The 57,671-nt window shown below is 45.5% G+C and carries 56 protein-coding genes (1 of these 56 running past the window's edge); 18 read left to right on the top strand and 38 right to left on the bottom strand.

Translation table 11 applies throughout. From position 1 onward, the window contains the following. Positions 1-417: 417 nt before the first annotated feature. Positions 418-963 carry a gamma carbonic anhydrase family protein gene (locus FKN93_RS09735; RefSeq protein ID WP_170905006.1) on the top strand — a complete coding sequence of 182 codons (546 nt, stop codon included), beginning with the start codon at positions 418-420 and terminating at the stop codon, positions 961-963. 51 nt (positions 964-1,014) lie between these two features. On the opposite strand, the gene FKN93_RS09740 is transcribed toward FKN93_RS09735, so the two are convergent. The 4 genes from FKN93_RS09740 to FKN93_RS09755 are packed head-to-tail and all read right to left on the bottom strand — an operon-like array spanning position 1,015 to position 3,665. Next, positions 1,015-1,284, bottom strand: coding sequence for a DUF1488 domain-containing protein (locus FKN93_RS09740; RefSeq protein ID WP_170905007.1), 270 nt, complete (start codon positions 1,282-1,284; stop codon positions 1,015-1,017). After that, positions 1,281-2,117, bottom strand: a complete 837-nt coding sequence (gene aroE, locus FKN93_RS09745) for a shikimate dehydrogenase (protein WP_170905008.1) — start codon at positions 2,115-2,117, stop codon at positions 1,281-1,283. The genes FKN93_RS09740 and aroE overlap by 4 nt, the downstream gene beginning before the upstream one ends. Before the next feature lie 60 nt (positions 2,118-2,177). Beyond that, positions 2,178-3,092, bottom strand: coding sequence for an oxygen-dependent coproporphyrinogen oxidase (gene hemF, locus FKN93_RS09750; protein WP_170905009.1), 915 nt, complete (start codon positions 3,090-3,092; stop codon positions 2,178-2,180). Between the two features lie 15 nt (positions 3,093-3,107). Next, positions 3,108-3,665 carry an L-threonylcarbamoyladenylate synthase gene (locus FKN93_RS09755; RefSeq protein ID WP_154170719.1) on the bottom strand — a complete coding sequence of 186 codons (558 nt, stop codon included), beginning with the start codon at positions 3,663-3,665 and terminating at the stop codon, positions 3,108-3,110. Positions 3,666-3,863: 198 nt separating this feature from the next. Between FKN93_RS09755 and purE the strand changes: the two genes are divergently transcribed. Then, entirely contained in the window at positions 3,864-4,349 is a 486-nt protein-coding gene (gene purE, locus FKN93_RS09760) for a 5-(carboxyamino)imidazole ribonucleotide mutase (protein WP_004397609.1), read from the top strand. A gap of 4 nt (positions 4,350-4,353) precedes the next feature. Continuing rightward, positions 4,354-5,472 carry a 5-(carboxyamino)imidazole ribonucleotide synthase gene (locus FKN93_RS09765; protein ID WP_170905010.1) on the top strand — a complete coding sequence of 373 codons (1,119 nt, stop codon included), beginning with the start codon at positions 4,354-4,356 and terminating at the stop codon, positions 5,470-5,472. 73 nt (positions 5,473-5,545) lie between these two features. Here FKN93_RS09765 and FKN93_RS09770 read toward each other — a convergent pair whose 3' ends face one another. The 3 genes from FKN93_RS09770 to glyQ all read right to left on the bottom strand — a co-directional run bounded on the left by FKN93_RS09770 (position 5,546) and on the right by glyQ (position 10,003). Further along, entirely contained in the window at positions 5,546-6,814 is a 1,269-nt protein-coding gene (locus FKN93_RS09770) for a valine--pyruvate transaminase (protein ID WP_170905011.1), read from the bottom strand. Between the two features lie 203 nt (positions 6,815-7,017). Next, positions 7,018-9,084 carry a glycine--tRNA ligase subunit beta gene (gene glyS / locus FKN93_RS09775; RefSeq protein WP_170905012.1) on the bottom strand — a complete coding sequence of 689 codons (2,067 nt, stop codon included), beginning with the start codon at positions 9,082-9,084 and terminating at the stop codon, positions 7,018-7,020. A 1-nt stretch (position 9,085) separates the two neighbouring features. Next, on the bottom strand, positions 9,086-10,003 hold the full coding sequence (gene glyQ, locus FKN93_RS09780) for a glycine--tRNA ligase subunit alpha (protein ID WP_004397605.1): 918 nt from the start codon (positions 10,001-10,003) through the stop codon (positions 9,086-9,088). A 416-nt stretch (positions 10,004-10,419) separates the two neighbouring features. Between glyQ and FKN93_RS09785 the strand changes: the two genes are divergently transcribed. Continuing rightward, positions 10,420-10,986: a TMEM165/GDT1 family protein gene (locus FKN93_RS09785; RefSeq protein ID WP_170905013.1), complete on the top strand. Its 567-nt coding sequence runs from the start codon at positions 10,420-10,422 to the stop codon at positions 10,984-10,986. Positions 10,987-11,157: 171 nt separating this feature from the next. Beyond that, positions 11,158-11,418 carry a hypothetical protein gene (locus tag FKN93_RS09790; RefSeq protein WP_040905811.1) on the top strand — a complete coding sequence of 87 codons (261 nt, stop codon included), beginning with the start codon at positions 11,158-11,160 and terminating at the stop codon, positions 11,416-11,418. Between the two features lie 136 nt (positions 11,419-11,554). Here the strand turns inward: FKN93_RS09790 and tusA are convergent, their stop codons facing one another. From tusA to ilvG, 7 genes are all read right to left on the bottom strand, one after another. Further along, on the bottom strand, positions 11,555-11,803 hold the full coding sequence (gene tusA, locus FKN93_RS09795; RefSeq protein ID WP_040905808.1) for a sulfurtransferase TusA: 249 nt from the start codon (positions 11,801-11,803) through the stop codon (positions 11,555-11,557). Between the two features lie 539 nt (positions 11,804-12,342). Then, positions 12,343-13,323: an MDR family oxidoreductase gene (locus FKN93_RS09800; protein ID WP_170905014.1), complete on the bottom strand. Its 981-nt coding sequence runs from the start codon at positions 13,321-13,323 to the stop codon at positions 12,343-12,345. 336 nt (positions 13,324-13,659) lie between these two features. Continuing rightward, complete coding sequence (ilvA, locus tag FKN93_RS09805) at positions 13,660-15,189, bottom strand: threonine ammonia-lyase, biosynthetic (RefSeq protein WP_158144527.1); 1,530 nt, start codon at positions 15,187-15,189, stop codon at positions 13,660-13,662. A gap of 3 nt (positions 15,190-15,192) precedes the next feature. Then, entirely contained in the window at positions 15,193-17,034 is a 1,842-nt protein-coding gene (ilvD, locus tag FKN93_RS09810) for a dihydroxy-acid dehydratase (RefSeq protein ID WP_158144526.1), read from the bottom strand. Positions 17,035-17,047: 13 nt separating this feature from the next. Continuing rightward, positions 17,048-17,989, bottom strand: a complete 942-nt coding sequence (gene ilvE / locus FKN93_RS09815; protein ID WP_004397593.1) for a branched-chain-amino-acid transaminase — start codon at positions 17,987-17,989, stop codon at positions 17,048-17,050. 12 nt (positions 17,990-18,001) lie between these two features. Further along, positions 18,002-18,286 (bottom strand): acetolactate synthase 2 small subunit, encoded by a 285-nt coding sequence (gene ilvM / locus FKN93_RS09820; RefSeq protein ID WP_004397591.1) that lies wholly within the window; start codon positions 18,284-18,286, stop codon positions 18,002-18,004. Then, positions 18,286-19,932, bottom strand: a complete 1,647-nt coding sequence (gene ilvG / locus FKN93_RS09825) for an acetolactate synthase 2 catalytic subunit (RefSeq protein ID WP_170905015.1) — start codon at positions 19,930-19,932, stop codon at positions 18,286-18,288. The genes ilvM and ilvG overlap by 1 nt, the downstream gene beginning before the upstream one ends. 503 nt (positions 19,933-20,435) lie before the next feature. Between ilvG and FKN93_RS09830 the strand changes: the two genes are divergently transcribed. After that, positions 20,436-21,959, top strand: a complete 1,524-nt coding sequence (locus FKN93_RS09830) for a YifB family Mg chelatase-like AAA ATPase (RefSeq protein WP_154169663.1) — start codon at positions 20,436-20,438, stop codon at positions 21,957-21,959. Positions 21,960-22,084: 125 nt separating this feature from the next. On the opposite strand, the gene FKN93_RS09835 is transcribed toward FKN93_RS09830, so the two are convergent. The 4 genes from FKN93_RS09835 to FKN93_RS09850 form a co-directional block, all read right to left on the bottom strand. Continuing rightward, positions 22,085-22,684: a thiol:disulfide interchange protein DsbA/DsbL gene (locus tag FKN93_RS09835; protein ID WP_154169665.1), complete on the bottom strand. Its 600-nt coding sequence runs from the start codon at positions 22,682-22,684 to the stop codon at positions 22,085-22,087. Between the two features lie 33 nt (positions 22,685-22,717). Then, positions 22,718-23,704, bottom strand: a complete 987-nt coding sequence (locus tag FKN93_RS09840) for a serine/threonine protein kinase (protein WP_004397583.1) — start codon at positions 23,702-23,704, stop codon at positions 22,718-22,720. Positions 23,705-23,803: 99 nt separating this feature from the next. Further along, positions 23,804-24,073, bottom strand: a complete 270-nt coding sequence (locus tag FKN93_RS09845) for a YihD family protein (RefSeq protein WP_004397581.1) — start codon at positions 24,071-24,073, stop codon at positions 23,804-23,806. Positions 24,074-24,294: 221 nt separating this feature from the next. Beyond that, positions 24,295-24,462 (bottom strand): hypothetical protein, encoded by a 168-nt coding sequence (locus FKN93_RS09850; protein ID WP_110168332.1) that lies wholly within the window; start codon positions 24,460-24,462, stop codon positions 24,295-24,297. Positions 24,463-24,744: 282 nt separating this feature from the next. On the opposite strand from FKN93_RS09850, the gene FKN93_RS09855 reads away from it, so the two are divergent. Beyond that, the gene (locus FKN93_RS09855) at positions 24,745-25,389 is read left to right on the top strand and encodes a hemolysin III family protein (protein WP_040905819.1); all 645 of its coding nucleotides are present in this window, start codon (positions 24,745-24,747) and stop codon (positions 25,387-25,389) included. Positions 25,390-25,417: 28 nt separating this feature from the next. Here the strand turns inward: FKN93_RS09855 and FKN93_RS09860 are convergent, their stop codons facing one another. From FKN93_RS09860 to def, 5 genes are all read right to left on the bottom strand, one after another. Continuing rightward, complete coding sequence (locus tag FKN93_RS09860) at positions 25,418-26,863, bottom strand: TrkH family potassium uptake protein (RefSeq protein ID WP_158137563.1); 1,446 nt, start codon at positions 26,861-26,863, stop codon at positions 25,418-25,420. 33 nt (positions 26,864-26,896) lie between these two features. Further along, positions 26,897-28,273 carry a Trk system potassium transporter TrkA gene (trkA, locus tag FKN93_RS09865; protein WP_004397573.1) on the bottom strand — a complete coding sequence of 459 codons (1,377 nt, stop codon included), beginning with the start codon at positions 28,271-28,273 and terminating at the stop codon, positions 26,897-26,899. A gap of 95 nt (positions 28,274-28,368) precedes the next feature. Further along, on the bottom strand, positions 28,369-29,649 hold the full coding sequence (gene rsmB, locus FKN93_RS09870; protein ID WP_170905016.1) for a 16S rRNA (cytosine(967)-C(5))-methyltransferase RsmB: 1,281 nt from the start codon (positions 29,647-29,649) through the stop codon (positions 28,369-28,371). 56 nt (positions 29,650-29,705) lie between these two features. After that, on the bottom strand, positions 29,706-30,653 hold the full coding sequence (gene fmt / locus FKN93_RS09875; RefSeq protein WP_170905017.1) for a methionyl-tRNA formyltransferase: 948 nt from the start codon (positions 30,651-30,653) through the stop codon (positions 29,706-29,708). 18 nt (positions 30,654-30,671) lie between these two features. Then, complete coding sequence (gene def / locus FKN93_RS09880; protein ID WP_004397567.1) at positions 30,672-31,184, bottom strand: peptide deformylase; 513 nt, start codon at positions 31,182-31,184, stop codon at positions 30,672-30,674. 139 nt (positions 31,185-31,323) lie between these two features. Here def and FKN93_RS09885 point away from each other — a divergent pair, with 139 nt between their 5' ends. The 4 genes from FKN93_RS09885 to FKN93_RS09900 are packed head-to-tail and all read left to right on the top strand — an operon-like array spanning position 31,324 to position 34,629. Further along, positions 31,324-32,439 (top strand): LysM peptidoglycan-binding domain-containing protein, encoded by a 1,116-nt coding sequence (locus FKN93_RS09885; protein ID WP_170905039.1) that lies wholly within the window; start codon positions 31,324-31,326, stop codon positions 32,437-32,439. Positions 32,440-32,446: 7 nt separating this feature from the next. Continuing rightward, positions 32,447-33,577 carry a DNA-processing protein DprA gene (gene dprA, locus FKN93_RS09890; protein ID WP_170905018.1) on the top strand — a complete coding sequence of 377 codons (1,131 nt, stop codon included), beginning with the start codon at positions 32,447-32,449 and terminating at the stop codon, positions 33,575-33,577. Continuing rightward, positions 33,574-34,050, top strand: coding sequence for a DUF494 family protein (locus tag FKN93_RS09895; RefSeq protein WP_154169673.1), 477 nt, complete (start codon positions 33,574-33,576; stop codon positions 34,048-34,050). The genes dprA and FKN93_RS09895 overlap by 4 nt, the downstream gene beginning before the upstream one ends. 6 nt (positions 34,051-34,056) lie before the next feature. Continuing rightward, positions 34,057-34,629, top strand: a complete 573-nt coding sequence (locus FKN93_RS09900; RefSeq protein ID WP_170905019.1) for a type I DNA topoisomerase — start codon at positions 34,057-34,059, stop codon at positions 34,627-34,629. A gap of 19 nt (positions 34,630-34,648) precedes the next feature. Here FKN93_RS09900 and mioC read toward each other — a convergent pair whose 3' ends face one another. Together mioC and FKN93_RS09910 are read right to left on the bottom strand one after the other, a co-directional pair. Then, positions 34,649-35,089: an FMN-binding protein MioC gene (mioC, locus tag FKN93_RS09905; RefSeq protein WP_170905020.1), complete on the bottom strand. Its 441-nt coding sequence runs from the start codon at positions 35,087-35,089 to the stop codon at positions 34,649-34,651. Between the two features lie 463 nt (positions 35,090-35,552). Further along, positions 35,553-35,933 (bottom strand): hypothetical protein, encoded by a 381-nt coding sequence (locus FKN93_RS09910; protein WP_170905021.1) that lies wholly within the window; start codon positions 35,931-35,933, stop codon positions 35,553-35,555. Positions 35,934-36,036: 103 nt separating this feature from the next. On the opposite strand from FKN93_RS09910, the gene FKN93_RS09915 reads away from it, so the two are divergent. Then, a complete protein-coding gene (locus FKN93_RS09915) occupies positions 36,037-36,360 on the top strand; it encodes a helix-turn-helix transcriptional regulator (RefSeq protein WP_170905022.1) in 324 nt (107 codons plus the stop codon). 138 nt (positions 36,361-36,498) lie between these two features. Here FKN93_RS09915 and FKN93_RS09920 read toward each other — a convergent pair whose 3' ends face one another. The 7 genes from FKN93_RS09920 to FKN93_RS09950 all read right to left on the bottom strand — a co-directional run bounded on the left by FKN93_RS09920 (position 36,499) and on the right by FKN93_RS09950 (position 45,562). Then, positions 36,499-37,197: a hypothetical protein gene (locus tag FKN93_RS09920; RefSeq protein ID WP_170905023.1), complete on the bottom strand. Its 699-nt coding sequence runs from the start codon at positions 37,195-37,197 to the stop codon at positions 36,499-36,501. Positions 37,198-37,304: 107 nt separating this feature from the next. Continuing rightward, entirely contained in the window at positions 37,305-37,814 is a 510-nt protein-coding gene (locus tag FKN93_RS09925) for a hypothetical protein (protein ID WP_170905024.1), read from the bottom strand. Beyond that, a complete protein-coding gene (gene mobI, locus FKN93_RS09930) occupies positions 37,811-38,392 on the bottom strand; it encodes a conjugative transfer protein MobI(A/C) (protein WP_170905025.1) in 582 nt (193 codons plus the stop codon). Before mobI ends, FKN93_RS09925 begins: the two co-directional genes overlap by 4 nt. A gap of 546 nt (positions 38,393-38,938) precedes the next feature. Beyond that, the gene (locus FKN93_RS09935; RefSeq protein WP_170905026.1) at positions 38,939-39,730 is read right to left on the bottom strand and encodes a retron system putative HNH endonuclease; all 792 of its coding nucleotides are present in this window, start codon (positions 39,728-39,730) and stop codon (positions 38,939-38,941) included. Beyond that, positions 39,714-42,254, bottom strand: a complete 2,541-nt coding sequence (locus FKN93_RS09940; RefSeq protein WP_170905027.1) for an N-6 DNA methylase — start codon at positions 42,252-42,254, stop codon at positions 39,714-39,716. The genes FKN93_RS09935 and FKN93_RS09940 overlap by 17 nt, the downstream gene beginning before the upstream one ends. A 308-nt stretch (positions 42,255-42,562) precedes the next feature. Then, positions 42,563-44,980, bottom strand: a complete 2,418-nt coding sequence (locus FKN93_RS09945) for an AAA family ATPase (RefSeq protein ID WP_170905028.1) — start codon at positions 44,978-44,980, stop codon at positions 42,563-42,565. A 69-nt stretch (positions 44,981-45,049) separates the two neighbouring features. After that, positions 45,050-45,562: a type II toxin-antitoxin system RelB/DinJ family antitoxin gene (locus FKN93_RS09950; RefSeq protein ID WP_170905029.1), complete on the bottom strand. Its 513-nt coding sequence runs from the start codon at positions 45,560-45,562 to the stop codon at positions 45,050-45,052. Between the two features lie 577 nt (positions 45,563-46,139). On the opposite strand from FKN93_RS09950, the gene FKN93_RS09955 reads away from it, so the two are divergent. The 3 genes from FKN93_RS09955 to FKN93_RS09965 are packed head-to-tail and all read left to right on the top strand — an operon-like array spanning position 46,140 to position 48,393. Then, positions 46,140-46,331: an AlpA family phage regulatory protein gene (locus tag FKN93_RS09955; protein ID WP_170905030.1), complete on the top strand. Its 192-nt coding sequence runs from the start codon at positions 46,140-46,142 to the stop codon at positions 46,329-46,331. Positions 46,332-46,344: 13 nt separating this feature from the next. Continuing rightward, a complete protein-coding gene (locus tag FKN93_RS09960; RefSeq protein ID WP_170905031.1) occupies positions 46,345-48,003 on the top strand; it encodes a DUF927 domain-containing protein in 1,659 nt (552 codons plus the stop codon). 54 nt (positions 48,004-48,057) lie between these two features. Continuing rightward, a complete protein-coding gene (locus FKN93_RS09965) occupies positions 48,058-48,393 on the top strand; it encodes a helix-turn-helix domain-containing protein (RefSeq protein ID WP_102586191.1) in 336 nt (111 codons plus the stop codon). 19 nt (positions 48,394-48,412) lie between these two features. On the opposite strand, the gene FKN93_RS09970 is transcribed toward FKN93_RS09965, so the two are convergent. The 6 genes from FKN93_RS09970 to rpmH form a co-directional block, all read right to left on the bottom strand. Then, positions 48,413-49,588 carry a site-specific integrase gene (locus FKN93_RS09970; protein WP_113610673.1) on the bottom strand — a complete coding sequence of 392 codons (1,176 nt, stop codon included), beginning with the start codon at positions 49,586-49,588 and terminating at the stop codon, positions 48,413-48,415. A 171-nt stretch (positions 49,589-49,759) separates the two neighbouring features. Next, positions 49,760-51,121, bottom strand: coding sequence for a tRNA uridine-5-carboxymethylaminomethyl(34) synthesis GTPase MnmE (mnmE, locus tag FKN93_RS09975; protein WP_170905032.1), 1,362 nt, complete (start codon positions 51,119-51,121; stop codon positions 49,760-49,762). 94 nt (positions 51,122-51,215) lie between these two features. Beyond that, on the bottom strand, positions 51,216-52,838 hold the full coding sequence (gene yidC, locus FKN93_RS09980) for a membrane protein insertase YidC (RefSeq protein ID WP_004397551.1): 1,623 nt from the start codon (positions 52,836-52,838) through the stop codon (positions 51,216-51,218). 2 nt (positions 52,839-52,840) lie between these two features. Continuing rightward, the gene (gene yidD / locus FKN93_RS09985; protein ID WP_072670255.1) at positions 52,841-53,098 is read right to left on the bottom strand and encodes a membrane protein insertion efficiency factor YidD; all 258 of its coding nucleotides are present in this window, start codon (positions 53,096-53,098) and stop codon (positions 52,841-52,843) included. Further along, on the bottom strand, positions 53,065-53,388 hold the full coding sequence (gene rnpA, locus FKN93_RS09990; protein ID WP_233268204.1) for a ribonuclease P protein component: 324 nt from the start codon (positions 53,386-53,388) through the stop codon (positions 53,065-53,067). The genes yidD and rnpA overlap by 34 nt, the downstream gene beginning before the upstream one ends. A gap of 46 nt (positions 53,389-53,434) precedes the next feature. Next, positions 53,435-53,572: a 50S ribosomal protein L34 gene (rpmH, locus tag FKN93_RS09995; RefSeq protein WP_004397549.1), complete on the bottom strand. Its 138-nt coding sequence runs from the start codon at positions 53,570-53,572 to the stop codon at positions 53,435-53,437. A 590-nt stretch (positions 53,573-54,162) separates the two neighbouring features. Between rpmH and dnaA the strand changes: the two genes are divergently transcribed. The 3 genes from dnaA to recF form a co-directional block, all read left to right on the top strand. Beyond that, positions 54,163-55,569 (top strand): chromosomal replication initiator protein DnaA, encoded by a 1,407-nt coding sequence (gene dnaA, locus FKN93_RS10000; protein ID WP_170905033.1) that lies wholly within the window; start codon positions 54,163-54,165, stop codon positions 55,567-55,569. A gap of 68 nt (positions 55,570-55,637) precedes the next feature. Continuing rightward, on the top strand, positions 55,638-56,738 hold the full coding sequence (dnaN, locus tag FKN93_RS10005) for a DNA polymerase III subunit beta (protein WP_161425217.1): 1,101 nt from the start codon (positions 55,638-55,640) through the stop codon (positions 56,736-56,738). 21 nt (positions 56,739-56,759) lie between these two features. After that, a protein-coding gene (recF, locus tag FKN93_RS10010; protein WP_004397546.1) for a DNA replication/repair protein RecF crosses the window boundary here: on the top strand, positions 56,760-57,671 show its 5' portion. Its footprint extends 168 nt past the window's final position; 912 of the gene's 1,080 nt are visible here — the first part of the coding sequence; its start codon is at positions 56,760-56,762; the stop codon falls past the right edge of the window.

Below are 57,671 nucleotides of genomic sequence, written 5' to 3' on the forward strand. Positions count from 1 at the left end.
AAGCCCTATCAATTTGGTCACTCAGTTCATTGAAACCGAAGTGCTTATTGCTAAGCATTTTGATTATCATCAACGAGTGCCCACACAGATTGATTGGTTTAAATTGTTAAAGAGCTGGCTTGCGAATTTCTCGTTGAGCTTCGAAGCGGAGGTGAATTCTAGCGAATTAATTTGAAGAGTCAAACACTTTTTCAAATTTTCTTTTTAGAAGCTTTCCCTCAACTAACACTGCTTGAAGCCTTGCGGCGTCTGCCGTGTCAGTGAGGTCGCATTATAGGGAGCCTGATGAACTTGGCAAGTGCTTTTTTACTTTTTTTGTTATTTTTAGCTTAAAAGGCTAATTATTGCTCAGAAAAGCCATTTCTAGTACTATTCTTAGCTTGTTTACTGCAATTTAAGCCTGTTAAGGATGGTTTGATGAGTTCTATCCGAAGTTATAAAGGGGTATTACCGACGCTAAATGAACGTGTCTATATAGATAACAGTTCGGTTTTAGTCGGCGATATCACTATCGAGAGTGATTCCAGCATTTGGCCTTTAGTCGCGGCACGTGGTGACGTCAACCATATCCGTATTGGTGCACGCACCAATATACAAGATGGTAGCGTTTTACACGTCACCCATAAAAATAGCCACAATCCTAATGGTTATCCGTTGCTGATCGGTAATGATGTCACTATTGGCCATAAAGTCATGCTGCATGGCTGCACCATTCATGATCGAGTTCTGGTGGGGATGGGATCGATTATTCTTGATGGTGCCATCATTGAAAGTGAGGTAATGATAGGTGCGGGTAGCTTAGTGCCGCCCGGAAAAACCTTGGTCAGCAGCTATTTGTACGTCGGAAGTCCGGTGAAACAAGCCCGTAAGCTAACTGAAGCAGAGCGACAATTTTTACTGCAATCAGCGAGTAACTATGTACAAACTAAAAATGAGTACTTAGCTGAACCATCGCAACTCTAGCTACATCATTGTTCTAGGTCTATTGACCTTTCGAGCCCGCCCATGAGGTGTTTACGGTTTTAGCACCTCAATCATACCGGCTGAAGTGAAGCACTCTTCTTCAATTAGCTGCTCCGCTTGTTCTTCAATATCAAAGCGCCACTCACTAAACACCGTCAGTGCCTGCTGTGGGCTGGTAATCGTCACCCCAGACCAAGATTGCAGCTCAGATAGAGAAATAAAACAACGGATAAGCGCACCACTCTGCTGCGCGGAAAACTCAACCGCTTGCTGCTGCTCATTCCACTGTTGATCATCGGTAAATAAAATCGCTTGGTTCATACACCACCAGATAAGTTTTTTCTTAATTCACGTAGCACCTGCTTAGTCCCTGGGCGTAACCCTCGCCATAACATAAAGCTTTCTGCTGCTTGTGCGACTAACATGCCTAGCCCGTCATAAACTGAATGACATCCTTGTTCCTTAGCCCACTGATTAAACGCCGTTGGTTGCTTACTGTACATCATGTCGTAAGCAATGCTACGCGGGCTAAAAATGGTCTCAGATACCTGCGGTCGCTCTCCGTCCAAGCTGGCTGAGGTCGAGTTAATGACAAGATCAAACGGCGTATACCGTTGACTCATTGGTTGGGCGATCACGGCGCCATGAACAGAAAACTGCTGTGCAAGACCTTCCGCTTTGGATAATGTCCGGTTAGTAATCACAATAAGCTCCGGCTGTTGATCCAATAGCGGCTTGATAACGCCTCGAGCAGCCCCACCCGCACCAATTAATAAAATCTTCGCCCCAGCCAACGGGACTTGATGCTGCAGCAAGTCTTGAACCAAACCTTCTCCATCGGTATTATCACCGAGCACTTCTCCATCATCCAGTTTTTTCAGAGTGTTGACGGCACCAGCTAATTGCGCTCGCTCTGTTAAACGATCCGCCAGCTGAAAGGCCTGCTCTTTAAACGGTACGGTCACATTGCAACCTTTACCACCGTGGGCAAAAAATTCGTTGATCGCCTGCTCAAAACCATCAATCGCTGCCATCTGTGCCGTGTAGTTCATGCTTTGATTGGTTTGACGTGCAAACAAGCCATGAATAAAGGGCGATTTACTGTGCCCAATCGGATTGCCAAAGACGGCATAACGATCGTGTTGATATTCCATGTCATTAACCTAAATTAACCAAAGTATCTTTTCAGACCCTATCACTGCGTTGATTTTCTGTCACCAATCGCGTGGTACTAAAAATTCCGCCAATTTAGCCTCTGGGCTATTCGGCTCTGGCTGGTAATTGTATTCCCAGCGCACTAACGGTGGCATCGACATCAGTATTGACTCGGTACGCCCTCCAGTTTGTAGCCCAAATAGCGTCCCTCGGTCATAAACTAAGTTAAATTCCACGTATCGACCACGGCGATATAACTGAAATTGCCGCTGCGCTTCACCATAGGCCGTCTCTTTACGTCGCGCAACAATCGGTAAGTAAGCTTCAGTGTATCCTTTACCAACCGCTTGCATATAGGCAAAACACTCAGCAAATGGCCATTGGTTTAAGTCGTCGAAAAAGAGCCCACCGACACCGCGAGTCTCGTTACGGTGCGGTAAAAAGAAGTAATCATCACACCAAGCCTTATGTTCAGCATAAACCTGATCACCAAAAGAAGAACACAAGGTTCGCGCCGTCGTGTGCCATGCTTGCACATCCTCTAAAAATGGATAAAACGGCGTTAAATCAAAGCCTCCACCAAACCACCAAATGGGCGTTTCTCCCTCTTTTTCAGCAATAAAAAAGCGCACATTGGCATGAGAGGTGGGTACAAAAGGGTTATGCGGATGCATCACTAACGACACACCCATCGCTTCAAAGCGCCGACCAGCTAACTCCGGACGGTGAGCGGTGGCGGATGCTGGCATTTGTTGACCAGTAACATGAGAAAAATTAACGCCGCCTTGCTCAAATACCAAGCCGTCGGTCATTACTCGTGTTCGCCCACCGCCGCCTAAGCGTTCGCCCGGCTCACGATGCCAGATTTCTTCGACAAACTTGGCCTTGCCATCGGCCTGTTCTAATTGCTGGCAAATACTGTCTTGTAACTCAAGCAAAAACTGCTTTACCGCTTGCTTATCAATGTCTGGCATCGTCGATTTCCTTACTTAACCTTGTCTTAAAATTTGACCCGTTTTCGCGTCACGAATTTCACTCGGTTTATTTCTACCACCAGTTTCACCGCGTAAAATAGCTGGCAGGTGCTCACCCAGTTGCTGCTCAACTTGCTCAGTGGTCATACACGGCGGCAGCCCTGTTAAATTAGCACTGGTCGAGGTAAGCGGTTTACCGAACGCATTACATAACTGTTGTACTAGTGGATGATCGGTGACTCGCACCGCAATCGAGTCAAACTGACCGCTGACCCATGACGAGACTTTCTGACTAGCAGGCATCACCCATGTAACGGGTCCCGGCCAAGTCGCATGAATCGTTGCCAATTGTTCTGCGCTTAGTTGGCTTTCATCAATATACGGCAACAATTGCTGATAAGAGGCCGCAATCAAAATCAAGCCTTTTTCTACCGGTCGCTGTTTCAGCGTGAGTAGTTTTTCAATGGCTTGCGGGTTATCCGGATCGCATCCGACACCGAACACCCCTTCGGTTGGATAGGCAATAACATCACCATCACGTAATGCCTGTAAACAAAATTGAAAATTATCCACGATACCTTTCTCTTGTGACATTTAATCGACTCACTGAGTTTACAAATTCTGGCTGAAACAGGCTAAAGCTATTTAATGACAAATGGTATCTTTGGCAAAATAACCATGACGCAAACGTTTTCCTAAGAAAAAAATACTCGTATAATGCGCGCAAGTAACCCATTCACCCTAATGTGATGATGTTTGAAGGAGTTGGAAATGAAAGTGGCGATTATTATGGGTTCGAAATCCGATTGGCCAACCATGAAGCTAGCCGCAGAGATGTTGGAGCAATTTGGGATCGATTATGAAACCAAGGTGGTGTCTGCTCACCGAACTCCTCAACTACTGGCTGATTACGCTAGCAGCGCTCAGCAACGAGGTATTAAAGTTATCATCGCTGGCGCCGGCGGCGCGGCACATTTACCGGGCATGACGGCTGCCTTTACTAGCTTGCCTGTGCTTGGCGTGCCAGTACAATCAAAAGCCCTTAACGGGATGGACTCACTTCTCTCCATCGTGCAGATGCCAAAAGGCATTGCGGTAGGAACGCTGGCTATCGGTGAGGCGGGAGCCGCTAATGCTGGCTTATTAGCCGCACAAATCCTAGCCACACATGATCACCATATCATGGCGAAAATCGATGCCTTTCGTTTAGCGCAAACCGAAACCGTGCTCGCCAACCCTAATCCAGCAGAGGACTAATCACATGCAAGTTTTAGTCTTAGGGGCTGGCCAATTAGCCCGCATGATGGCGCTAGCAGGCACTCCGCTGAATATTGAGATCCATGCGTTTGATGTAACAACCGGTAATATCGTGCAGCCGATCACGGGGCAAGTCATCGGCCAAGAGCTGGCTCTGGCCATTGACCAAGCGGATGTGATTACCGCTGAATTTGAACATATTCCTGATGATATACTTGAGCAATGCGCGCAAAGTGGCAAGCTGTTACCGAACCAAACGGCCATCAAAGCTGGTGGCAATCGGCAGCGTGAAAAAGCATTACTTAAGCAAGCGGCTGTAAATAGTGCTCAATACGCCATCGTACAATCTCGTGACGATTTGCTCACTGCTATCGAAACCATTGGACTACCGATGGTTTTAAAAAGCGCGCTTGGTGGTTATGATGGCAAGGGGCAATGGCGTCTCAAACAAGCGCAAGATATTGATCACATTTGGCTTGAGCTACAAGACTGCTTAGCAAGCTCAGCGCAACAAACCATCATTGCCGAGCAATTTATCGCTTTTGATCGCGAAGTCTCGTTAATTGGCGCGAGAGGACAAGATGGCAGCATAGTGACCTATCCCCTGACGGAAAATGTGCATACCAATGGCGTGTTGAGTTTATCCACCTCGTTGGATGATCTCGCGCTACAACAACAAGCCGAAAGCATCTTTCGCGCGGTAGCTGAGCAATTAGATTATGTGGGTGTGCTGGCTTTAGAATTTTTTGATGTCAACGGGCAGCTGCTGGTCAATGAAATTGCTCCTCGAGTGCATAACTCCGGTCACTGGACACAACAAGGTGCCGAAACATGTCAATTTGAAAACCATTTGCGCGCCGTATGTGGTTTACCATTAGGTAGCACGCAACTGATCCGCCCGACAGCGATGATTAACGTCTTAGGCCTTGATAGCCTGCCGGACGCGTTGCTTGCTATGGAAGGGTGTCATGTCCATTGGTATGGCAAACAAAAACGCCCGGGGCGTAAAATGGGCCATATTAATATCAGTGCCGATTATAGCGGTGAACTGCAAAGACGCCTTGCGCGCCTTAGCCAGCTATTAGATAAAGAGAATTTTCCAGCGCTGCACAAACATGATTAAACGCTGACTCATCGCCTAAAACCACCCCAGCCACACATTAGGCTGGCGGTGGTGATAACAGTCCCTAACACCTTCAGCAGATCGATGACTGCTCAGCTTGCTGATAAGCCTTAGCGACTTCTTCGGCGATAATCTGAATACCTTTTTGCATTTCCTGATCATCTTGCACATAGTTCATCCGTAGACATTGATGAGCATGTGGCCAGTCTTCCTGTTGGCCAATAAAGAAATATTCACCAGGAACAACCAATACTCCTCGATCTTTAAGACGCTGATACAGCGCCATAGTGCTGATCGGCAATTCATCAAACCACAGCCATAGGAAAATCGCCCCTTCAGGTTTGTGGATCCGAAAGCGCGGGTCAGGTATCGCCTGCTGAAGTAACTTCACCGCGGTTTGTGATTTTTGTTGATAAAATGGGCGAATAACTTCATCACTCAAGCGCAGTAAATCCCCTCGCTCAATCATATGCTGAGCTATCGCGGGGCCAACACTGCCAGGGGCTAAACTAATAATGCCATTCATATTGGTTAAAGCTTGAGTCACCGTTTCATTGGCGATGACAATGCCGCAACGTACCCCCGGCAAACCGAGTTTAGATAAACTCATACACAAAATGGTATTGTCATTCCAAAACGGCTCAACCTGTTCAAAAATGATATTAGGAAATGGCACACCATAAGCATTATCAATAATCAACGGGATGCCATTATCCCGCGCTAACTGATCGAGCTTATGGATCTCATCTTCGGTCAAGACATTACCCGTCGGGTTGGTAGGACGAGAGGCGCAGATCGCCGCAATGGACGAATCAACCGTTAACTGGTTAAAGTCGACATGGTATTTGAATAACCCATCATCAAGCATTTCAATCTCGGGTCGATAAGAGATAAACAGATCGTCATCAATCCCTGCGTCGCCATAACCAATGTATTCCGGAGCCAACGGCAGTAAAACCTTCTTATGAGAGCCATCGGGCTGCTGACCGGCGAATAAGTTAAATAAATAGAAAAAACCACTTTGGCTACCATTGGTTAAGCTGATGTTTTTCTCACTAATTTCCCAGCCATAAGTCGTTTTTAGCAGCGCAGCGAGCGATTTAACGAAACGATCTTTCCCTTGCGGACCATCGTAATTACTCAGCGCAGCGATCAGCTCACCGTTGCTCAGCATCTCAGCGCTGGTTTGATGAAAATAGTCGATCATCGCTGGTATAGCGGCAGGATTTCCGCCACCGAGCATAATAGCTCCGGGGGTGCGCAGACCATCATTCAAATCATCCATTAATTGGGTAATACCGGAATACTGATTAAATTTTTCACCAAATTTTGAAAACTGCATTGCTGACTGCCTAATTCATAATTGTATTAACTTGCCTAAAGGAGCATAAAACGATGCCATGCTCATCGATCAATCCTTGAACATACCGCAATGCTTTTACCTATCAAAGTACTATTTTTGAACACCAGAGTATTCAGTTGAAAAAAAGCCCAACTCATTTGAGTTGGGCTTCAATCACAAACCGTATGGTTTATTGCTAATGATTACTTTTGTAACAGAGAAATGTCAGCAATTTGCAGGAATAAGTTACGCAAGTCGTTAAGCAAAGTTAAACGGTTTTGCTTTAGCGCTTCGTCGTCAGCCATCACCATCACATTATCAAAGAACGCATCAACGGGTTCACGTAGTGAGGCCAATTGACTCAGTGCTTGCTGATAATCACCTGACGCAAAGACTGGCTCAAGGGCTTCGCTCATCACGGCCACGTCTTGTGCCAAGGCTTTCTCTGCGGGTTCTTGCAATAACGCGAGATCAACCTCAGCAGGTAACTGACCAGCAAACTTCGCGAGAATATTCCCAACCCGCTTATTGGCTGCTGCCAACGCTTCTGCCGCTTCAAGTTCACGGAAGTGTGACACGGCTTTTACCCGCTGATCAAAATCAGCCGGCTTGGTTGGACGACGCGCCAACACCGCTTGAATAACATCAACACTAAAGCCTTCGTCTTGATACCAAGCGCGGAAGCGACCCAGCATGAATTCAATCACATCGTGTTCAACCGCTTCATTAGTCAAACGATCACCAAAGAGGGATTTCGCTTTCGCGACCAAATCCACTAAGTCAAGCTTGTAGCCGTATTCAACGATGATCCGCAGCACACCTAAAGAAGCGCGGCGCAAAGCAAAAGGATCAGAACCTTTTGGTGCTTGGCCAATCCCGAAAATGCCGACGATGGTATCCAGTTTATCTGCCATCGCTAGCGCAGAAGAAACCCCATCACTCGGCAACTGATCACCAGCAAAGCGCGGCATATACTGCTCGTTCATCGCCAATGCTACCGCTTCTGGCTCACCATCATGGCGAGCATAATGCATGCCCATCACACCTTGAGTGTCGGTAAACTCAAACACCATTGAGGTCATTAAATCACATTTAGCGAGCAAACCTGCACGTTTGGCTTGTGTAACGTCAGCGCCAATTTGCTCTGCAATATAACCGGCTAACTCTGTGATGCGGTCAGTCTTATCTTTAATTGTGCCCAATTTCTGCTGGAAAATCGCCGTTTCAAGCTGTGGCAAGCGATCAATTAGCTTGCTCTTGAGGTCGGTATTAAAGAAGAATTCAGCATCAGCCAGACGTGGACGTACCACCTTTTCGTTACCTTCGATAACGTGGCGTGGCTCTTTAGACTCAATGTTGGTCACAAAGATAAAGTTAGGTAATAATTGCTTATTGGCGTCATACACTGGGAAGTATTTTTGGTCACCTTTCATGGTGTACACCAAGGCTTCCGATGGTACATTGAGGAATTTCTCTTCAAATTTAGCCGTTAAAACCACCGGCCATTCCACTAACGCGGTAACCTCTTCCACTAAATCGTCATCGAGTTCTGCAATACCACCCACTTGTTGGGCCGCTTGCTGAGCACCAGCAATGATCGTCGCTTTACGCGTCTCGTAGTCGGCAATCACTTTACCGCGTTGCTCTAAAATGTCTGGATACTGCTGGGCGGAGTCGATGGTAAATTCTTTCTCACCCATAAAACGGTGACCACGAATGGTGCGTGCTGAAGCCACGCCTAAAATTTCGCCGTCGATCAACTCATCACCAAGCAGAATGGTCAAGGTTTTTACTGGACGAATAAATTGAGTCTCTTTATCGCCCCAGCGCATTGGCTTAGCGATAGGCAAGTTGGCCAATGCTTTGGCAGCCAGCTCAACGACAATCGCTTTCGCCGCTTGACCTTTCACTTCTTGTTTGAACAGCAACCACTCACCTTGCTCAGTTTTGAGGCGATCGGCTTGCTCAACGGTAATCCCATTACCACGCGCCCAACCTTGTGCTGCCTTCGTCGGGTTACCTTGTGCATCAAAAGCCACAGACACCGCAGGTCCACGTTTTTCTAGAACTTTATCCGCTTGCTTTTCGGCAAGATTAGCGACTTTCAGCGCCAAACGGCGCGGGGTCGCAAACCATTTTATGCCGTCATGAGTCAACTCTGCCGCGGCAAGTTCTGTACTAAAATTGGCGGCAAACGCTTCAGCTAAAGTGCGCAGCTGCTTTGGTGGTAACTCTTCTGTACCCAGTTCGATTAGAAATTCTTTGGCCATGTTATTTATCCTCACCCTTTTTACACATTGGGAAGCCTAGCGCTTCGCGAGAGGCGTAATACGCTTCAGCAACCGCTTTAGTGAGGTTGCGGATACGCAGGATATAACGTTGGCGCTCAGTCACCGAAATCGCCTTACGAGCGTCAAGCAGGTTAAATGCATGGCCCGCTTTTAAAATCCGCTCATAGGCCGGTAATGGTAATGGTTTTTCGAGTTCAAGCAGATACTGGCACTCTTTCTCACACTGATCGAAGAAGGTGAACAGAAAATCCACATCCGCGTGTTCAAAGTTGTAGGTTGACTGCTCTACTTCATTTTGATGGAAAATATCGCCATAGGTTACTTTACCTAATGGACCATCTGTCCAGACTAAATCATAAACAGAATCAACACCCTGAATATACATCGCCAGACGTTCAATACCGTAAGTGATTTCCCCGGTTACTGGTTTGCATTCAAGACCACCAACTTGTTGGAAGTAAGTAAACTGGGTCACTTCCATACCGTTAAGCCATACTTCCCAGCCTAATCCCCATGCGCCTAAGGTTGGGTTTTCCCAGTTATCTTCGACGAAACGAATATCGTGAACCAGCGGGTCAACACCCAATACCTCAAGTGATCCAAGATACAGCTCTTGAATATTATCCGGTGATGGTTTGATGATGACTTGAAATTGATAGTAGTGCTGTAGGCGGTTCGGGTTTTCACCATAACGACCGTCGGTTGGACGACGAGAAGGTTGAACATACGCCGTGGCGATAGGCTCTGGGCCGATAGCTCGCAGGCATGTCATTGGGTGAGAGGTGCCTGCACCAACTTCCATATCTAATGGTTGAACAATGGTACAGCCTTGTTGGGCCCAATAATCCTGCAGCGCGAGGATCATACCCTGAAAGGTTTTGATATCGTATTTTTGCATAGTCAGGTTCGCGCGATTCTTCTGTTTGAATTGATAAGAAATAGCGAACAAGTATACCGAGATATTCGCTCAGCGAGTAGGGGTAATCTTGCTTAATTAATGGTCAAAAATCCCTTTTAGGGCAATTTACACCATGGATTGTAGCAAATTATCCCAAAAATAAGCCTTGAGGTCATTTGAGACTTGAGATTTCTTAACAGCCTGATTAGAATTGCGCCGTCTTTGGGGAGTAGCTTGCCGGTAAGAGGGTTTAATCTTAACGGTTCGTTCGTCAACATGATTGGTGCCAAATCACCATGGCGTCCGAGGCTAAAATCATTTTAGCTGAGCAAGACCTTAGGCAAACAACGCGAACCGGGGTGGGGCGTGGCGTTTGTCTATGGTTATTATAATTATCCCGCCCCATTGAGCCTGTCGTGAGCGTATTAGCTATTTCAATTACTACCGTCGCCTTAGCTGAAATTGGCGATAAAACCCAACTGCTTTCTCTACTGTTAGCCAGTCGATACCGAAAACCGATTCCGATCATTGCGGCGATATTTCTCGCTACGCTAGCCAATCATGCCTTAGCGGCTTGGTTAGGCGTCGTCGTTGCCGATTATTTGTCGCCCGAGATATTAAAATGGGTCTTGGTGGTGAGCTTCTTAATCATGGCTGGCTGGGTGTTGATTCCCGATAAACTGGATGATGAAGAATCGATTTCTAATCGCGGGCCATTTGTCGCCAGTTTTATCGCCTTCTTTATTGCTGAAATTGGCGACAAAACCCAAATAGCCACTTCCATCTTAGGTGCCCAATATGCCGACGCCTTATTGTGGGTCATTTTAGGCACCACGATTGGTATGCTGTTGGCTAATGTCCCTGTCGTAGTGATCGGTAAATTATCGGCCAATAAACTACCACTAGCCCTGATCCGAAAAATCACCGCGATTTTATTTGTCGGCTTAGCGATTGGCGCAGCGCTATTTTATTTGTCGGCTTAGCGATTGGCGCAGCGCTATTTTAAGACCCAACAACCGAGCTTTTTCGATAAAAATTGTTAGCACTGGATCACGCTCTTGATGAAAAGCGATTAAGAGCGTGATGTTCGCCATATTTGTATCGCTATTGTCGTGCTAGGTTAAACCTATCGTGGTGCGGTAAGAGGGTTAATTATGCTGACACGCTATACAGGAATGACCGCCAAAAGTCAGAGCTACTTATTCACTTTTGGCTTTCTACTCACCTTATTAGGTATGACGTTAACCAATATGTGGCTGCCGATGGTCGCCGGAGCGATTATTATGGCTGCTCTGACTGTCGAAGCTTGGATCCGAGTCGCCTACATCATTCCAATGCATAACGAATTAAGGACTTTGCAGCAACAAGTCAATAAACTGCAAGCTGAAATCCGAGCGATTGAGTACCAAGAATAAACTTCATCCGCAATCAGCAGATATAATCAACATTCATGCTGGTTACTCTAGAGATGATAAGGTAAGGCGCATCATATTGCTGCCTTACTTTTATCGACTAAATTCCCATCCATCATCGTTGCCAAAGACTTCAAAACTAGACTAAACCTTTTTTGATCAAGTACTGGTAAGGCAACTGCTCGGTTTGCTGCGCCAACAGTTGATGATCCATAAAGCGGCAAAAACTGGGGATATCTCGAGTCGTGGAAGGATCATCCGCCATCACCAATAACACATCGCCAGCTTGCATGGTGCGAATGGTCTTTCGCACCATCATTACTGGTTCAGGGCAACGCAGTCCTTGCGCATCAAGGGAATGGGTCGCTAATGTTGAGTCAAATGTCATGCAAAAACCTAATCGAGTAGCAAAATAAGGCGTAGATAATACGGCTGGAGAAAAAACATTCAATAATCACTTGGCAAAATCAATCCTATCGACTAAATTTATTAACAGTTATTTAACCAACCATTAACACAAATCTCCGCTAATAACGCTTCAATTTTTCTTGGGCTTCCCCGCTGTATGGCGGGATTTTTTTTGCTATTTATCTAGGGTCTGTTTATCTTTCGAGCTGATTTTTGCAGCAGTTTGTGGCTTCTTTATACAAGGCAGAGGCTTTGAAATGTAGTTATTCTACCTGAGAAGCCGATAACGCCGTAGAAAGGAGCCACAAACGCTGCCCGAAGGGTTCGGCTAAAAGTGTTTTACTCTTTGTTGAGAGGTGTTTTGCCTAGAATAACTAGGCTACAAACCTCTCGCCGCGATTAAAACACTTTTATCTCGAACAAAATTTAACCGCGAAAGATAAACAGACCCTAAGCGCAACACCAAGACACAACAAATCGCTCAGCGTCTTAGTTTTGATTAATCACGGCTATCTTCTATTAGAGTTTAATCACTACTCGGCCAGTCACTTGGCCTTGCGTAATCGCCTGTGCAAATTCAGGCACCTGCTCAAGAGTGATCTCGTGGCACGCTTGCGCAAAATAACTGGCAGGCAAATATTGCGAGAGACTGTGCCATGCTGCGACACGTTTTTCTGGTGGGCAAGAGACGGAATCGACGCCTTGCAAGCGTACATTACGTAAAATAAATGGCATCACTGTCGTCGGTAAATCAAAGCCACCCGCTAAACCACACGCCGCAACGGTGCTATTGTAATCCATTTGCGCTAACACTTTGGCTAATACTTTGCTGCCTACGGTATCAATCGCCCCAGCCCAAAGCTGCTTTTCCAGAGGACGAGCGGGCTCTTCAAACTCAACCCGATCAATAATTCGACTGGCACCGAGTTTTTCGAGTAGTGGGCCATTTTGTTCAACACGACCAGTGACCGCCGCAACTTTATAACCTAGATTAGCTAATAGTGTTACTGCAACAGAACCAACACCGCCACTGGCACCAGTAACGAGGATTTCACCTTGTTCAGGTTTAATGCCTGCATCTAACAGAGCTTGAACACAGAGCATAGCGGTAAAGCCCGCAGTGCCAATCATCATTGCTTGTTTACTGTCCAACCCAGAAGCTAACGGCACGAGCCAATCGGCTTGCAAACGAGCCTTTTGTGCCATACCGCCCCAATGATTTTCACCCACGCCCCATCCGGTTAACACCACTTGGTCACCGCTTTGGTAGCGAGCATCCTTAGACTCAATAACCGTACCCGCTAGATCAATCCCTGGAACCATAGGGAAATCACGAATAATTTTACCTTTGCCAGTAATCGCCAACCCGTCTTTATAATTGAGTGAAGAGTAGTTCACTGCGACCAAAACTTCGCCATCAGGCAATTGAGTATCATCGAGTGATTCGATGGTCGCGGTTGTGGCTTTTTCTTGTTGGTTGAGGATTAGCGCTTTAAACATTCGGATCTCCTTGCTGATAATTAACAATGTAGACGTGGTGCCATAATCTATGAACTCACCATAACGACAATAAAAACATGAGCTTCAATTCAAATAGCCACAGTATACGTAAACCTCGGCAGTAATGATTGGGTGCATAGTTAGATTACCGATACCATGATCACAAAGCTATACCCAAACGACTTGAAGTTGCAGGTAGGCGGTAAGTGAGTGAATCCCCATGAGTATAGGCAAATGATGTGATTGGGGGCCAACACCGCTGCAGATTCAAGTAGGAAGGGGATAATCGACAAAAAAATGCCAGTCATTGGACTGGCATGCTGAACTTTAACTCAGTTAAGATAGAAAAAAATGATACGCGGAATTATTGGTTTCATCTTTATATTGATAACCCAGCTCATAAAGATGAGCAGAAAAACGCGCTAAGTCGCTCTCTTCCAGTTCAAAGCCACACAGTACCCGACCATAATCCGCGCCATGATTGCGATAATTAAACAAGCTAATATTCCAATGGGTACCTAAGGTACTCAAAAATTTGAGTAATGCACCTGGGTATTCTGGAAACTCAAAGCTGTACAAGCGCTCTTTGAGCGGCTTCGAAGGTTTACCACCGATCATGTAACGCACATGCAGCTTAGCCATTTCATCGTCAGACAGATCAACCACCGGATAACCGCCCTGACGCAAATCATGGATAATATGCTGCAGCTCCTCTTGACCGCCTAACAAACGTACGCCAACAAAGATATTAGCCAGTTTGTCATCGTTATAGCGATAGTTGAACTCGGTGACCGCACGGCCGCCAATGATATGGCAAAACTCAAAAAATGCGCCTTGGCGTTCAGGTATCGTCACCGCCAAAAGTCCTTCACGCTTTTCACCCAACTCACAACGTTCAGAAACATAACGTAAACCATGAAAGTTAGTATTGGCACCCGATAACACCGTACCAAGCTGCTTATCCACTAACTGGTGCTGTTCAGCAAACTTCTTCAATCCAGCTAAGGCTAAAGCTCCTGAAGGCTCGGCAATCGCGCGCGTGTCTTCGAAGATATCTTTAACCGCCGAGCAGATTTCATCACTTGATACCGTAATGTGGCCATCAATGTATTGCTGGCATAAACGGAAGGTTTCATCACCAATCCGCTTCACCGCCACACCATCGGCAAACATGCTGACTTGGTCAAGTACTACAGGTTGACCGGCATCTAAAGCGGCTTTTAAACACGCTGAATCTTCTGGCTCGACGGCAATCACTTGAATATCGGGCATCAACTGCTTGATGAGTACCGCCACTCCTGCGGCTAACCCACCCCCACCCACCGGCAGGAAAATATAATCGAGATGACCGTTTTGCTGCAGCATCTCCATACCAATCGTTCCTTGACCTGCAATCACCAGTGGGTGATCAAAAGGCGGCACAAAAGTATAGCCATGCTGAGCGGCTAATCGTTCCGCTTCTGCTTTCGCTTCATCAAAGTTATTGCCATGCAAAATCACCACGCCACCAAAGCCACGAACGGCTTCGACTTTAATATCTGGGGTGGTTTTGGGCATCACGATCGTGGTTTTAATGCCTAATTTAGTCCCAGATAACGCCATACCCTGCGCATGGTTACCCGCGGAGGCAGCAATTACCCCAGCGTGTTTTTGCGCATCGGATAAGCTCGATACCATATTATAAGCACCGCGCAATTTAAATGAGTGCACGGGCTGACGGTCTTCTCGTTTTAACTGCACACGGTTTTGAATACGCGCCGATAGGCGCGGCATTGCTTGTAGTGGCGTCACTAACGCCACATCATAGACCGGTGCACGCAAAATTTGCCGTAAATACTCCGCGCCCGTTTGCTTACTGGCACTCATCCGCTAGCCCTCGAGTTTCGATTTATCTCGCACCGCGCCTTTATCGGCACTGGTCGCCATACTCGCGTAAGCCTTGAGCGCTAAAGAGACTTCACGCTGGCGATTCACGGGCTTCCAGCCACGCTTATCTTGCTCAGCTCGGCGTTCAGCCAGCTCCGCTTCTGAAACCTGCAAGCTAATCGAACGATTCGGAATATCAATCGCAATCATATCACCGGTATTGACCAAACCAATCGTGCCACCATTAGCGGCTTCAGGAGAGACATGGCCAATCGACAAGCCAGAAGTACCACCGGAAAAGCGGCCATCGGTCAATAACGCACAAGCCTTACCAAGCCCCATCGATTTAAGATAGGTGGTTGGATAAAGCATCTCTTGCATGCCTGGGCCACCTTTCGGACCTTCGTAGCGAATCACTACCACATCACCAGCTTTAACTTGGCCACCTAAAATACCTTCTACGGCAGTATCTTGGCTTTCAAACACAATCGCCGGACCAGTAAAGGTTAGATTGTCTTCATCGACACCCGCGGTTTTCACAATACAACCGTCAAAGGCAATGTTGCCACGAAGCACCGCCAAACCACCATCTTGACTAAAAGCATGGGCTTTACTGCGAATGCAGCCTGAGGTGCGATCATCGTCTAATCGATCCCAGCGACAAGATTGTGAAAATGCTTTGGTGGTACGAATGCCAGCAGGACCGGCACGAAAGAAATCGAGCACCGCTTGATCGTCAGTTTGCATGATGTCGTATTGCGCTAATTGCTGCTGCAAGGTCATCCCCAATACGGTATGGGTTTGGTTATTGATCAATCCTGCGCGATCCAATTCGCCCAAAATCGCCATGACGCCTCCGGCACGATGGACATCTTCCATGTGATATTTCTGGGTCGACGGTGCCACTTTACAGAGATGCGGCACTTGGCGTGACATGCGGTCAATATCCGTCATATCAAAATCAATCTCACCCTCTTGCGCCGCCGCTAAGAGGTGTAAAACCGTATTGGTAGAACCGCCCATAGCAATATCCAGCGCCATGGCATTTTCAAACGCCGCTTTATTAGCAATATTACGTGGCAACGCCGAGTGATCGTCTTGCTCGTAGTAACGCTTGGTCAGTTCGACAATCCGCTTGCCCGCATTGATAAATAACGCTTCGCGATCAGCATGAGTCGCCAGCATCGAACCATTTCCAGGCTGGGAAAGTCCCAACGCTTCGGTTAAACAGTTCATGGAGTTAGCGGTAAACATGCCTGAACAAGAGCCGCAAGTTGGACAAGCCGAGCGCTCAATTTGCTGGCTTTGCTCATCAGAGACGGTCGGGTCTGCCCCTTGAATCATCGCATCGACCAAATCAAGCTTGATAATTTGATCGGACAATTTGGTTTTGCCCGCTTCCATCGGGCCGCCAGAGACAAAAATCACCGGAATATTTAAGCGCAGCGCCGCCATCATCATTCCCGGGGTGATTTTGTCACAGTTCGAGATACAGACCATGGCATCAGCACAGTGCGCATTAACCATGTACTCGACAGAGTCTGCAATCAGCTCACGTGATGGCAGTGAATACAACATGCCGCCATGACCCATGGCGATACCATCATCCACCGCGATGGTATTAAATTCTTTGGCGATACCGCCGGCTTTTTCAATTTCACCTGCCACCAATTGCCCCATGTCTTTAAGATGCACATGGCCCGGTACAAACTGGGTAAACGAGTTGACCACCGCAATGATCGGCTTTCCAAAATCTTCTTCTTTAACTCCGGTCGCACGCCATAATGCGCGAGCGCCCGCCATATTACGACCATGAGTAGTGGTTGCTGAACGATACTTTGGCATTATCGGTTATCCCCTATGACTGCTTCTCTGAGTACACATAATCCAACCAACCCCATTTATCTTCTGTGGTACCGTTGAATAAGCCAAAGTACGCCTCTTGCATCACTTTAGTGATTGGTCCGCGTTTACCTTCACCTACCGTAATTTGATCGACACTGCGTACTGGCACAATTTCCGCTGCCGTTCCGGTCATGAAAATTTCATCCGCCAAATACAGCGCCTCACGGGCAATATTCACTTCACGCACTTCGTAGCCCATGTCTTTGGCAAGGGTCATGATCGAATCGCGGGTAATGCCAGGCAAAATGGAGCTGGTCGTTGGCGGAGTCAGCAGTACGCCATTTTTGATCACAAAGATATTTTCGCCTGCACCTTCAGATAAATAGCCATCCACGCTTAAGGCAATACCTTCGGCATAGCCATGACGACGCGCTTCACCGCCAACAAGCAAAGAGGATAAGTAGTTACCACCCGCTTTAGCAGCGGTTGGAATGGTATTCGGCGCAGCGCGATGCCAACTAGAAACCATCGCATCGACGCCATTTTCTAGAGCTTCATCGCCTAAATAAGCACCCCAAGGGAAAGCTGCGATGATCAATTCCATTTCCGTATTCACTGGTGGACAAACGCCAAGTCCGACATTGCCCACAAAACCCAACGGGCGAATGTAAGCCGAATCAAGCTTATTAATCCGCAAGGTTTCGCGCGTTGCTTCCATGATTTCGTCAATCGTATAGGGAATTGGAAAGCGATAAATTTTTGCCGAATCTTTCAGACGCTGAGCATGCTCGCGATGACGGAAAACGATTGGGCCTTTTGGTGTGTTATAGCAACGCACGCCTTCAAATACCGAGGTACCGTAATGCATTGCATGGGTCAGGACATGAACATTAGCGTTTGCCCATGGCACCATTTCACCGTTAAACCAAATGTAATCTGCTGTTTTTGTTGCCATTGCTTGCCTTCCTTATGCACAAATCTTTTGTTGTAAATTGTTGTTAGGGAGTTCGTCGAGGTTTAAAGGGGTAACGTCGACACTACGAATATCCCATAATTTTTCAATTTGGTTAACCAAAGTGCTGATCGGCCGATCGCTATCGACAATAATTTCAACACTGGCGACCTGACTAATATGGTTTTGGGTTGCCGCCACTTGTCTGATAGTAAAGCCGCGATGACGCACTACCCGCAGAACACGCTCTAATAGGACCGGTTTATCATCGGCTTTGATGTCTAATAAATATCTTTCCATTAGGTGTTCTCCAACATATCACTATTTGAGGCGCCGGGTGGTACCAACGGCCAAACATTTTCTTCTTCATCGATCAAAACATGCAATAAGTAAGCGGTTTTACTGGCCAGCATCTCTTGCAATGCCGGTTCCACTTGCTCTTTTTTGGTGATGGTCTTACCTGGGATACCGAAGGCTTGGGCCAGCATCACGAAGTCTGGGTTGTCATCCAAAATCGTTTCACTATGACGACCATCAAAAAACAGCGATTGCCATTGACGGACCATGCCTAAACGTTGGTTATCGAGTAACACCATTTTCACTGGGATTTGACGCCGCTTGAGCGTGCCGAGCTCCTGAACATTCATCATGAAAGAGCCATCACCAGAGATCAGAATAGATTGGTCGTCTGGACGAGCCACCGCTGCACCCATTGACGCGGGTAGTCCAAAACCCATCGTGCCAAGGCCAGCCGAAGTAATGAAGTTTTGTGGCGCTCGGGGCTGAATATGCTGCGCTGCCCACATTTGATGCTGACCGACATCGGTGGAAACCATCGCACTATCAGGCATCATATCGGAGAGTTGCTTCAGTAGCAGTGGCGCAAAAATCATCTCGCCGGGATGGTCATAACGCCAAGTAAAATCACAGCGTAAACTTTCACTGTAATCAGCCCATGATGAAATATCATGGTTTAACTCCAGTTGTGGAAGAATACGATTAATATCGCCACGCAAAGCCGCATTGGCTCGGCGCAATTTATTAAATTCAGCGGCATCAATATCGATATGAATGACTTTCGCATGCGGTGCAAAAGTATCTAGCTTGCCGGTGACTCGGTCATCAAAACGCGCGCCAACCACAATCAATAAATCACTCTCTTGAACAACTAAGTTGGCGGCTTTGGTACCATGCATACCCAACATACCCAGATAATGCGGGTCATGCCGTTCTATCGTACCGAGCCCTTTTAAGGTACTCACTGAAGGCATAGGATTTAAACGCAAGAACTCACGCACTGTCGCTGTGGCTTTCGCCAATTGCACGCCACCACCCACATACAACACTGGACGCTGACTGGCCGACAATAGCTGCTGCGCTGCTTGCAATTGCTCTGGGCAAACTTCCGGCATCGCTGGTGGTGTGAACACAGGAAACTCTGAACTTGGCGCTTGGGCTAACTGAACATCTTTCGCGATATCAACGATAACCGGACCTGGACGACCGGTTTTCGCTACCTCAAACGCTTCAGCCAGTGTCGCAGCCAATTCACCAATATCGGTCACCAGATAGCTGTGCTTGGTACAAGAGAGCGACATCCCTATCACATCCATCTCTTGGAAAGCGTCGGTACCTATGTGTGAGCTTGCGACTTGACCTGTGATCGCTACTAGAGGAACCGAATCCAGAAATGCATCCGCAAGGCCAGTGACTAAATTGGTCGCTCCAGGTCCCGAGGTTGCCATACAGACCGCCACGCTTTGGGTTGAGCGAGCCATACCAATCGCCGCCATCGCCGCCCCTTGCTCATGGCGACAAAGGATATGCTCCACGCCACCATCATACAGCGCATCATAAATAGGCATGATGGCACCACCAGGGTAACCAAAAACGGTTTTGATGCCCTGTTGCTGTAAGGCGGCAACGACAAGTTGTGCTCCCGTCATTGTACCCCTCCTAAAGCGCGCGTTGCGCCGTTAACATTGTTGTGTTTGCACTTCATGTGCCGCTCCCATTCTTCCTGTCCATATCTGGTTGGATAATCACCGATCAGATTGCACGATGTCGTTAGATAGTTGAAAAAAAACCCCCGAACTTCTCAGTGCGGGGGTCTTTTTAAATTTGTGTGTTATTTTGCGCCCACAAGCCCCCGCGCCGTCATAATAATGACCACGATCAGCAGGTTAATTAGTGCGTTAATGCGAGCGTTAAAATTCATAATAATCGTTCTATATGTTGCCGTACTGAGTACGTAATTGTTTGCAGTTCTAGTGGTAACACACATATCTGTTACATGACAAGCAAAAACTGATTATTTTTTCACACTCTCTTAAGCTTATTTGTGCGTCTTCTATCGAAATATCACCATTTTTATCCTCAGAACGCTGATTCTTCGCACGTTTTTCAGGCACATTGCCAGTAGAAGTCAACCTAACGATAAAGGGAAAAAATGGGCCTTGCGATTATTCATAGCCGAGCCAGTATTGGCGTCCAAGCACCAGAAGTCACTGTCGAAGTACACATCAGTAACGGCATGCCCGGCTTCACCTTAGTCGGCCTCCCCGAAACCACGGTGAAAGAATCCAAAGACCGAGTGCGCAGTGCGATCATTAACTCACGCTTCGAGTTTCCCGCTAAACGAATTACCGTTAACTTAGCACCTGCCGATCTCCCCAAGGAGGGAGGCCGGTTTGATTTACCCATCGCTCTGGGGATTTTAGCTGCGTCTGAACAAATACCTCACACTCATTTAGCCGCTTATGAGTTTATTGGTGAGCTGGCATTGTCGGGAGAAATCAGGCGCGTTAAGGGGGTTTTGCCCGCGGCATTGGCAGCGAATCATGCTCAACGCAGTTTGGTCGTACCGCAAGATAACGGCGATCAAGCGGCGTTAGTCGGTGAAAGCAACCATAAATCCGCACAAAACCTGTTAGAAGTTTGCGCGGATTTATGTGGTCAAAAAAACTTAACGCTCTTTCAAAGCGAACCGATTGTACAACCACCCGATCACTCTCGAGATCTACAAGATATTATTGGTCAACAACAAGGAAAACGAGCACTGGAAATTGCCGCAGCAGGGAATCATAACTTGCTATTTCTTGGCCCTCCGGGGACCGGGAAAACCATGCTCGCATCACGGCTGTGTGATTTACTACCAGAAATGAGCGAAGAGGAAGCGATGGAAACCGCCTCTGTCGCCTCGCTGACCCAGCAGGAGATCAATCAATACAACTGGAAACGTCGTCCTTTTCGGTCACCACACCACTCAAGCTCGATGGCAGCCTTAGTTGGCGGCGGTACGATTCCACGGCCAGGAGAAATCTCATTAGCCCATAACGGCCTATTGTTTCTCGACGAAATGCCTGAATTTGAACGAAAAGTGCTTGATTCACTCCGCGAGCCTCTTGAATCAGGAGAGATTATTATTTCACGCGCCCAAGGTAAAACTCGCTTTCCGGCACGCTTTCAACTGGTGGGCGCACTCAATCCTAGCCCTACTGGCTATTATGAGGGCAACCAAGCAAGGGTTAACCCGCAAGTGATCCTGCGCTATTTAAGTCGACTTTCTGGCCCTTTGCTAGACCGATTTGATATGTCGATTGAAATTCCTGCGCTACCAAAAGGGACGTTATCTCAAGGCGGTGATCGAGGAGAAACAACGGAGGTGGTACGGCAACGAGTACAGATCGCGCGCGAACGAATGCTGGCGCGCAGTGGTAAGGTTAACGGGCTGCTGCAAAGTCGTGAGATTGATATTTTTTGCCCATTAGCTCGCTCGGATGCAGAGTTCTTAGAAGCGGCATTGCATCGCTTAGGCTTATCCGTCCGCGCTTATCACCGGATCATTAAAGTGGCACGGACTATCGCAGATTTAGAAGGCGTAGCCGATATTCAGCGGTCACATCTGGCGGAAGCGCTCGGCTATCGAGCAATGGATAGGCTACTCAAACAATTGGTTGCGCAGGCTGTTTGACCATGACTCAATAATCGGAAAATAGGGCTAAATGACACCGTTGGGTTGTGTATAAAAAAATCATGCATGGCTCTTCAGCAATGCATGATTCGCTTGACCAACGACAATGTGAAATGCCTGAAAAATTACTGCGTTAACAAAAAGTTGACTAGCTCAAAATACTCATCAACGGTTTTGATACCCTGAGCTTGCACTAGGTAACGGTTGTTCACCACCACCGCAGGTACGCCAGTTAAACCGCTATCTTGGAACTGTTTATCAAAACGACGCACCATCGAATCGACCGCAAAACCATTGAACGCAGCATCAAACTTTGCTCCGTCGATACCTTCATCGGTGAATATTTGACGTAACTCTTGATCGTTTTTCGGTGCTTTACGTTGATTATGAATACGATTAAACATCACTGGTAACATTTGCTCTTCAACGTTTAAAGCCAGCATCGTCGCGTACGCTTTACTCATTGATTTGCCCATATTACCGCCCATGAAGGAGACGTGATTTTTTTGTAATCGGACCTCTGCTGGCAACTGCTCTTTAAGCTGTTTAATGATCGGCTCAAACGAGTAGCAATGCGGGCAGTAAAACGAAAAGTATTCGCTGACACTAGGCTGGCTAGCCTTGGGTAAATCAAGCACTTTGTAGTGCACTCCCTCTTTAAACTGAGCGGCATGAGCCGAAAGGCTTAAGATTAGGGTTGCAACCAGTGCAAACAGCTTTTTCATGATTAAACTCCATTATTCCTTTGATGAGGCAAGTTACCAATTTGGCATCAGTGATAGAGAAGGTTCTTCTAAGGCAGATAACTGCTCTTTAAACGCAAGCACTTGACCTTCCCAATATTTTGGATCATTGAACCATGGGAAAGCGAGTGGAAACGCCGGATCATGCCAGCGTTTAGCCAACCAGGCCATATAATGCACCATGCGTAGACCGCGCAATGGCTCAATAAGTTTCAATTGCTGGGGATTAAAATCACAAAACTCTTGATAACCTTCCAGCAAAATATCCAACTGAACAAGCTTATCCTGCCGATCGCCACTGAGCAGCATCCATAAATCTTGCACCGCAGGTCCATTACGCGCGTCATCTAAATCGACAAACATTGGCCCATCTCGCCATAAAATATTGCCGGGATGGCAATCACCATGCAGGCGAATAGGGCTCTGTGTGGGTTGCCAATATTGTTCGATACGCTCTATTAACAAATTGAGATCATTAAAAAAAGCATTTTGTAAATGTGATGGAATAAACGAAGCTTGTTCTAAGACCCGTTTCGGTTGATATAAATACTCTTCTAAACCTAAGCTCGGGCGATGAATAAAGGTTTTACTGCCCCCTATTTTATGGATTCGCCCTAAAAAACGCCCCACCCACTCTAGCTGCTGCGGATTATCCACTTCAAACTGGCGTCCTCCCATGCTAGTAAACAGCGCAAAATAGTAACCTTGATAGTAATGTAAGCTGTTGCCATTGATCACTAAAGGGGGCGCTAATGGGATTTCTGCCGCGGCGAGTTCTAAAGCGAAATCGTGCTCCTCTTGGATTTGCTGCTCTGTCCAACGTTGTGGTCGATAGAACTTAACGACAAAACGTCGACTCTCTTCGTCAGTAAATTGATAGACTCGGTTTTCATAGCTATTGAGGGCTAAAAAACCTGATTCAGCACGCACGCCGATGCTTTCTAGTGCGTACCAAATTAAATCCGGTGTCAGTGCATCGAAATGAAAAGTCGCTTGCGTCATTGCATAAAGGAGATCATTACTGAGCCCCTTGCCATAGTGAGATCGTGTCAATCAGCTTATACCCAGGAAGAACCAAGGCATCGTTCGCTAATCCTTCGTTTATTCAGGCAAGATACCACGCGCACGTAAGATCGCCGTTTTAAAATCATCTTCGTAGTCTTTTTTAAGGCCTGGGATCACTTCATCTTTACTGCTATTACGCATTTTCAAATGATAAATCAGTACATCATCGGTTAACTCACTCAGATTACCTTGGTAACCAGCCTCTTGAGCTAATAATCCAATAAACTGGACCAAATTCAACTCAGACTGCTTGTGCCATTCTGGCTCTAATAAGGCTAATAACTCTTCAACACGATGGCATTTCATGCTCGTCTCCATATGGTTATGATGGTTTTTCACTAAAGGTAGCAAATTGCCTTCTGGCAAACAATCCAAAGGGGAAGGGTAAGCGAGTTAATCGGAGAGATAGCACCATCGGCGCAAGGTCAGTAGCCATGATGCCATCGATGAAAAAAACCGTGGCGAGCGACAAAAAAGGGAGAGCAACAGACAAAAAAAAGCGCAGAAAATAAGCTGCGCTTTTTAACTTAAGCGGCCTGGACCACTTTTGTTTCATTCGATGCGATAAACGCACGTTGTTCGACAAGAGTCGGTGCAGACGCGATTTTTTTTGCAACCAATGCAGTAGTAAAACCACTACGACGGCGCATTGCACTACGGTTAGTGTGCGAAAACCTGACAGCTGTTGGGCGCATTAACTTACCTAACGGTCAGGCATATCCATTGCCAATGGTATAGCCTAAATAATTATGAGTTAATCTTTATCCAATGATGGCTAAAAAGTGGCTCATTCTGGCAGTGCCAATCCAAATAATTATTTAGGGATGACGATATGTTTGCATATCAATAATAGATTAGCACCAACTCAACCATTGATCGATAGTTAACCAACATTTTTACTAACAAAAAACCAACTTACACGTGTACGCTTAATGTGCGATAATCGAATAATAAATACATTAATGGGTAAAGAGACCATGGCAACAGATACTTATCCTTATAAAGAAGAGATCGCCAACACCATCAGCCACGCGATTGGCCTATTGATGGGGATTATTGGTTTGATTCTATTGCTCAATAAGGCACTGGCTTATGAGGCCGATCCGCTAACCATTACCAGTATGGCTCTGTATGGTAGTAGCATGATTGTACTGTTTCTTGCCTCTACCTTGTACCATGCGGTTTCTGATCAAAAAATCAAACAGGGGTTGAAAGTTTTTGACCACTGCGCGATTTATCTGTTGATCGCTGGCAGTTATACACCTTTTTTATTGGTCAGCTTACGTACGCCTTTAGCGATAGGTTTAATGGTGATCATTTGGTCGATTGCGCTGGCGGGGATCATCATGAAAATCGCGTTCATGCAGCGCTTTAAACGCTTTTCGCTGTTTAGCTATTTGAGCATGGGCTGGTTATCGTTGATCGTGATTTATCAACTAACCGCTAATTTACCTTTAGGGGGCTTATTGCTGTTGGCATTAGGCGGATTGATTTATTCATTGGGCGTTATTTTTTATGTTGCTAAGCGCATCCCTTACCATCATGCGATTTGGCATGTGTTTGTTTTGGTCGGCTGCGCTTGCCACTTTTTAGCGATTTATTTTTATGTGCCAGCATCATAAACACACAGCGAAGGATAGACTCAACCCTCTACCGTCGCCAAAAAGCCGGAAAAAATAGCACTAAAATCGTCAATATTTCCAATCGCCCCATCAGCATACCAATACTGAGCAGCCACTTCGCCGCATCAGGTAACGGGGCAAAATTGCCACTTGGGCCAATCACATTGCCCATACCTGGACCCACATTCGCGACGGCCGTGATCGCTCCAGAAATACTGGTTACGGCATCCAACCCCATCGCCGATAACGCACCAGCAAGCAAAATAATGGTAATGAAAAATGCCAAACCAAAGGCGACGACGGAACGCACAATATCTTCATTAACCGGCCGTTGATTATAGCGCTGTACAAACACACCCGACGGATGAACCAGTTTCAACATTTGTTTATTGAGCAAGGCAAAGCCGATTTGAAAACGAAAGACTTTTATCCCCCCAGAGGTGGATCCGGAGCACGCCCCTGAGACCATCAAAAAAGCGAATAACGTCGCAGGGAAGGCCCCCCACGCAGTAAAATCATCCAGTCCAAATCCTGTGGTGGTCACTACCGAGACAATATTGAACATCGCCACGCGCAGTGCATCTAATAACGAGTAGCCATTATGTATGGTTAGCCATAGCGCAATCACTAAACTGGTGATCATAAATAATAGGAAAAAGCCGCGTACTTGGGCATCTTGAATGACCGTTTGTAGGCTACGCTTACGAAGGGCGGCAATAAATAATAAGAAAGGCAACCCACCCAAAAACATAAACACGATCGCGACCCAGTGAGCACCATGAGAGAAATGGTTCATTGAGCCATCAGAGGTTGAGTAACCTCCGGTCGATAAAGTCGTGAACGCATGATTAATAGCATCAAACCATCCCATGCCCGTCAATAAGTAACCGAGGATACACAGTCCGGTTAGCACCAAGTAAACGCCAACAATATTTTTCGCTACCGTTTTAGCGCGGGGACTGCTTTTATCGGACCAATCGGATGATTCGGTTTGGAACAAACGCATTCCGCCAACGTTAAGCATTGGCAATACTGCTACCGCCATGACGATAAAACCGACGCCGCCTAGCCATTGTAAAATGGAGCGCCAGAGTAGAATGCTCGGGGCCATAGAATCCAAGCCACTGAGCACCGTAGATCCCGTGGTAGTGAGACCTGACATGGTTTCAAAATAAGCGTCGGTAAAGCTGATGTGGTTGATGAACACAAACGGTAATGCCGCAAAGGCACTGGCAATCGTCCAAACCAAGCTGGTGATCAAAAACATATCTCGGGCATTCAGACGAAATACAGCGGAGCGGCCAATACTCAAACAAGCAAACGACGCAAGATGGGTGATCACTAGCGCTTGCGCAAAATCGATAAACCCTTCAGTGCCAGTAAAAAAAGCCACCAATGTCGGGACATACATAAATAGCGCTAGCTTTGACAGCACCAGCCCTACCACGAATAAAATCGGGCGTATATTCAACATAACGCCAAATACCTATAGTTACAGAAAGAATAGTTATAAAAAGAAGGGGCTTGGCTGGAATAAACTTTCCACGTCAGGCACGTATTTTTTATCGACCAAGAACATCACCACGTGATCATCTTGTTCAATCACGGTGCGATCATGGGCAATCAGCACTTCTTCACCACGGACGATCGCTCCAATGGTCGTTCCCGGTGGCAAGCGTATTTCTCCCACCGTGCGTCCGACCACTTTAGAAGTAGTTTCATCACCGTGAGCAATCGCTTCAATCGCTTCTGCTGCGCCGCGCCGTAACGAAGAGACGTTGACAATGTCGGCACGACGCACATGGGTCAATAACGCCGAGATGGTCGCTTGTTGAGGCGAGATCGCCACATCAATTACCCCACCTTGCACTAGATCGACGTAAGCACCACGCTGAATCAACACCATGACTTTTTTCGCGCCCATGCGTTTTGCTAGCATAGCGGACATAATATTGGTTTCATCTTCGTTGGTTAGGGCAATAAACACATCGACTTGATCGATATTTTCTTCCGACAATAGCTCTTGATCCGCCGCATCACCACAAAATACAATCGTGTTTTCGAGCTCTTCAGACAGTTGCTCCGCCCGTTGATAATTACGCTCGATAAGTTTCACGCTATAGGTATGTTCTAAACGTTTGGCTAGACTCGCGCCAATATTACCGCCACCAACAATCATGATCCGTCGATACGGTTTTTCTAACCGTTGTAGCTCACTCATGACTGCACGAATGTGGTTGCTCGCAGCGACGAAAAAAACTTCATCGTCAGCTTCAATGATCGTCGTACCTTGCGGTCGAATCGGTCTACCTTGTCTAAAAATCGCCGCCACACGAGTATCAATATGTGGCATATGCTCGCGTAATGCCGATAATGCATTGCCCACTAACGGGCCGCCATAATAGGCTTTTACCGCCACTAAGCTGACTTTTTCTTCGGCAAAACTGACTACCTGCAACGCACCGGGATACTGAACTAAACGCTCAATATAACTGGTTACCAGCTCTTCTGGAGCGATCAGATGATCAACAGGCACCGCGCCCGATTGAAACAGTGCCTCTTTTTCTAGTAGGTATTCTGGAGAACGAATCCGCGCCACTCGATTTGGGGTGTTAAATAAAGTAAACGCGACTTGGCAGGCAGCCATATTCGTTTCATCTGTATTGGTCACGGCCACTAACATATCGGCATCTTGTGCACCCGCTTCACGTAGCACACTCGGATGGCTAGCATGGCCATTAATCACTCGCAAATCGTATTTATCTTGTAATTCACGCAACCGTTCGGGATTACGGTCAACAACGGTAATATCATTATTTTCGCCGACCAAGTTTTCTGCTAGCGTGCCACCGACCTGCCCTGCACCAAGAATGATGATTTTCATACCCTACTCTCTTGTCTTCACGTAATCCAACGGATGATATTTTGAACTCTGATGGTTTTAATCAACGCTCAACAACCATGATCGTCTATCTATGACTAGGCTTGCTTGCGCAACACCGCATAGTAGAAGCCGTCCATGTCCTGCTCACCAGGCAAAATTTGTCTGCCCGGCTGCTCGGGATCAGAGTCGATCAGCTGTGCCTTAGGCGTTCGCGCCAAGAAAGCTTTGATTTGCTGGCTGTTTTCTTGCGGAGTAATTGAGCACGTTGCGTAGACTAAAGTGCCGCCGATTTTAAGTTGCTTCCACATCGCATCGAGAATTTCACTCTGTAGCTCAGCTAAAGCCTCAATATCACTGGCGCGGCGTAACCATTTAATATCCGGATGACGGCGAATCACTCCCGTTGCCGAACAAGGCGCATCGAGCAAGATACGATCAAACTGCTCACCTTGCCACCACTCTTCTGGGTAGCGTGCATCGCCGCAAATCACATCCGCGCGCAGTTGCAGACGTTCTAAATTATCGTAGACTCGCTCCAAACGTGCCGCATCGCTGTCGATCGCCACTACTTCAGTATCTTGAGTATGCTCTAAAATATGCGCTGTTTTTCCGCCCGGTGCCGCGCAGCAATCTAAAATCAGCTCACCATCTTGCGGTTGTAAATAATCTACCGCTAACTGAGCAGCGGCATCTTGCACTGACACCCAACCACGATCAAAACCGGGCAATAAAGTAACATCACACGGACTCGCGAGCTTAATCGCGTCTGCCGCCTGTGGATGTACGGTGTATTCGATCTGCTCATTATCGAGCAGCGCAAGGTATGCTTCACGGCTATGATGCTGGCGATTAACCCGCAGCCACATCGGTGCTTTACTATTGTTGGCTTCAATGATGGTTTGCCATTGCTGAGGATAAGCCTCTTGCAGCAGTTTCAATAACCAACTTGGGTGCGCATATAATCCTGCATTATGGCTAACAGCAAAAGTATCAAGGGCTTCTTGATCGCGTAAATAGCTGCGCAGTACGGCATTGATCAGACCACTTAAACTTGGACCACGCAAAGTTTTGGTGGCTTCCACCGTCTCCGCTACCGCGGCATGGGAAGGAATGCGCATAAAGCTCAACTGATACAAACCGACTAAGATCAGATGATGAAAGACGCGCTTTTTACCTTTTAATGGATTATCCATTAACTGGCCGGCTATCGACTCTAAGCGGGGTAAATAACGTAATGCCCCGTAGCAGATTTCTTGTAATAAAGCATGATCGCGGGGACGGATGGTTTTTTGCGCCGCAGGCAAAGCGTGTGACAGAGAGTGGCCTTTATCGACCACTTGGAATAAAACATTGGCCGCAGCTGCGCGAACATTCATGAGTAATACCACATTAAAAAGAAAATCAATTAGGGCATCTCTGCCCTCGTAAAGGTTTAGCTAAGTTGGGTGCCCACCGCAAACCAACTGGCGCGAGCATTAAGAATATCCTGTACTGGCATAGCTTTTTTACCCGGCACTTGGATTTGCTCTAGCACTAACACACCACGGCCTGTCGCCACATAAATGCCCGATTTATCCGCTTGAATAATGGTACCGGGGGCATGAGTAGACTCGCGCTCATCGACACGGCTTTGCCAGACTTTAATCGTATTATCAGCGACATCAAAATGACTGATCGGCCAAGGATTAAACGCTCGCACGCAGCGTTCAATAAACGCCGCCTCTTGTGTCCAATCGATTTTCGCTTCTTCTTTACTCAGCTTCTGGGCGTAATTTGCCAAAGCATCGTCTTGCTTTTCTGGGCTAAGTTGGCCTAAAGCTAATTTATCAAGGCAAGCAACCAAAGCCTGTGGGCCAAGCTCAGCTAATTTGTCATACATTGAAGCGCTGGTATCACTGGCTTCTATCGGTAAGCGAACGATACTCAGCATATCACCGGTATCTAAACCAACATCCATCTGCATGATGGTGACGCCAGTTTCACTGTCACCGGCCCAAATCGAGCGCTGAATCGGCGCTGCGCCACGCCAGCGAGGTAAAATTGAGCCATGAACATTAATACAACCCAATTTAGGGATATCAAGCACAGCTTTCGGTAATAACAAACTGTAAGCCACCACTACCATCACATCGGCATTAAGATCAGCCAAGGTCTGTTTTGCTTCGTCGCTTTTGAAATTCTCTGGCTGATACACAGGGATTTTTTGCTCAAGCGCCATCTGTTTAACTGGGCTGGCGGTGAGTTTTTTACCGCGTCCGGCAGGTCGATCGGGCGGAGTATAAACCGCGATAACCTCATGCTCCGAAGACAACAACGCCGCCAAGTGACGGGCGGCGAAATCCGGAGTTCCTGCAAACACAATACGTAATGATTGGTTCACGCTGACCTCTCTATTGCATTAATTTCGTTTCTCGTTGAAACGCTTAATCTTTTCTAACTTCTCTTTGATACGCTTACGCTTTAATGGCGATAAGTAATCAACAAATAGCTTACCTTCTAAGTGGTCCAGCTCATGCTGAACGCAGATAGCCAATAAATCATCAGCCTCAAAGGTATACTCTTCGCCATCGCGATTAAGCGCTTTTACAGTCACCTCAGCAGCACGAGGCACTAAAGCTCGCGATCCAGGTACCGATAAACAACCTTCTTCGATACCATCTTCACCGCGCTTTTCAATAATTTGCGGGTTAATTAGCACCATGGGTTGATCTCGGCTATCCGAAACATCAATCACCACAATACGTTGATGAATATCGACTTGAGTCGCAGCAAGCCCGATACCCTCTTCGTCGTACATGGTTTCTAGCATGTCATCAACGATTTTTTGGATCTCTGGCGTGACCTTTTCAACCGGCTTGGCAACGGTGCGAAGACGATCATCAGGGAATGTTAATACTTGTAATACAGACATATACACTCGAAAAATTGAACTGTGCCGAAACAGCTTAACGCTGGTTGGGTCAATTCTAGACATTTTATGACCTAAATGACAGCATCCTGCCATATTTCTCACAAACCTTTTCTCATTCATCCAGCAAGGAAGTCAGGTGATGACCGTATTAATGACTCGATATCGCTCTCTGTGGCTACGGTTTAGCGCACTAGGTTTAGCCGCTCTCTGCTTATCCATCAATGCATTAGCCTCTCCGGCTCCGTTAAGCATCAAAGACTCAGCACCACGGACTTATACGGTAGTTAAAGGCGATACACTGTGGGGTATTTCTGCCCTGTATTTAGATAACCCTTGGTTATGGCCACGTCTGTGGCAAGCAAATCCTGAGATAAGTAATCCGCATTTAATTTATCCTGGCGATCAACTGACGTTAATCTGGCGCGACGGTCAACCGACATTAAGCCTTAAACCGATGATCAAACTCAGCCCACAAGCACGAGTACTCAAAAAACCGCCCCTCACAACGGTCGAAGAAGCGTTACTGCTGCCTTACTTACTGGCTGATAGACTGATTCTCTCCCAAGAGTTGAACGACCAGTTACGCATTCTTGGCTCAAATCAAGGCAAGCAATACCTGAGTCAACCGGATGCGCTATACCTTGAAGGTCAACATGAGGCGCAACATTGGGGTATCTATCGTCCCATGAACGAGTTTCAACGTGCCAACCACTCTATGCGAGCTCTACGTCGCTTGGCGACCGCACATCTGGTTGAAAGTACCCCCTCAATGACAACCTTAGCCATTGATGAGCTCAATCAAGAGATCCGTGCAAACGATATCGCTTTGCCAGAAATCAGCTTGGAATCATTACCATTAAGTACAACTTTTTTCCCTCGCCCAGCACCACATAATGCGCGCCCTAGGCTACTCGGCACGTTGGAAGGCAGTCAATACGCAGCGAAGCACCATGTGGTGGTTATCGACCATGGGCGAGAAGAGGGCCTAGAACAAGGCAGCATGTTTGAACTTTATCAAGCCGGCCAAACGGTTTACCAAAAGGGGGAGCAATATACCGACAAAGCACAGCGCGCCAGCCAAGTCATTACGTTACCAGCGAAAAAAGTCGGTACTCTCATGGTCATTCGTCCTTATCCCACCATGAGTCTAGCGCTGATCACCAGTAGCCAAGCCGCGATTGATAATCAGATAGTGATCCTACCTCCCGAGGTATCGGATAGCGCGACATCGACGTTCAGCTCACTTCACCCATAGCACAGTGATGCCAACCGACCAACACGATTTAACCATCTGGCTCGCACTCAGTTTTACGCCTAAGTTAACCCAAAAAAACTTAAGCCGATTACTGAGTCGTGATGCATTGACTAACCTTGCGGGTTACACCGCCCAACAATGGCTGGCTCTGGGATTAACCGCTCAACAAGTGGATTATCTGCTTAACCAAAGTAAGAAGGACGTTGAACAGTGTTTAATCTGGCAGCAACAAGCCACACAGCGTCATATCATCCCTCTCTATGATGAGGTCAATTATCCTCCGTTATTACGTGAAATTCCCTCGCCCCCCAAAGTACTGTTTGTTGAAGGACAACGGCACTGGTTAAAACAACCTCAAATCGCTATTGTCGGCAGTCGTAATGCGACGATTGATAATCAACATATCGCTCAACAATTTGCTGGTGAATTAGCCGCGCACAATATAGTGATCACCAGTGGACTGGCTTTAGGTATTGATGGTTATGCGCATGATGGAGCGCTGAAAGCTGGGGGAGCAACCCTCGCAGTATTAGGCTCTGGACTGAATTGTATTTATCCCACACGGCATAAAACGCTTGCGGAGCGGATCAAAGATAATGGCGCATTAATTTCTGAGTTTCGTCCTAATACACCACCGCGTGCCGAACATTTTCCACGACGCAATCGCATTATCAGTGGCTTATCTCTTGGGGTGTTGGTTGTAGAAGCCGCTGAAAAAAGCGGCTCATTAATCACCGCCCGCTATGCAATAGAACAAGGACGAGACGTTTTTGTGATTCCCGGCCCGATCACGAGTACCAATAGCCAAGGCAGTAATCAGTTGATCCGTCAAGGTGCCTGTCTCGTACAGACTGTTGAGGATATTTTGGCAGAAGTAGAAAACCTGCTCAATTGGTGCAAAGATTCACCCTCTAGCACACAAGGTGAACTTTTTTGTTGCCCAAATGATGAAGAACAATTGCCATTTCCCGAGCTGTTAGCTAACGTAGGAGTAGAAGCGACACCAGTTGATATTCTGGCACAACGGACCCATATCCCCGTGCAAGAAGTCATGATGCAGCTACTAGAGTTAGAGCTTTTAGGCCATGTTGTTGCCGTTTCCGGTGGCTATATTCGTAAGGGGAGAGGCAAGCTATGATGATGGATATTTTGATGTATCTATTTGAGACGTATATCCATAGCGATGCTGAATTGCAGGTGGATCAAGACGAGCTCGAAGATGAATTGTTAAGAGCAGGCTTTCATCAACCAGATATTTACAAAGCACTACATTGGCTCGAAGAGCTGGCAGCGTTGCAACAAACCGATACTCACTCTGCCATCGCCACCAGCGCAACTACGTCGATGCGAATGTTTACCGCCCAAGAAATGGAACGTTTGGACATTGAAGCACGTGGATTCTTACTGTTTTTAGAGCAAATAAAAGTATTAACCTCTGATACCAGAGAAATGGTTATTGATCGAGTCATGGGCTTAGAAACCAACGAATTCGAACTCGATGACCTAAAATGGATCATTTTAATGGTGCTGTTTAATGTTCCTGGCAATGAAAATGCCTACACTTTGATGGAAGAGCTACTGTACAGCAAAGAACAAGGTATTTTACATTAAGCCACCATGAGCAATTCGATCGATCCATCGCTATTTTCGGCTCATGAACAAGCCCTTAACCATCAACCATGCCCCAAGTGTGGCGGAGCCCTACAGCTTCGCCGCGCTAAACTTGGCCCATTCTTAGGCTGTGAGCACTACCCCCAGTGTGACTATATCAAACCCTTGCATCACAACGATGGACACATTGTCAAACCACTCGGTGTCGCTTGCCCAGAGTGTCAACATGAACTGGTGCTACGCCAAGGACGCTACGGCATGTTTATCGGTTGCAGTAACTATCCAATCTGTCACCATATCGAGTCACCAACCGCAAACACACCAAAAAAAAACCATACGAGTCACTTGGTTTGTCCAGAATGTCGCCAAGGCCATCTGATCGAACGTCAATCTCGGTTTGGCAAAGCCTTTTATGCCTGTGATGCCTTCCCAAAATGCAAATTTGCCGTCAATCAACCACCATTAGCAGGACAATGCCAAGTTTGTGGCTTTCAATTACTGGTAGAGAAAAAATTTGCCAGCGGCACTAAACACTTATGCGCAAATCGTAAATGCGCGCACGTTCAATCCGCCGACTAACTTACTTTACAGGTTCAGGTTACTGCGCCACACGCTGAATAAATTCACTTAACCACTCTTCAACTGCATCTTCAGGTACAGGATGGTGCTGAATATCAATCGTTAAACAATCTGCAATCGGTGTTGCGCCAATGTCTTCCAATAAATCATCAGCGTGTTTTCCCGCCGCACAAAAGGTGTCATAACTTGAATCACCAATCGCAACCACCGCGTAAGACAACTGCTGAGTATTCGGTGGCATTTGCTGAAGATCATTAATAAAAGGCTGAATATTATCAGGATAATCTCCAGCACCATGAGTTGAGGTCACAATAAGCCATGTACCTTGCGCTGGAATATCCGTCAATACGGGCTGGTTATGAATCTGAGTATCAAGCCCCGCTTGCTGCAATACGTCACTAATGTGATCGCCTACGTACTCAGCCCCGCCCAAGGTACTTCCGGTAATAATATGAATCATGTGCATTACTCGATTAACTGATATAAAAAAATGACGTTATTTACCTTAATAGATGAGCTGAATTAAGGCGAATCCCCTACAGATTATGATGGCCGACAACAACTGACTAATCTATTTGCCGATACAGAAAGTGAAGTTTCCCATAATAGCTGGCCTCGCGCGACGTCTTGGGGACCGATTGGGGACCAAATTACAATTTATGGTCAAATTCTTACTTCCCAAGATGACTTCCATCATAGATCAATATGGGAAAAGTGGGAATGGTGGGAAATGGCTTTCCAACTGACAATCTATAGTAAGCAAATCCTGTCCAGAAGAGTAGAGCGAGAATACGAACCCTGTGAATAAGCAGAAGATATCTTTTGATCCAACAAGTGATAGAGAAGGTGATCAACAAAAGTTGCCAAACAGGATCATCAAGAGTCTCAGTAGGTTGATCACAACTCGTTTGATCTCGTCCATATCAATCATTCTTCCAGAAATAACCATTACCAGCTATATCAAAATGCTTATCCTTCATTGGGAGTCCGGTGCTTGGGTTGATGATTGTGCGTTTTGTCTTCGTTGGCTGTGTCATCGGTAGTTCGTACTGACGGTGCAAACTCCAAACGTGCTTAGCAAAATAAGTTAGCGCAGTAGCTATGCCAAGAAGCCAATGAAAGTAGATAAGTACCAACCAAAATAGCACCGCAGCCAAGCGTTTTTTGTGAAAAAAGTTCAGCGGAGTTTGAAACCAGACAACAAGTGGGATGGCCGTTAGCACCAATCCCCATGACTGGTATGTTGCGATTAAACAGCCAAGGGAAAATAAACAAAAGAGCGCAAAATTTATCAATGTCTTCATGCCGTTCTCTCCGCTAACCAAATTTATACTTAGTTATCCTAAGTATACAGATATAATAAAAACTTAGAAAATCTAAGCACCAAAGGTTGATGATGATTCTCACTTGTCTAGAACAAACGTATTCCCGCAGCGCCTTAAACAGGCTAGAAATCGAGTTGGCATCAGCCAAAGAGAGCTCGGTATCCGTTTGGGTATGGACCCAAGTTCTGCGAGTGGCCGAATGAATCATTATGAAAAAGGGCGTCATATGCCCGATATCGGTACGCTACAAAAGCTTGCTCAGGAGCTTGGTGTGCCTGTTGCGTTTTTCTTTTCAGATTCCGACAGCTCAGCAGAACTGGCATGTTTGATTGAAAAGCTCAGTGAAACTAAAAAGCAGGCGCTTATTGAGCAGATCAGGCAGGAACTCGATAACATCGACCAGTAATAAAGCTATCGCTCTCGTCCTGAATACCAAAATACCCCACCGACTGCGGCGACTGTCAGTAATAAACCCCCCAGCCAAAACCAAAGTTCCATATTCATCTCCTGTAAGTATCTTCTATCTTTGTTTAGCTTAGCTTTCCTAAGCATGAATTTCATTGAAAGCATGCGTTACTTGAGAAAAAACCGTCACAACCAACTTGTGTTCCGCTAAGGATGCAATTTGAAAGTAAATATTGCCTGTAGGGTTGGCCCAAATCTCATGTTGCTCGCTTCCGTAACGGAGTAGCTTTTGAAAGCGTGTTCTTGATGACAAAGTCAGTCTTTCTAGATTTGGGTGGGAGAGTTGCTTCTGTAAGCTGTGCCATGGATTGCGAATATCACCTTGCCTGTGCCTTTGTTGGTAGCGTTGCATTGCATGGTTGCTGATGGCGATGGTGCCAAGTTTTGCAACCTCAAACGTCGGATAGGGTGAAGCATAAGGCGTAATAATGTCTTTTGTTTCTGGATGAGTGATATCAACAATCTCGTCAGAATAAAGTTTGATACCGGATAGACGGTTGGACAGAAACAGTGCGGCAGTTTTGAGAGCTTCATTCTTGGCCGCTAAAATGGTTTCTTTGGTTAGGCTGAGTGCGAGACCTTTACCGCTGTTTGGTACGCGCCCGAATACCTGTTTGTCGAGTAGTAAGAACCTTGCCGCCGTTAACTCTGCGATAGCGCACCGGAACTCACTTTGAGCAATTTGAACCGTAACGATACCGTGATTGTTCAACCCCGTGAACCACGCGACTTCGACGCTTTCAGCATTGATGTTTTCAACCTGAACTTTCAATCTCATCACAGCATTTTCTCCTCACTTTACTACCAGCGTATCATCGATTTTGAAAATGCAAACTGTGGGGAGAAGCTTCATTTCACTGCATGAAGCTTCCTGATTGGATAGAACTAAATTTGCAGTTTTTTTATCGCTCGCATCGTTTTTCTCACCTGGCTAGACAGCTCTCTTATTGGATTCACACGCTGTTCCAGCCGGTTGATCTGGTCTAGCAAATGAAGATAGAGAGGGATTTCCCAATCCATTGCATGTGAAAAACGGCGTAACACCCCATTTGAAACTTCTTGGGTTTCAAGCTCAGGATACCAACCTACACGAGCGATCACGCGGTGCCACTTGATTTTAGGTAAGCGCTGTTCACTCGTAACAATGAACTCATAGCGAAATGGGTACTCTACGTTGTACTCTTTTGACAAGGCTTTCTTTAGTTTATCCATTTGTTTCTTCAGTTCTTTTGCTGCTGCCATCAAGTGCTTTGACTCTGTCGCAACGAAATTAGATAAACCATCGATTCTTTCTGGCAAAGGAACTGCCTCAGGCAGCTTCAACTTGAGATTACTTAACTCAATTTCCTTGCTTAGTTGTACGATCCCGACATTGGGTGTGGTTTTCTTCGTCATAGTGCTTCTCCATTTTGGGATTTTTGAAAGTGCTCACGAAGCTTGTTAAGCCGTTTTGTACAGATTTGTGCTTTTTGTTTGATGGTGAGGATTTCATGCCGCACTTCGCGGATCAGTGCGAAGGCATCTTCTGTGTACTCAATAAGATCGGATTCCCATTCCGAGTTTGCTTTTGAAAAGCGACCCGGTGGGTAACGAAAGCCTTTGCCTTTGGCTAAATGCTTTGATCGAACACGCTGTTCTTTGTTGTTTCGCTGTGACATTTGGTTGGCACTGAGATACCAGTTGTAGTACCAAGCCGCTTCAAAGCGATGGTTGCGAACCCGAACACGGCAGCCGTAGCGGCCAGGTGAGGTTTCCTTATGTGTTCGATGGATTCGCCAAAATTGGTTAGCGTAGCAACTGGCTAAAAACTCAAGCAGATAGGGCTCTTGCATTGCAAAGTTCTCGATATCATTAAGAGCTTTTAGCGATTGTGATAGCGCGAGTTCAAAGCACTCTTGTTCACTTTCGGGATGTCGCTGCTGGGCTCGTTGATGCCATTGATAGGCGGCGGAATGTTCATTTAATACAGTCATATTGGCTCCTTGTTTGTTTTGCTTAAGGTAGCGCAAACGTACGGTTACCTACGCATCTGTAATTGCCCTTTTTGAGCGCATAATTTTCCTCTAGTCCCATCGCTGATTGGTAGTCATGGCAGCGATTCCTCTCCTAGGACCTATCCCTGTACTTTCCAGATATCTATCCTTGTGGGACGTTGCTACGGATTATTTTCTTTGCTTTATTGTTTTGGCGGGGATGTAGGGATTTATAGTCCAATCATTGTGGGACCTGGGCGTCGATTATTTTTTTGATGGGATTGCGACGGTAAATTTCTAGATTATTGTGGGATTTGGTCAGTTTGAAGCGCTTGAGGGCTGATGCACTTTCACATGTGAAAGCCCATGGGGCAGCACGCGGTGGGCTGTGAGCAAGAGCGCTTTTGGGTTGCTTTTCGGTTGGTGGGTTTGATACTCGCGTTGGCACTTAAATCCAAAAGCAATCAAAATAATGACTTGTGATGAACTATGTGACTCTAACGAGGTGGTTTGTCTAATGGTTGAAACTAAACAGATCAATGTTATTTAAAGTGGATGAACTAAAGTGTGTTCAGCTTGCTTCCCTAAGTAAAAGCGTATTGCACTAAAAAACGATGGCCAGTCTCCTGCTCGATTTTTCCTAAGTATAGATGTGGCTAATGAACTACGAGCCTGTTCTATCGTTAGCCCACGTCCCACTCTTTCTGTGATTCGACTATTGAGGTCTTCAAGAATCATTTTTCGAGCCCGCATTAAGCGTGGAGAATTTAAATTTAGTTCTTTAATTGTGTGGCGCGCCATTTCAGCGTCTAACCCCTGAACTTCACAAGCTCTCTCATTTACATCCATTTGGCCCGTAGTTCGAGAAAACTTCCAAATGTTGTGGTGAGGTAAATTTAGTGGATTGAAGATAATCGTATCCAGAATTTTGTCATCTTTTGGTACATCACAAGAATAGTTTTTCCGATCAGTATCGAACCTCTGCTCAGGCTCAACAACTTTGCTTTGATTTCCACCACAGCAAACAACTAGTAAGTTAGCCCAATCTAACCCCCAGTTACGTTCTCCCTGCTCGCGTTTCGATTTTGGGTGAAAATGCTCGATGCGGCAGTCATCTAGAGCTCCGCTTGTTCCTGACAATAAATCCTGTTCACAATATGCACATAAATTGCCTTGGTCCGTCCGTAGTTGTTGCTGTGTTTCCTGATATCTTGCACCGCAACAGCGGAAAGTTTCGCCAATTAATTCATTGTCTTTTTTATCCCACAAAGCGTCAGGGTTTGCTGCTCTGAATACACCCAGTCGGTTTGGTTCCACTCCTTTATTGATGGTTTTCATTGTCTCGCTCAAACTCACGAATACGAATATCAGTTTCTAATTTTTGAAGTTCAGCTTCTGTCTGCCCACCCCATCGATATAGAACAGTTTTAAGCTCTAACGCTTCATCTGTATCCCATTGGTCAGCTTCTACCAATTCCGTATAACGATTTAGCTTTTTGACAATATCAATGTGTTGAGGTCGAATATTGCCTCCCAAGACGTCTTCCAACATTCTTGTACTTTCAGAGCCATAAGTACTAGTTCCTGTTAATAGTTTTGCTTCACTTTCATCGGCAGAAATAATTCGGATTGATTCTGCATGAACAGTGGTAAGTACTTGAGGACTATGCGTAGTAACAATAAATTGGACGTTCTTAAACAAGCTTGTAAGATCATTTAGAACTTTCTGCTGCCATCTTGGGTGTAGGTGAAGCTCAATTTCATCGATTAGAACAATCCCATTCACTGCTAGTGGGTTATTACTGGCAGGGTTAAGTAAATAGGCACGTCTTACTAAGTCGATTGTTAAAGCGACCATATTTCTATAGCCTTCGCTTAGCTGCTCTAAGGTAAGCTGTACACACTCATCCTTCTCATTTTTCCAATGCACCACAACATCATTGCTGTTTTTATCAAATTCTATGCTCGTTGCTCGCTCTACAATCTGATAAACAGCTTCAGAGACAAGTCTCTTTGCCGGGTGGATAAACTTGTGTTGTTTTAGCTCATCACGCTTTCGAAGCTCATCTACTTCAATTTTCGAGAACCAGTTTTTTATAATGCCGTAGTTCACCTTAGCATCTAGAGCAGAGTCATAACCTTCGCCACGAATATCTTTTTCGAAGGGGTTTATTGCTACTTTAGAACTTGTTGGGGTGAGGGCACGACTTGTTCCATAGTAGGCGATCAATGGAAATTCAGATTGGCTATCAACTAACTGACTGGCATAGCCAGTTAATGCTGCGGTTCCTATCTTCGGAGGCTCTGAAGTCCCCGCACCTTTAGCTACAAGGTCCCAACTCAAACTTGATGTTGTCTCAATCGCTATACGAGCATGGCTCGCAACCCCGTTTGAACTAACATGAATATCCGATTTTTTTATCAGCTTTCCCTTTGCATCAGGCATAGCGGTAAGAAAAGGACCAAGACCACAAGCCACCGCTTCTAAAATTGAAGTTTTACCGGCACCATTTTCACCAACCAAGACATTCAGAGAAGAATGCATTGGCACTTTAAAATCCGTGTATCCCCTAAAGTTGCTTACAGAAACTTCACTAACTTTGAGGTCTTTGCGTACGTAAAGAGAAGGATCTAAGTTAAATTGTCTTTCTGCTATCTGCCGAGGGGGCAAGCTAACACTAAATCGGCCCTCATTGTCACAAGCCTCAACAATCGCATTTATATTGTCGTGTGAGAGAACATTTCGACCTCGAGCTGGTTCATAAAACAACGAAGCATCGACAAATTTGACGCTTCTATTGTTTTTATTCTCTAACCCTGAATTGAGAACAATAAGCACTGTCGGAATTGACGTCGAGTAATGGATGTTTTTAGGTAATAAAATGACCTGTTCGATAACTCCTTGAGACACTAAATACTCGCGAACTTTGGCTTCAGAGCCTGTTCTCGTTAAGGCCCCTAGAGACATACCAACTAACAACTTACCTCTCTCAGTAAGAGCTGACAGCATTGATAGCGTTATAAACCAATCACTTCTACTTTCAGGCAGAATGCTGGCTACGTCTAGCCACTTATTACCCATTGAATAGTAAATATCTTCCCGAGATGATTTGGGGATTTTCATTCCAAAAGGTGGAAAGGAAACAATTAGGTCGTATTCATTTTTCTGATAGATGGGATTCGATAAGGAGTCTCCAAAAAAGTCTCTACCTTTTATCCCCCTGATTACTCGGCTTATTATTAGTTGAAAATAAGCGTCCTTGTTGACTTCTTGAGTATCTATATAAACTCTTTCTTTGCTTACATTGGAAAAAGAAAATGCTGTGTTTCCAGCCCCTGCAAATGGGTCGCACACTGACTTTGGTTGATAGCGCAAACCTAGCGCTGTGACCAAGTGGTTTACATCTTTGGGAGTGTAAAATTCCCCCCCTGATTTGCCTTCATTCTCAGCAAAGAGCAAATTTAATTCAGATAGAGAAAGTGACGCTATGGAAGCGCTTCTATTTAATAGCCCATCTCTGATTGCATTACGAACAAAAGACTCATTAATGTTGTCGAATGAACGAAATGTATTTTCTAAGTAATCACACAGAAAATTGGACACATCGCGATGAATTAATCCTAGATGAACAGCATGCTCAACCAACTCATAAGAGTAACGAGCAATAACATTAAAAGAATCGAACCTTGGTGCCTCAAAATGCTGACCGGTATTGGATTGGAGATAACGTATAAAGAAAATTGAATAGGCTAATGAACGATAGTTCGATATAGGAGATGCCCCTCGAACATAATCAAGTATCTTCCATATTTCTCTTGCCTGAGATCTAGCCAGTTTCAGGTCTTCATCGCGATAGGTCATTTCTTATCTCATTACTTAACGTTTTACGTATAGAGCCCTTAGTTACCCAAGCGTTCTCTATTCATTCATGCTGCTATTTTGCTTCATCATGTCAAAAATCAGCTCAACATAACTTGCTATTACCTGTGAGGCGCTATATCGCCCTTTTGACAACCGCAAGGTGTCTGATTCAAAGCGGCACTCTACACGGGTTTGACTGTCAGCACTTGTAAAGAGAACAAGCTCCCCTTGAGAGGCTGTGGGCTGTTATCTGCCATAAGTTCAGCCTCGTACGTTACTAGTTATGAATACTGAGTCAGTACCCCAGATCATACAGTTTCCACCTCAACTGCCTCACCAACGCTTTTCATCAATGAAGTAAATTGGTCGCTATCTTGCTTGAGTCGTTCAATGATTTGTCTGGCGGCTGTTTGCATTTCTGGTACATCTATAGGTATCGAACCACTTTCGAAGCACCCCTTTAAATGTGAAAATTCGTTATTGATTCTATCTACTAACACCGCTGGGATTTTTTCATCACCAAAAAACAGCTTTAACTTATCTTCATCAGATGTTTGATCAGGGTACTTATAGTAAAGATAAATCTCGAAAAATTTTCGCGCATTATTCGCAAAGTTATAAAACGAGTTGAAGTTTGCATCATCAACACTTTCGACATTGGCGCACTTGTAGATTTGATGAAAAAGATAATTGAACTCTGTGATGTATTTTTTTAGGTAATCAGGCATAGACTGAATTGTAGAAAATTTACCTTGCCTAATCACAACAAAGAAATCTTTCTGGTAGCTTTTTAACTTTCCAGAGCCTGCTGGATCGATATACTTGCCATTCAGCATTCTCAGATACTTCAAAAAATCAAGGTTGTGTGTTGAAACAAACAGTTGTGCAAATTTGCCCTTTTCGACCACTTCCGCATTCAACAAGCTATAAATAAAGAAAATATGGTTGCCATCGAGCGACGAGATAGGATCATCAATCCAAATAATGGGTTTTGAGTCTTTGGTTGCGACATCATCTAACTTGGCCAAAAAGTAGCAAAATGCCAGCAAGCTGCATTCCCCTTCACTAAGATGATAAGCTTTTTTACCATCACGGATCACTTCAAACCGAATACGTTTTGCCTCTTGCGTTAGCCCTTCATCCTTTTTAGCCTCCAACGTCAAAAACTGATGCCCGAAAAAATTATTCAGATATTCATTTACCTTTTTAGCCCCTTTTTCTTCGTCATTCAGTTCACGTTTCTTAGCCGTAACCTGTGCTTGTTTTTCGGTAATATTCGCATTGATAGTCTCCTGTGCTTGTTGAGCCTCGTATCTTTTTTGCCGTAAGGTTTCAATTGAATTGAGCTGTGTTTGGTAATCAATCGTAAGCAAGTACTCAGCGACCTCTTTCAATCGCAAGTCGGCTTTGGCCTTGGTTTGTTCGCCAGCTAATGAGCTGCTAAATAACTCTGATTGAGCGCAAAGGTCACTATATTCCTGCCAGATTTGCGTTAGTTTCGCGGTACCATCAGCGGGGCTCTCAAAGTCTTTAACGTTTAAAATATCACCTTTTCGCGCCTTCAGTTGCTTGGTTAGATTACCTAAAGCAAGCTGATAGTCTTTGGTTGCAGCTTTTAACCTTAAATTTAAGGCAGTTAGTTGTGAGTGAAACTTGGAATAAAAAGCAGATTGATCTATGGTGAGTGCGGATTGAATTGTTTGGTTTTCGGTTTCTATCTTAGCAAGTAACGCATCAATCGACTTTTCTAATTGCTCAGATTCTTCATCAAAGTGCTTTTCAAGCTCTGCCCACCGCTCAGTCGAAATTTCATTGTCACAAAATGCGCATTTTTCATGCTTATTTCGATGATGAGAACGACCTTCATTGACCCAGCGGTTAAGTACAGCATCTTTTACTAACGCCTGAATTTTATCAGACTCACTGATGGGCTTGGTTATCAACGTTTCAACTTGTAGTGCCAAGCTTAAAAAACTTAGCTGAGGTGAAGAAAATTTAGGTATTGCAGGCAAAACCTTTTCATCAATCAGCTTTTCGTGCTCGCTCACTTGCTCTGATGTTAACGGCTGAAAATCAGGGCTACTAACAGTTGTGATATCGGCCTTTAATTTGGTAATGGTGTAGTTTTGGTCACCAAAACGCTCAGGCTTGTATTTAATGCCGATGTCTTTATTAGTCGCTTTATCACCCAGTTGTTTTTCTAGACTTTCATTCGATTGTTTATGAGAGGCAAAGGCCTCGCTGTATGCAACTGCAGCCTGCTTTTTGCCGGCAAACAAACCGGTTTCTTGCCCTTCAATACTAGAACCGAGCTCTTCCTCAAGAGCTTCAATCTCTTTTTCGATCTTATTATTGTCATCGCCTAAAATGGCAAATGGCTCAATGCTGTCGTCAGGATTAGTGATAAATCGAAGGTTATCTCTAATAAAGTCTTCATTGAAAACACGAATGTTCTTGTCGTGGGTGGTTAAGGCCGCGAGTGTTACATCTGAGTTGTCAGTAAAATTTAGCTGGAACGATGGCGATCCATATTTTTCAGATAAATAGCCAGTCTCTAGGGCACGCGCAATACGTGATAGTGTGGTTTTACCGGAGTAGTTGCGACCATAGATGATGTTGATATCAACAAAGTTCTGAACAGCACCACCTTTGTTTTTAACTTCACTATCCCAACTGAAGTCTTTGAAGACACCAAGCTTCTTAATGTGTTGTATTTTCTTAAGCATTATCGCTCTCCTTATTGTGCTAGGTGGCCCATCTTTAATTTGGTGCTTGGTTGTTATTTTGATGAGTTATTACGCTCCATTGCTAAAAATGGCTTGCCAACGACAAAACGCATTGCGGTGCCTGTCTGTCCATTGGGTGCAAATCACGTAGGTTTTTCCATCTCGCTGGGCCACTTTAGTGGTGGAGTAGCGGTTTCGCTCTTTGGCATCTTTTGCTGCACTGCGAATGTCTTCTGGCCGTGGTGATTTAGCCAGTTTTAGCACCGGGAATGACAACCCGAAGGTGTTGCGACAATAGGTTAGCTGCGTGAGGTTTTCTATTTCACTCAGTGGTAGAGCGTGTTCAACCAAGCCTTGGATAGCTTCGGTTATTTCGGCATTGCTGATTTTGTTTTGTGTTTGGCTGTGTAAGGATCCTTGTGCCTCAGCTTCATTTTCAAGGGCAACCGAAAACGGAAAGCCTTTGGCTTGAACGGACTTTGCTAAAAACACGTTGATGGCCTGTTCAATCGGTAAACCTAACTCAGCAAAGATACTCGTCGCTTTTTCAAGTAGTTGAGGGTCTATCTTGGTTGATTTCATGTGGCTTACAAACCTACAAATTGTAATTTTTGTATCTTAGCGGGTTTTATGTGTAGTGGTGAGTACTTGGGTCAAAAAAGCGAGAAGAAATTGGCGTAGTGATTGCTTGGGATGAGAGAGGTGTACCGTTTTCGTCAAATCGGTACAGTTTGGTAACGTTGTAGTGATTAAAAGTTAATTTATAACAATGTTTTAATTGGTTGGTCAGTTTAACTGTACCGTTTTAGGTGTACCGAACAAAAGCGGTACACTTAGTTGTTTTGTCCGTTCAAAGCATCATGTTTTGCTACTTTCACATGTGAAAGTGTGTCTCTAATCACTATGCGTTAACTATGGTGAGCAACTTAACGCATTAGCGGGTTACTTAACGCATAGCGCTTTGTGGCTTGATGAATAACGCTGAAGTAACGCCTAATCACATTACCGCACCATTATCTGCTTCTGTAACCCTAAATAAAGCATTTTACAGGCATATTTTCTGCTCCATCTGCCCATTTTGGGCCTGAGCACCGCGCGCCTTTGTATTGCTCATTCTGCAAACTACTCCTTGATTATCCATTAACTATTAGGAGTAGTTATGACTGAACAAAATCAATCAAATCAGCTATTAAGCTATCAAGGAGTTTGTCAGTTAACTCAGTTGTCTCAGGCAACCATTCGCCGTTATGTGAAAAATGGTTCTTTTCCTTCTCCAGTGAATTTATCGCCTGGTGCTCGAAGTGTGAGATTTCGTGTTGAAGACGTGCAGAAGTGGCTGCTGAGCCTGTGACGGTGAGGTGTGTATGTATCGAAACAAAAATAACGCACTGGAATACTGTGACAAAGAAGAAGGTTGGATGGCTATTAGCTCTGAACTTTCTGTCGTAGCGCGAGTGAGGGCACAAGATAAAAAATCGGCTTACGGTGCCTGTATTGAGTTTGTAAATATGGATCTTGTTCCTGTTCGGTTGGTTGTGCCAGCAAATCGAATTTTAGGTAGCGCAAGTAATGTACTGCGAGAAGAACTATTTGATCGCGGCTTTTGGCTAGAAGATGAGAAGTACAACTGGAGCCTTGTATTACGCTACTTACGTCAACAGATAAAACAAGCGCCAACTGGCATCAGTGCCTTTAACACAGGCTGGCATGACGATGTATTCGTGACAATTGAAACCAGTTTTGGCGTATCTGAGGAGCCATATTTTTACGCTGGAGCAATTGTTGATAGTAATTTTGAAGTAAAAGGTAGCCTAGATCATTGGCAACAGGAGATAGGTTGTCTGTTGAGTGGAAATCCAACCTTGATATTTTCTGTTGGAGTCGCACTTGCCGCACCCCTATTAGCGCCTTCCGGAGGGGAAAGCTCAGTATTTCATCTAATGGGGTCGTCAAGTCAGGGTAAGTCAGGCGCTATTTTCGTTGGATCGTCAGTTTACGGCTCCCACTCTTACAAGAAGACTTGGTATAGCACGAACAATGGTATCGAATCTGTATCTGTCAATTACAACGATGTCATGCTGCCTCTGGATGAGATTGGCATGGCGAGAAGTGAAAATTTGGATACAGCGGCTTACCAAATTGTGAATGGCGATGGAAAGTTAAGATCGTTAATTACAGGGGCTTTAGGTAAACAAGCAAAGTGGAGAACCTTGGTGCTTAGCACTGGTGAAGTTGGCTTGATTGATTTGTTGGAAGAAATAGGCAAAAAGCCCGCCGCAGGCCAATTGGTCAGAATAGTGGAGATACCGTTGACGGAAAAATATGGCTGTTTTTCTAGTGTTCACCGATTTAATGACCCTCACGAATTTGCCAAACATTTGGAGGAGGCAACGAAAAAGCACCATGGTTCGTTATTCCCAGCTTGGATGTGCTTGATCGTGAATCAACCAGATTTGGAACTGCTGTTGAGATCGGAAACGGATAGGTTGATGCAGCGCTGGAAAGAAAGCTGTATGTCAGCTCAAGTTCTAAGGGTTCTACATCGCTTTTGCTTGGTTGCCGTTGCGCTCTCACTGGCCTCTCGACATAAATTAGTACCGTGGAGCGAAGAAGAGTCTTTATTCTCAGTCCATAGTATTTTTCAGCGGTGGATTGCAGCGAGAGGGCACACTCAAAATCATGAAGAGTTTGAAGTGCTTTTGGCATTGAAGCAGGCACTCTCCAAATGGGAAAAGCAGTTAAGTGAGATATCCAGCGGCAGAGCATCAAGTACGGGGTACTACCGGCAAGACGGAGACGAGGTGCAGTGGCTGATTCATAAAAATGTGTTTATTCGTGATCTCCAGCTGCGCAAGCAATACATCAGCCAGCTGACTCCTTTGGTTCAAAGGCGGTGGTTTGAATCAAACGAGGGGGCTAGAGGGACGCTACGAGTAAAAGTGAACGGCAAATTGGAAAGGTTCTTTGCCTTTACACCTTCTCAAATTATCGAAGAACTAGAGGAGCTGACAGCCGATGCGTAATCCGTTTCCCAGTTTTCCCACATTTCCCAACGCAGCGACATGGAGGGGGGAGTTATGACAAGCAATGAACAGGTCCTTCTCCAGTCCATTTTGGCTAAAATCGATCATGTCGAGCGGGTTGTGTTAGAGCAGCGTTTGCAGCAGCAAAAGGTGGAGTTGCTTGGAAAGGACATTCTAACGATTGATGAATGTGCAGCCTTGTTGGGTTTATCAACCAACCAGCTTTATAAGCTGACCAGCTCTGCGGAAATACCATTTTTCAAAATTGGTAAACACCTTCGATTTGAGCGTCAAGCCATAATGAAATGGGTTGAAGAGCAGCGTGTTTCATCTCGCCATGAGATAGAACAAAGGGCAGCAAACTATGTCGCCACCACTTCTCGTAAGTAATACCGTTATCGCAGCGGCCTTAGGCCGCTGGATCCTTTCCAGAAGCAAAAATATCAGGGAATGTCAGCATGGCTTCCATCCTGCGCTGTTCTATGATGTCAGCGTAGATCTCGGTTGTCTTGAGTTCGCTATGGCCGAGCAGTTTCGATACTGCATATATATCAATTCCTCGACTCAACTGAATTACAGCAAAGGTGTGACGACCGCTATGGAATGTAACATGTTTACTGATCCCTGCAGCCATACACCATCTGAGCAACTCGACATTCATGTATGCGGAGTACTTTAATCCCTTAAATACTCGCTCATGTGCCGCTTTGACTGGGCCTAAGAGTGATTCTGCAGACTTAGACATATCCAAATACTGAAGGCTTTTAGCATCGCCGTGAGAGAGTTTGGCTTGGTCGAAGATAATGCGTTTGTGATTATTGAATGTCTCTATTTCTGACCAAGTAAGTCTGTGGATATCGCACCACCGCATCCCGGTTGAACACGAGAACAAAAATGCACGTTTAAGTACAGAATAGCGACATTCTGTGTGGGCTAATGCGTTGACTTCATCCAGTGTTAGATAAACCCTTTTAGTTGTTTTCGCTTTGATACTGGTTACTTGTGAAAGCGGGTTATCGCGAATAATACCTTCTCGATATGCTTGGTTGATCGCCGCTCGAACTTTATTGAAGTAGGAGCTTTGTGTGTTGCGAGATAACGCTGTGTCACTTTTGGTTTTCGCTTCATTGGTTAGGTAATACTTAAACCCGTCTAACCAGTCTTTATCCAGTTCATCAAAACTAAGATCATTTTTCCCGCAGTAGAACAACAGGTGCTTACGAGCTGAAAGCCAGATCGAATGGTTCGAGGTTGAAGTGGTTTGTTCTTTGATATCAACTTGCCGTTGAAAGTAATCAATGAAGCTAGCTGAACGCTTGGTTCGATCCTCAAATCCATGCTTCTGAGATTGCCACTCAACCAGTCGTTTACTCTTAATGGTTTCGGCGAGAAGCATATGTTCTTTATTGTGTTGGCGCTGAGCTGGCGTTTTGGGTTTGTCATAGATAAACAGATCTAGTATTTCGTGTTCACGTTTTCGCTGACGAGATCCGTTTGATTTAGTGGTATAACCGTGGTCATAAATGAGACGCAATGTTCGCGTTCCATCTGCTTTAAGTGCCCGTTTTTCAATGAAAATTTTCATGTTTGTCCCCAATTGGTCCCCAATACGGCATTTATAATGTCATTGGGGACCAACTGGGGACTAGATTTGGCAATTAACGGCAACGGATAGAAACAAACGGCAAATGACGATCTAATAAAATCAGTATGTTATCTACCGTTGCTTGCTGTTGTTTTCCGTTATTTGCCCACTTTACTTCCCGATACAAAACGAAGAGAAAATGCGTCCAAGGAGATCATCAGAGCTGAACTCGCCGGTGATCTCATTTAAGTGTTGCTGAGCTATGCGTAACTCTTCGGCAAGAATCTCACCGGCCATGTAGCCTTCGAGTTGCTGTTGACCAATCGCTAAGTGTTCTGCGGCACGCTCTAACGCATCAAGATGGCGACGACGCGCCATAAAACCGCCCTCTTGGTTACCGGTAAAGCCCATGCACTCTTTCAAATGCGTGCGTAGTGCTTCGACGCCTTGACCGGTTTTGGCAGAAAGACGAATCAAAGTCGGTTGGCTAGCGTGACAGATACCCAGTGTTTCACCGGTTTGATCGACTTTATTACGGATCACCGTCATCCCCATTTGATCGGGTAGACGGTCAACAAAGTCCGGCCAAATATCCTTTGGATCGGTTGCTTCAGTCGTCGTGCCATCGACCATAAATAGCACTCGGTCAGCTTGTTTGATCTCTTCCCACGCACGCTCGATACCAATTTTTTCTACTTCATCAGAGGCATCTCGTAGCCCTGCGGTATCAATGATGTGCAGCGGCATACCATCAATATGAATGTGTTCACGCAATACATCACGCGTGGTACCAGCAATGTCGGTCACAATCGCCGAGTCTTTACCCGATAACGCATTTAACAGGCTCGATTTACCGGCATTAGGGCGACCGGCTATCACTACCTTCATCCCTTCACGCATAATCGCGCCTTGGTTGGCTTCTTGACGAACCGCAGCCAGATTATCAATGATGGCTTGTAAATCAGCAGCAACTTTACCATCCGCCAGAAAATCAATTTCTTCTTCCGGGAAATCAATTGCCGCTTCAACGTAAATGCGTAAGTAGATCAAAGACTCAACTAAGGTATTAATTCGTTTAGAAAATTGCCCTTGCAGCGATTGAAGAGCAGATTTTGCCGCCTGCTCTGAGCTGGCGTCAATTAAGTCCGCAATCGCTTCCGCTTGGGTTAAATCTAACTTATCGTTCAAAAACGCTCGCTCAGAAAACTCGCCAGGCCGCGCTGGACGAAGACCAGGAATCGCTAAGATACGCTTGATCAACATGTCCATTACCACGGGTCCGCCATGACCTTGTAGCTCAAGGACATCTTCACCGGTAAAGGAGTGAGGATTTGGAAAATACAGCGCGATGCCTTGGTCTAGTTCAGCACCATCAGCATCTTTAAAAGGCAGATACTGCGCATAACGAGGCTTAAGGTCCATTCCGGTTACTTGCTTGGCCACGAAAGCGGCTTGTGGGCCAGAAACACGAATGATGCCAACGCCGCCTCGCCCAGGAGCGGTAGCTTGCGCGACAATGGTATCGGTGGTCATACTATTACCTACTTAACGATCGATGAGTGATTATTGTAATCAGCAGCGAACAAAAAGGCGACCAAAAGGTCGCCTTCATTAACTCAATCGCCTATTACTTAGAGTGCAAACCGCGCTTCTCTAATGAACGGTAAATCAACGTTTGTTGAATTAACGTTACGATGTTCGATACCAACCAGTAAAGCACTAAGCCTGATGGGAAGAACAAGAAGAAGAAGGTAAACATCACCGGCATGAAGGTCATGATCTTCTGCTGCATAGGGTCAGTAATGGTGTTCGGACTCATTTTCTGAATCAGGAACATACTGGCACCCATCAGCAATGGCAAGATGTAGTATGGGTCTTGCGCTGATAAGTCATGAATCCAACCAAAGAATGGTGAATGACGCAGTTCAACTGATTCCATCAATGCCCAGTATAAAGCAATGAAGATCGGCATCTGTAGCAAGATAGGTAGACAGCCACCCAGAGGGTTAACTTTCTCTTTCTTGTACAATTCCATCATTTCTTGGCTCATACGCTGACGATCATCGCCAATACGCTCACGCATCGCTTGCAGCTTAGGCTGTAGCATACGCATTTTGGCCATTGACGTGTATTGCGCTTTGGTCAGTGGGTACATGGCACCACGGACGATAAAGGTCAAACAGATAATCGCAACACCCCAGTTGCCGACAAAGCTCTGAATAAATGACAGCAAAGTATGCAGCGGCTTAGCAATAAACCATAACCAACCGTAGTCGACCACTAAATCTAGATTCGGAGCGGTAGCGGCCATGTCATTTTGCAATTTAGGGCCAACCCATAAGGTCGCCGTAAACTGAGTCGCATCACCATCAGCAATAGTTTTGTTTGGCATGCGCACACCAATATCACCAACGTTACCAATCACACGAGAATACAGATTGGTACCAGGTTCATTGCGAGGAATCCATGCGCTAGCAAAGTAATGCTGGATCATCGCTGCCCATCCCTGACCATTAGGTAAAGGTAGTGACAAGTTACGATCTTGCATATCTTTGAAACTGAATTTTTTATAACGTGTATCTTCGGTAGAGTAAGCGCCACCACGATAAGTCGGCATCGCTAAACTGCCGCCTGAATCAAGTAAGGTTTGACGCAAATGCGCATACATACCTAACGTCGCGTTATTACCAGAACGGTTGATCACATCAAACGTAACATCAACGGCATAATCACCACGTCTAACAATGAAGGTTTTCACGTACTCAATGCCATTCGCTTGATAGGTCATAGGAATACGCAATTCCTGCTCACCATCCGCTAACGCAAAATGATCACCATCAACGTGATAAACCGGACGATGATTGCTACTCAAATCGATACCTTGCGGACCAATCAAACCACTTTGAGCGATAAACAAGTGATTAGGGTCATTTCTTAACAAAGTAAATGGCGTCGATGAATTAAGTTCATCAGCGTACTGATTGAGCAAAGCATGAATAATATCCCCACCAACGGTATCAATTGACAGAGTCAAAACATCCGTGGTGACCGTCACGGTTTGTGCAGCAGCACGATGTTGCTCAGGAGCAGGATCAAATTCATCTGCAAATGAAGGTGCTGGGGCCGTGGTGCTGGTTTGAGCCTGCTCAATCACTTGTGGGGCTGGGTTCTTTGCTGCTTGCCATTGCTGGAAAAGTAAAAAAGAAACAAGCGCCAAAGCAATTAACAGGATATTACGTTGAGAATCCATCGTTATTTGTCTCTGTCTGGTTTTTTGACTGGTGGAATGGGGTCATATCCCCCTTCGTTCAAAGGGTGGCATTTTAATAGACGTTTGCCAGATAACCAACACCCTTTTATAAAACCGTGAGCTCTCAATGCTTCTATCGCATAATTTGAGCAAGTCGGCGTAAACCGGCAACGAGGGCCGATAAGCGGACTGATGATCCATTGGTAAAGTTTAACTAAACCAATAGTCAACCACGTGAAGGGCGAGATAGGCGATGCCATAACTTGTCGAATAAAGTAAACAGTTCTTCATTGCTTAAATCTTGCGCGGTTTTCTTCGCGATCACAACAAAATCTTTGTTAGCAAGTTTATGTTGATGGAGACGAAAACTTTCACGAGCAATACGTTTAAAGCGATTACGACCCACAGCCGTTTTAATTTGCTTCTTTGGGACAGCTAATCCTAAACGAGGATGAGAAAGGTTATTATCGCGAGCAATGATGGTAAAGTGAGGAGAGCCAGCACGATGCGCTTGCTGGAAGACTTTTTGATAATGCTCGGGAGTTAACAGACGTAACTCCCGATTGAACGCGTACGTATTCAAAATAATTCAGTGATTATTTTGACAGGCGCTTACGGCCTTTTGCACGACGTGCATTGATTACTTTACGACCGTTCGCAGTCGCCATGCGTGCACGGAAACCGTGGCTACGCTTGCGCTTTAGAACTGAAGGTTGAAAAGTGCGTTTAGACATTATTATTACCTTTACTGATCAGTAGTGTTAGGTTCTTAAGTTAACCCGGCGTGGGATATGTGTCTTCGTAAAGACGCCGACGCCTCTCAACAAAGAGGCGGAATTGTAATCACAGTCACAAAAAGTGTCAATGACTTGGGGTGGCGAAGTGTTACTCATTTTTCAATAAGCCATTTACCTCCCCATTCTTTCCGGTCGGGCGATTATACGGAGTATCAATGAAATCTCAAGGATCCTCGCTCGATCTTCACGCTTTTTTACTTAATCTGGCTTTTTCCACAGACTCAACGACGGATCAATATCTCATCTGATGCACATCTTATACCGAGTTAACCATAGCTTATCGGCGATTAATACAAAATAAGATAGTAAAAATCACTATTGGGGATAACTTAGCAAGATCTTAGTATATGTGGATCATAATGGGGGTAATTAGCTTGATCCCTGTGAGGATCTTCGTAAATATCCCCTGAACCTTGTGCATAAGTTCGATCTTATTCAAGAGTTTATCGATCAATCACTGGCGATCTAAGTTATCAACAGGTAGAATCACCTTCTTTATTAGCCATTAATTTTAGAGTGAGGGAACCGTGTCATCTTCGCTTTGGTTGCAGTGTTTGCAACAGCTTCAAGAAGAGCTACCAGCCACAGAATTCAGTATGTGGGTTCGTCCGTTACAAGCGGAGCTCAATGACAATACTCTCACTTTGTTCGCCCCAAACCGCTTTGTGCTCGATTGGGTACGTGATAAATACATAAACAATATCAATAGGTTACTTAGAGAACATTGCGGGCACAATGCACCCAGTTTACGGTTTGAAGTCGGCAGTCGACGAGTAATTGCGTCCGCTCCAGCCGCCCCCATCCGAACCGCAGCGGATGTTGCTGCCGAATCCTCTGCCCCAGCGCAATTAGCTCAGCGCCGACCGGTTCATAAAACATGGGATGACGATTCTGCCGCTAGCGATATCAATCATCGCTCTAATGTAAACCCTAAGCATAAGTTTAATAATTTTGTTGAAGGTAAATCGAACCAACTCGGTCTTGCCGCCGCGCGTCAAGTGGCCGATAACCCAGGTGCAGCTTATAACCCATTGTTTTTATATGGGGGAACCGGCTTAGGTAAAACTCACCTATTGCACGCGGTGGGTAATGCGATTGTCGATAAAAAACCCAATGCGAAAGTGGTCTACATGCACTCTGAGCGTTTTGTGCAAGATATGGTTAAAGCGCTGCAAAATAACGCGATTGAAGAATTTAAACGTTATTATCGTAGCGTCGATGCTTTATTGATCGATGACATTCAATTTTTCGCCAACAAAGAACGTTCTCAAGAAGAGTTTTTCCACACCTTCAACGCATTACTTGAAGGGAATCAACAGATCATTTTAACATCGGATCGTTATCCCAAAGAGATCAACGGGGTAGAAGATCGTCTGAAGTCTCGTTTCGGGTGGGGATTAACCGTTGCGATTGAGCCTCCGGAATTGGAAACTCGCGTAGCCATATTAATGACCAAAGCGGAAGATCATCAAATTCATCTTCCTGATGAAGTGGCATTCTTTATTGCTAAACGCTTACGTTCTAATGTGCGTGAATTGGAAGGAGCACTTAACCGAGTGATCGCCAATGCCAATTTTACCGGTCGACCGATCACGATTGATTTTGTTCGTGAAGCACTCCGCGATCTGCTTGCTTTACAAGAGAAGCTGGTCACGATTGATAACATTCAAAAAACCGTTGCTGAATACTACAAAATCAAAGTTGCTGATTTGTTATCTAAACGCCGCTCTCGTTCGGTGGCTCGTCCTCGCCAGCTAGCCATGGCGCTTTCGAAAGAGTTGACCAACCATAGCCTACCAGAAATTGGCGATGCATTTGGTGGTAGAGACCATACTACGGTGCTGCATGCTTGCCGAAAAATCGAACAATTGCGTGAAGAAAGTCACGACATAAAAGAAGATTATTCCAATTTAATTCGTACCCTTTCTTCATAAGTTTTTACGCTATATTGAACGCTTATTAGGTACCGTTTTATTCCATATTGTTAGGTTAAGATCTCACTATGAAATTTACCATTGAACGTAGTCACTTTATTAAACCCCTGCAACAGGTCTCCGGTACATTAGGTGGGCGAGCTGCGTTACCCATTCTAAGTCATTTATTATTAAAGATTGAAGATAACCAACTATCGATCACCGCAACCGACTTAGAAGTGGAATTGATCAGTCGAGTTACCCTAGAAGGGGACTTTGAAGCAGGCAGTATTACCGTTCCAGCGCGTAAATTTTTGGATATCTGTCGAGGTTTACCAGACAGTGCGGTGATCACCGTGCTGCTTGAAGGAGACCGCATTTCGATTCGCTCAGGTCGCAGCCGTTTTTCACTGGCAACCCTACCAGCCAATGACTTCCCAAATATTGAAGATTGGCAGAGCGATATCGATATTACAGTCACTCAAGCCGAATTACGGGGCCTGATTGAGAAAACTCAGTTTTCTATGGCTAACCAAGATGTGCGTTATTATCTGAATGGAATGATGTTTGAAATCGATGCTTCGACCTTACGTGCCGTAGCAACAGATGGCCATCGTATGGCTGTCGCTCAAACGACCGTCTCTCAAGCGTTGGCAAACAAACAAATTATCGTCCCTCGTAAAGGCATTTTAGAGCTCGTAAAACTACTTGATGCACCAGAACAACCGGTTGTGTTACAAATTGGTGCGTCAAATCTACGTGCAGAAGTCAACCAATTTGTCTTTACATCCAAGCTCGTTGACGGCCGTTTCCCTGATTATCGCCGAGTTTTACCGCAAAATACTAATAAGACGCTAATCACTGGCTGTGATGAATTACGCCAAGCTTTCTCGCGCGCGGCGATTTTATCTAATGAAAAGTTTCGTGGCGTGCGCGTCAACCTTGCTGAAGGAACGATGCGCATTACCGCCAATAACCCAGAGCAAGAAGAAGCCGAAGAGATGCTCGATGTGAGCTTTACTGGTGAGGCAATTGAGATTGGTTTTAACGTCAGTTACGTGATTGATGTGCTCAATACCTTGCGCTGTGACCAAGTCCGCATCTCAATGTCAGATGCGAATGCCAGTGCATTAATCGAAAACGTTGAGGACGACAGTGCCATGTATGTGGTGATGCCAATCCGTCTTTAATTGACAGATAAAGAACATAGCATGCCATTAACGCGCTTAGTCGTTCAGCAGTTTCGTAACATTAAAGCCTGTGATATGACCCTGTCATCAGGCTTTAATTTTCTTATTGGTCCAAATGGCAGCGGTAAAACCAGTGTACTAGAAGCTATCTATTTATTGGGTCATGGCCGCTCATTTAAGAGCTCATTAACTGGCAGAGTGATCCAAAATGAGTGCTCAGAACTGTTTGTTCATGGCCGTTTTTTGAACTCGGATCAATTTGAGCTACCGATTGGCATTAATAAGCAGCGAGATGGCTCAACAGAGGTTAAAATAGGCGGTCAATCAGGACAAAAGTTAGCTCAGCTGGCGCAAGTCCTACCATTGCAGTTAATTCATCCTGAAGGATTTGAACTACTAACCGATGGACCGAAACAGCGTCGAGCCTTTATTGATTGGGGGGTTTTTCATTCTCAACCCGCTTTTTTTGATGCTTGGGGACGATTTAAACGCTTAAATAAACAGCGTAATGCGTTGCTTAAAACCGCCAAAAGCTATCGCGAGATCAGCTACTGGGATCAAGAATTAGCTCAGCTTGCCGAGCAAATAGATCAATGGCGTCAGATCTATGTCGAGCACATGAAAAAAGTCGCCGAAGCATTGTGCCAAAGCTTCTTACCCGAATTTTCGATCAGCTTAACCTACTATCGAGGTTGGGATAAACAAACGCCTTATAAAGAGATATTGCAAAACAACTTTGCCCGTGACCAATTGTTGGGTTACACCTTCAGCGGTCCAAACAAAGCGGATTTGAAAATAAAAGTGAATGGAACACCTGTAGAAGATGTTCTATCACGCGGCCAGCTTAAGTTGATGGTCTGCGCCCTGCGCGTAGCACAAGGTCAACATTTAACCGAGCTGACCGGGAAGCAATGCATTTATCTGATTGATGAT

It is taken from the genome of Vibrio sp. A8-1, from assembly GCF_013048685.1.
Lineage (GTDB): Bacteria > Pseudomonadota > Gammaproteobacteria > Enterobacterales > Vibrionaceae > Vibrio > Vibrio metschnikovii.

Excerpts from the sequence above, each read along its gene's own strand:
- FKN93_RS09735 (WP_170905006.1), top strand. The coding sequence starts at position 418 with ATGAGTTCTATCCGAAGTTATAAAGGGGTATTACCGACGCTAAATGAA.
- FKN93_RS09740 (WP_170905007.1), bottom strand. The coding sequence starts at position 1,284 with ATGAACCAAGCGATTTTATTTACCGATGATCAACAGTGGAATGAGCAG.
- aroE (WP_170905008.1), bottom strand. The coding sequence starts at position 2,117 with ATGGAATATCAACACGATCGTTATGCCGTCTTTGGCAATCCGATTGGG.
- hemF (WP_170905009.1), bottom strand. The coding sequence starts at position 3,092 with ATGCCAGACATTGATAAGCAAGCGGTAAAGCAGTTTTTGCTTGAGTTA.
- purE (WP_004397609.1), top strand. The coding sequence starts at position 3,864 with ATGAAAGTGGCGATTATTATGGGTTCGAAATCCGATTGGCCAACCATG.
- FKN93_RS09765 (WP_170905010.1), top strand. The coding sequence starts at position 4,354 with ATGCAAGTTTTAGTCTTAGGGGCTGGCCAATTAGCCCGCATGATGGCG.
- FKN93_RS09770 (WP_170905011.1), bottom strand. The coding sequence starts at position 6,814 with ATGCAGTTTTCAAAATTTGGTGAAAAATTTAATCAGTATTCCGGTATT.
- glyS (WP_170905012.1), bottom strand. The coding sequence starts at position 9,084 with ATGGCCAAAGAATTTCTAATCGAACTGGGTACAGAAGAGTTACCACCA.
- glyQ (WP_004397605.1), bottom strand. The coding sequence starts at position 10,003 with ATGCAAAAATACGATATCAAAACCTTTCAGGGTATGATCCTCGCGCTG.
- FKN93_RS09790 (WP_040905811.1), top strand. The coding sequence starts at position 11,158 with ATGCTGACACGCTATACAGGAATGACCGCCAAAAGTCAGAGCTACTTA.
- tusA (WP_040905808.1), bottom strand. The coding sequence starts at position 11,803 with ATGACATTTGACTCAACATTAGCGACCCATTCCCTTGATGCGCAAGGA.
- FKN93_RS09800 (WP_170905014.1), bottom strand. The coding sequence starts at position 13,323 with ATGTTTAAAGCGCTAATCCTCAACCAACAAGAAAAAGCCACAACCGCG.
- ilvA (WP_158144527.1), bottom strand. The coding sequence starts at position 15,189 with ATGAGTGCCAGTAAGCAAACGGGCGCGGAGTATTTACGGCAAATTTTG.
- ilvD (WP_158144526.1), bottom strand. The coding sequence starts at position 17,034 with ATGCCAAAGTATCGTTCAGCAACCACTACTCATGGTCGTAATATGGCG.
- ilvE (WP_004397593.1), bottom strand. The coding sequence starts at position 17,989 with ATGGCAACAAAAACAGCAGATTACATTTGGTTTAACGGTGAAATGGTG.
- ilvM (WP_004397591.1), bottom strand. The coding sequence starts at position 18,286 with ATGGAAAGATATTTATTAGACATCAAAGCCGATGATAAACCGGTCCTA.
- ilvG (WP_170905015.1), bottom strand. The coding sequence starts at position 19,932 with ATGACGGGAGCACAACTTGTCGTTGCCGCCTTACAGCAACAGGGCATC.
- FKN93_RS09830 (WP_154169663.1), top strand. The coding sequence starts at position 20,436 with ATGGGCCTTGCGATTATTCATAGCCGAGCCAGTATTGGCGTCCAAGCA.
- FKN93_RS09835 (WP_154169665.1), bottom strand. The coding sequence starts at position 22,684 with ATGAAAAAGCTGTTTGCACTGGTTGCAACCCTAATCTTAAGCCTTTCG.
- FKN93_RS09840 (WP_004397583.1), bottom strand. The coding sequence starts at position 23,704 with ATGACGCAAGCGACTTTTCATTTCGATGCACTGACACCGGATTTAATT.
- FKN93_RS09845 (WP_004397581.1), bottom strand. The coding sequence starts at position 24,073 with ATGAAATGCCATCGTGTTGAAGAGTTATTAGCCTTATTAGAGCCAGAA.
- FKN93_RS09850 (WP_110168332.1), bottom strand. The coding sequence starts at position 24,462 with ATGCGCCCAACAGCTGTCAGGTTTTCGCACACTAACCGTAGTGCAATG.
- FKN93_RS09855 (WP_040905819.1), top strand. The coding sequence starts at position 24,745 with ATGGCAACAGATACTTATCCTTATAAAGAAGAGATCGCCAACACCATC.
- FKN93_RS09860 (WP_158137563.1), bottom strand. The coding sequence starts at position 26,863 with ATGTTGAATATACGCCCGATTTTATTCGTGGTAGGGCTGGTGCTGTCA.
- trkA (WP_004397573.1), bottom strand. The coding sequence starts at position 28,273 with ATGAAAATCATCATTCTTGGTGCAGGGCAGGTCGGTGGCACGCTAGCA.
- rsmB (WP_170905016.1), bottom strand. The coding sequence starts at position 29,649 with ATGAATGTTCGCGCAGCTGCGGCCAATGTTTTATTCCAAGTGGTCGAT.
- def (WP_004397567.1), bottom strand. The coding sequence starts at position 31,184 with ATGTCTGTATTACAAGTATTAACATTCCCTGATGATCGTCTTCGCACC.
- FKN93_RS09885 (WP_170905039.1), top strand. The coding sequence starts at position 31,324 with ATGACCGTATTAATGACTCGATATCGCTCTCTGTGGCTACGGTTTAGC.
- dprA (WP_170905018.1), top strand. The coding sequence starts at position 32,447 with ATGCCAACCGACCAACACGATTTAACCATCTGGCTCGCACTCAGTTTT.
- FKN93_RS09895 (WP_154169673.1), top strand. The coding sequence starts at position 33,574 with ATGATGATGGATATTTTGATGTATCTATTTGAGACGTATATCCATAGC.
- FKN93_RS09900 (WP_170905019.1), top strand. The coding sequence starts at position 34,057 with ATGAGCAATTCGATCGATCCATCGCTATTTTCGGCTCATGAACAAGCC.
- mioC (WP_170905020.1), bottom strand. The coding sequence starts at position 35,089 with ATGATTCATATTATTACCGGAAGTACCTTGGGCGGGGCTGAGTACGTA.
- FKN93_RS09910 (WP_170905021.1), bottom strand. The coding sequence starts at position 35,933 with ATGAAGACATTGATAAATTTTGCGCTCTTTTGTTTATTTTCCCTTGGC.
- FKN93_RS09920 (WP_170905023.1), bottom strand. The coding sequence starts at position 37,197 with ATGAGATTGAAAGTTCAGGTTGAAAACATCAATGCTGAAAGCGTCGAA.
- FKN93_RS09925 (WP_170905024.1), bottom strand. The coding sequence starts at position 37,814 with ATGACGAAGAAAACCACACCCAATGTCGGGATCGTACAACTAAGCAAG.
- mobI (WP_170905025.1), bottom strand. The coding sequence starts at position 38,392 with ATGACTGTATTAAATGAACATTCCGCCGCCTATCAATGGCATCAACGA.
- FKN93_RS09935 (WP_170905026.1), bottom strand. The coding sequence starts at position 39,730 with ATGAAAACCATCAATAAAGGAGTGGAACCAAACCGACTGGGTGTATTC.
- FKN93_RS09940 (WP_170905027.1), bottom strand. The coding sequence starts at position 42,254 with ATGACCTATCGCGATGAAGACCTGAAACTGGCTAGATCTCAGGCAAGA.
- FKN93_RS09945 (WP_170905028.1), bottom strand. The coding sequence starts at position 44,980 with ATGCTTAAGAAAATACAACACATTAAGAAGCTTGGTGTCTTCAAAGAC.
- FKN93_RS09950 (WP_170905029.1), bottom strand. The coding sequence starts at position 45,562 with ATGAAATCAACCAAGATAGACCCTCAACTACTTGAAAAAGCGACGAGT.
- FKN93_RS09955 (WP_170905030.1), top strand. The coding sequence starts at position 46,140 with ATGACTGAACAAAATCAATCAAATCAGCTATTAAGCTATCAAGGAGTT.
- FKN93_RS09960 (WP_170905031.1), top strand. The coding sequence starts at position 46,345 with ATGTATCGAAACAAAAATAACGCACTGGAATACTGTGACAAAGAAGAA.
- FKN93_RS09965 (WP_102586191.1), top strand. The coding sequence starts at position 48,058 with ATGACAAGCAATGAACAGGTCCTTCTCCAGTCCATTTTGGCTAAAATC.
- FKN93_RS09970 (WP_113610673.1), bottom strand. The coding sequence starts at position 49,588 with ATGAAAATTTTCATTGAAAAACGGGCACTTAAAGCAGATGGAACGCGA.
- mnmE (WP_170905032.1), bottom strand. The coding sequence starts at position 51,121 with ATGACCACCGATACCATTGTCGCGCAAGCTACCGCTCCTGGGCGAGGC.
- yidC (WP_004397551.1), bottom strand. The coding sequence starts at position 52,838 with ATGGATTCTCAACGTAATATCCTGTTAATTGCTTTGGCGCTTGTTTCT.
- yidD (WP_072670255.1), bottom strand. The coding sequence starts at position 53,098 with ATGGCATCGCCTATCTCGCCCTTCACGTGGTTGACTATTGGTTTAGTT.
- rpmH (WP_004397549.1), bottom strand. The coding sequence starts at position 53,572 with ATGTCTAAACGCACTTTTCAACCTTCAGTTCTAAAGCGCAAGCGTAGC.
- dnaN (WP_161425217.1), top strand. The coding sequence starts at position 55,638 with ATGAAATTTACCATTGAACGTAGTCACTTTATTAAACCCCTGCAACAG.